The organism is Nonomuraea sp. NPDC049655 (assembly GCF_044465465.1).
Taxonomy (GTDB): domain Bacteria; phylum Actinomycetota; class Actinomycetes; order Streptosporangiales; family Streptosporangiaceae; genus Nonomuraea.
The window spans coordinates 219,867-276,475 of record NZ_JBITLS010000011.1 but is presented as its reverse complement, the minus strand read 5'-3'; the positions used below and the strand labels follow the sequence as shown (position 1 = coordinate 276,475).

The window sequence follows — 56,609 nt, the reverse complement described above, 5'->3', positions numbered from 1 at the left end:
GAGGTCGAGCTCTACTACGAGGGTTTCTCCAACGCCACGCTCTGGCCGCTCTACCACGACGTGGTGGCGCCGCCGGTGTTCGAGCGGGAGATGTGGGAGACCTACCGTTCGGTCAACGAGCGCTTCGCCGCGGCCGCCGCCGAGGCCGCCGATGAGGGGGCCGTCGTCTGGGTGCAGGACTACCAGCTCCAGCTCGTGCCCGCGATGCTCCGGCGGCTCCGGCCCGACCTGCGGATCGGCTTCTTCCTGCACATCCCCTTCCCGCCCGTCGAGCTGTTCTGGCGGCTGCCCTGGCGCAAGGAGCTGGTCGAGGGGCTGCTCGGCGCCGACCTGGTCGGCTTCCAGCTGCCCGGCGGCGCCTCGAACTTCCGCAGGCTGTGCCGGCGGCTGCTCGGGCTGCCGTACAAGGGGAACGAGATCTTCCTGGACGACCGGGTGGTGACCACGCAGGCGTTCCCGATCTCGGTGGACTTCGGGCAGCTCGACTCGCTGGTGCGCGAGCCGCACGTCGTGGCGCGGGCCAAGGAGATCAGGGGTGAGCTGGGCGATCCCGAGCACGTGCTGCTCGGCGTGGACCGGCTCGACTACACCAAGGGCATCGGCCAGCGTCTGGAGGCGTTCGGCGAGCTGCTCAAGGACGGCAGCCTGCGCCCCAACGAGGCGGTCTTCGTGCAGATCGCCACCCCGAGCCGCGAACGCGTGGACGAGTACCGCAAGCTGCGCGACGACATCGAGCTGCAGGTGGGCCGGATCAACGGCGAGCACGCCCAGATCGGGGTGCAGCCGATCCAGTACTTCCACCAGTCCTACGGCCACGACGAGCTGGCCGCGCTCTACCTGGCGGCCGACGTCATGGTCGTCACGCCCCTGCGCGACGGGATGAACCTGGTGGCCAAGGAGTACATCTCCTGCCACCACGACCTGCACGGCGCGCTGGTGCTCAGCGAGTTCACCGGCGCGGCCGACGAGCTGCGGCAGGCGTACCTGGTGAACCCGTACGACATCGAGGACGTCAAGCGGCAGATGATCGCCGCCATGCGGGCCACGCCGCACGAGCTGGCCCGGCGGATGCGCACGATGCGCCGCCGGGTGGCCACCTACGACGTGGACCGCTGGGCGAGCGAGTTCCTCAGTGCCCTTGAGTCACCTGCTTCACAGACTTCCACGCGTCGTAGCGCTTCTTGGCGGTCCGGTTGACCACGATCTGCGCCACGGACATCCCGACGCCGGTGAGGATCGCGTAACCGATCGCCTCACCCATGCTCACCTCGGGCGAGTCGTCGTCGAGGGGCGGCTCCTTGCCGGTCGCCTTGACCCAGACGAACCCGAGGAGTTTCCTCATCCCCCAGGCGGTCGCCATGCCCACCAGACCACCGATGACGCGCCAGGCGATGTCGGGTTTGTCCTCCGCCATGCCAACTCCCTTCCCCTATGTAACGAACACTAGTCTCTAACGCTTGCCGGGCCCCCGAAGCCGTACCATAAGGAGGCATGACTCAACAGCGACTACGCCATGCATCCATGCCGGAAAAGCCGACCCTCGACGGCTTGGAGCAGGTATGGGTAGCTCGCTGGCAGGAGGAGGGCACCTACCGCTTCGACCGGTCCAAGCCGCGCGAGCAGGTCTACTCCATCGACACGCCGCCGCCGACCGTGTCCGGCTCCCTCCACGTCGGTCATGTCTTCTCCTACACCCACAGCGACATCATGGCCCGCTACCAGCGGATGATCGGCAAGTCGGTGTTCTACCCCATCGGCTGGGACGACAACGGCCTGCCTACCGAACGGCGGGTGCAGAACGTCTACGGGGTGCGCTGCGATCCGTCGCTGCCGTACGATCCTGACTTCGTTCCACCGGACAAGCCGGGCAAACGTGAGATCTCGATTTCGCGGCGCAACTTCGTCGAGCTGTGTCACCAGCTCACCGCCATCGACGAGAAGGCGTTCGAGGAGGTCTGGCGCCGGGTCGGCCTGTCGGTCGACTGGGACCTGCTCTACACCACGATCAGCGACGAGTCGCAGGCGGTCTCCCAGCGGGCGTTCCTGCGCAACCTCGGCCGCGGCGAGGCCTACCTCGCCGAGGCGCCCACGCTGTGGGACGTCACCTACCGCACCGCGGTGGCCCAGGCCGAGCTGGAGGACCGCGAGTGGCCCGGCGCCTTCCACCGCGTCTCCTTCTACGGCGAGCGCGGGCCGATCTGGATCGAGACGACCAGGCCCGAGCTGATCCCGGCCTGCGTCGCGCTGGTCGCCCACCCCGACGACGAGCGCTACAAGCCGCTGTTCGGCACGTCCGCGCTCACGCCGCTGTTCGGCGTCGAGGTGCCGATCCTGGCCCACCACCTGGCCGAGCCCGACAAGGGGTCCGGCATCGCGATGATCTGCACGTTCGGCGACGTCACCGACGTCACCTGGTGGCGTGAGCTGCACCTGCCCACCCGGCCGGTCATCGGCTGGGACGGCCGGCTGCTGCCCGAGCCGCCCGACGGCGTGGAGCCGGAGCCGTACAAGGAGCTGGCCGGCAAGACCGTCCACAGCGCGCGCGAGCGCATCGTCGAGCTGCTGCGCGAGTCCGGCGACCTCGACGGCGACCCGCGTCCGGTGCGGCGCCCGGTGAAGTTCTACGAGCGCGGCGACAAGCCGTTGGAGATCGTCACCACCCGCCAGTGGTACATCCGCAACGGCGGGCGCGAGCAGGCGCTGCGCGCCCGGCTGCTGGAGCGCGGCAGCGAGCTGGCCTGGCACCCGCCGCACATGCGGGTGCGCTACGACAACTGGGTCGAGGGCCTGACCAGCGACTGGCTGATCTCCCGCCAGCGCTTCTTCGGCGTGCCGTTCCCGGTGTGGTATCCGCTGGACGAGGCCGGCAACCCGGTCCACGACGCGCCGATCCTGCCGGCCGAGGAGTCGCTGCCGGTCGACCCGTCCTCCGACGTGCCGCCCGGCTACAGCGAGGAGCAGCGGGGCGTGCCCGGCGGGTTCATGGCCGACCCCGACGTCATGGACACCTGGGCGACCTCGTCCCTGACGCCGCAGATCGCCGGCCGCTGGGCGAGCGACGACGACCTCTACCGGCGCGTGTCCCCCTACGACCTGCGGCCGCAGGCGCACGAGATCATCCGCACCTGGCTGTTCTCCACGGTGGTCCGCTCCCACCTGGAGTTCGACGCGCTGCCGTGGACCGACGTGGCGATCTCCGGCTGGATCCTCGACCCCGACCGCAAGAAGATGTCGAAGTCCAAGGGCAACGTGGTCACCCCGCTCGACCTGCTGGAGCAGCACGGCTCCGACGCCGTCCGCTACTGGGCCGCCAACGGCCGCTACGGCGTGGACACCACGTTCGACGTGGGCCAGCTCAAGATCGGGCGGCGGCTGGCGATCAAGATCCTCAACGCCTCGAAGTTCGTGCTCGGGCTGGCCGGCAGCGACGGCGAGGTCACCGAGCCGGTCGACCTGTCGATGCTCGCCGCCCTGTCCGACATGGCCCGCGAGGCCACGCAGGCGTTCGAGTCCTACGACCACACCCGCGCGCTGGAGGCCGTCGAGCGGTTCTTCTGGACCTTCTGCGACGACTACCTGGAGCTGGTCAAGGCGCGGGCGTACGAGTCCGGGCCGGCCGCCGCCTCGGCGCACGCGGCGCTGCGGCAGGCGCTCGACGTGCTGCTGCGGCTGTTCGCGCCGGTGCTGCCGTTCGTGACCGAGGAGGTGTGGTCCTGGTGGCGCGAGGGCTCGGTCCACCGCGCCGCCTGGCCGGCTCCCGAGCGCGGCACGGGCGACCCGGCGGTGCTGACCGTGGCCTCGGAGGTGCTGCGGCGGATCCGCAAGGCCAAGTCGGAGGCCAAGTTGTCGATGCGGGCCGAGGTGTCCAGGCTGACCGTCACGGGCCCCGAGGCCGATCTCGTCCGGCAGGCCCAGGACGACCTGTGCGCGGCCGGAGTCGTCGAGGAGTTCGTCCTCGACGGCGGCGACGTGCTGACCGTCGAGGTGCACCTGGGCTGAGGCACGGCCGTCCGGCACGGGCGGTGAGGGCGCCTCCCTCACCGCCCTTCCGGCATCCCGGCGTTTTATCGGTGCGCATCCCCGGCCCGGACGTGCCAGTCTTGAACACGTGCAGATCGACCGCCCCACCACACTCGTACCGCCCGTGCTGGCCAAGATGGCCGCATGGTGCGGGTGCCTGATCCTCGTCGGCGTGGTCGTCTACTTCTTCGTCCAGGCGATCGCCCGGCTCACCTTCGTGGCGCTGCCCGTGGCGATCGCGCTGCTGCTGACCGCGCTGCTGTTCCCGCTGACCAAGAGCCTGCGGCGGGCGGGCCTGCGGCCCATCTACGCCACCTGGCTGACCATGCTGGTCGCGCTCGCCGTCCTGGCCGGCACCGGCTGGCTGGTCGGCGCGCGGGCCAGCGAGGAGTTCCCCAACCTGGTCACGCAGGTGCAGGCCACCGCGCGCTCGGTCCAGGAGTGGCTGATCACCGGCCCGCTGCACCTGAAGCAGGCCCAGATCACCGGCTACGTCGACGAGATCGCCACGATGGTCAACGCCCAGCGCACCGCCATCACCGGCACGGTGCTGTCGGCCAGCGCCGTCGCGATCGAGGTGCTCGCGTCCATCGTGCTGCTGCTGTTCGTGACGTTCTTCCTGCTCAAGGACGGCGACCGCATCTGGTCGTGGTTCCTGCGCGCCTTCGGCTCGATGTCGCCGCGGGTCGACCGGGCGGGCCGGGCGGCCTGGACCACGCTCTCCCACTACGTCCAGGGCACCGTGGCCGTGGCCGCCGTGCACGGCCTCATCATGGGCATCGTGCTGGCCGGCATGGGGGTGCCGCTGTGGGCGCCGCTGGCGGTGCTGATCTTCTTCGCCAGCTTCATCCCCATCGTCGGCATCTTCTTCGCCGGCACCGTCGCCACCCTCGTCACCCTCGGCGCCAAGGGCCTGGTCTACGCGCTGATCTTCCTCGGCATCCTCATCGTCGAGCAGCAGCTGGAGAACCACGTGCTCCAGCCGCTGATCGTGGGCAGGGCGCTCAACTTCCACCCGCTGGCGATCATCCTGGTGCTGTCGGTCGGCGGCATCCTGGCGGGCATCGCGGGAGCGGCAGTGGCCGTGCCGGTCGCGGCGGTGATCTACCGGGCGCTGCCCGAGCTGCGCCACAAACCGCCCGCCCTGCCGCCACCGCCTCACCACGAGCCGCCGGCGGAGGAACCGCCGTCCGGAGGCGCCCCTCCCGCCGGCGAGCCGCCGTCCGGGGGGGCGGTTCCCGCGGCGGGGTGACGTGAGGCGGGCCGGGGGGTTCCGATCCGGTGTCGAGGGCGAGTCCAGGGGCCGCAGCGAGTAACCTCGTCACCCGTGACGCGTTCCTCCCTCACCACCCCGCCGCCGGACGCCTCGGCGCCCGCGGCCCATCCCGGCGCCCCGGCGCCGGGCAGTTCCCTCGGCTCCCACTACAGCCGCTGCTTCGGCTGCGGCGGCGACCACCCGACCGGCCTGCACCTGAAGGCCGCCACGCCCGACGGCGTCACGGTCGAGGCCGAGTTCACCGTGGGGGAGGCCCACCAGGGCGCGCCGATGCTCGCCCACGGCGGCGTGCTGGCCGCCGCGATGGACGAGGTCATCGGAATGTCGGTCTACCTGTTCCACAAGCCCTATGTGACGGCCCGGCTGGAGACCGACTACCTTCTCCCCGTTCCCGTGGGCACGACACTCCACCTGCGCGCCTGGTGCAACGGGATCACGGGCAGGAAGGCGTACCTTGAGGCTGAGGGGCGCGTCGGCGCCCCCGACGGACCGGTCGCCGTCCGCGCGGCGGCGCTGTTCATCGAGGTGAGCATGGAACACTTCGCTGAGCACGGCGACCTTGCGGCCATCGCCGCCGAACACCAGGACTTCGAGGTGAACCCGTGAGCGACGTGGAGGTCCTCATCCAGCGGCTCGACACCGGGCTGCCGGTGCCGTCCTACGCCCACCCGGGCGACGCCGGCGCCGACCTCTACGCGGCCGAGGACGTCGAGCTGCTGCCCGGCGAGCGGGCCGTGGTCGGCACCGGCGTGGCGATCGCGCTGCCCGACGGCTACGCCGCGTTCGTGCACCCGCGCTCCGGCCTGGCGGCCCGCCACGGCGTCACGCTCGTCAACGCCCCCGGCACCGTCGACGCGGGCTACCGGGGCGAGATCAAGGTGACGCTGATCAACACCGACGCCAAGGAGCCGTTCCGCCTCCAGCGCGGCGACCGGGTGGCCCAGCTCGTGGTCCAGCGGGTCGAGCGCGCGGCCTTCTACGAGGTCGAACGCCTGCCCGGCTCGGTGCGCGGCGCCAACGGATTCGGATCGACGGGCCGCTGAAGCGGCCGGCCCGAAGCAAGCCTGGGGCTCCGGCCCCGCGAACAGGGAGAGTGAGGAACGTGTTCCGACGTCGTCGTCGTGAGCAGCCGGAGACGGTGGCCGAGCAGGAGTCCCCGGCCCCTACCCGCGAGTCCGGCCCGTGGGACGCCGACGAGCCCCACCCCGACACGGACAGGATCGACCTCGGCGGCCTGCGGCTGCCGCACAACCCCGACTTCGACGTGCGCCTGGCCTCGCTCGGCGACCAGCACGTCGGTGTCGTCGTCCTGTACGAGGACAGCTCGCTGCAACTCCAGGCCCTGGCCGCGCCGCGCTCGGCCGGCCTGTGGGACGACGTCAGGACCAAGATCGTCGCCCAGGCCAAGACGCTGGAGGAGCGGGAGGGCCCGTTCGGCGTCGAGCTGGCCGGCGAGGTCGCCATGGAAGGCGGCAGCCGGGCGGCCCGCTACATCGGCATCGACGGCCCGCGCTGGTTCCTCCTGGCCGCCATCACCGGCCCCGGCGCCCTCGACGAGCGCGTCTCCGGGGCGTTCATCGACTTCGTCAAGGACGTCGTGGTCGTGCGCGGCGACGAGCCGATGGCCCGCGAGGAGCCCATCACGCTGAGCCGTCCGCACGAGCGGCAGGCCGGCGAGCAGGACGAACGCCCGGCGTTCAGCCCCTTCAAGCGCGGGCCGGAAATCAGCGAGACCCGCTGAGCGTTACCTCTCCGGGCCCCGCCCGGCCCAGCCCGGCGACATTCCCAAGACCCCCCATCGGCTATTCGCTGACGGCTTACCATCACATAGGCTGAACCATCATGAGTACGGCAGAGCCTCCGAAACGCGGGGGATTGCGCGGCTTCTTCAGCCGGCTGGCCACCACCCAGTCGGAGATCGAGGCCCAGGAACTGCGGGAAGACGTCGACGAGGTCGGCGCGACGCCCATCGTGTCGTGTGGCGGGCGCCGCAGGTTCTGTGTAGCGGGTACGCTACGTACGGTGACATTGCGTCCGAGGGGCGGCGCCCCCGCCCTGGAGGCCGAGCTGTACGACGGGTCCGACGTGATCGACCTGGTGTGGCTCGGCCGCCGCAAGATCGTCGGCATCGAGCCGGGCCGCACGGTCAAGGCCGAGGGCCTGGTCAGCATGCAGGACGGGCGCAAGGTGATGTTCAATCCGCGATACGAACTGCGCCCAGGGAGTTGATCAGGTGAGTGCTGAGGCGGAAGAGGCCGCGCACGAGACCGTCGAGTCGGCGGTGCGAGCCCAGCTCGCCAAGGCCTTCGGCGGCGTACGCGGCATCATCGAGGCCGCGGTGCCGACGATCGCCTTCACGGTCTCGTGGATCGTCACCGAAGACCTGAAGACGTCGCTCATCGTCAGCATCTCGCTCTCGGTGGTGCTCCTGCTGGTCAGGGTGGTCCAGCGGTCCACGCCGCAGTTCGTGATCAACAGCCTGATCGGCATCGCCATCGGTGCCTTCTTCGCCAGCCGCACCGGCAACGCGAAAGACTACTTCCTGCCGGGCATCCTGTGGAACGGCGCGTACTCGCTGGGCATGTTGGTGTCCATCGTCACCCGCTGGCCGGTCGTCGGGTTCCTCATCGGCTCGGTCACCAACGACCCGGTGGGCTGGCACAAAGACGCGGGCGTCGTCCGGCTCTGCACGCGGCTGACCTGGCTGCTCATGGTGCCGTGCGTGGTGCGGGTGGCCGTGCAGGGCCCGGTCTACCTGTTCGGCGGCGGTGACGAGGCGGTGGCCGCGCTCGGCTTCGCCAAGATCGTGATGGGCTGGCCTCTTCAGGTGGCGGCCCTGGCCGCGATGCTCTGGCTGCTCGGCCGCGGCCGCACCCCCATCAAGCCCCCGGTCGCCCCGGCCTGACCCATGCCGGAGGACGGGCGGGTCGCGCCTGGGAGTCTCGTCGCGGAAGACCTCGACCGGCTGCCTGACCTGCCCGCGCGTACGGAACTGATCGACGGAAGGCTGGTCTGCGCGGGCCCCCAGTCGTCCTTCCGCTCGACCGTGGTCGATCTGCTCGTCGCCGGCCTGCGCCGGGCCGTCCCCCTGGAGTTCCGGGTGCGGCGGGGGATGAGCGTCATTCTGGGCGCCCGCCAGCGTCCGCAGCCGGACGTCAGCGTGGTCAGGGCGGGCGCGGTGCGTGACGACGGCGGTGAGACCTTCTACCGGGCCCAGGATCTGCTGCTGGTCGCCGAGGTCGTCCCGGCCGAGTGCCGCGACCGTAAGCCGGCTCTCTATGCCGCGGCCGGGATTCCGCACTTCTGGCGGGTCGAGGACGACGGCGGCGAGCCCGTCGTCCACGTCTACGAGCGGGACCCCGCCACCCGCGCCTACGCGCTCACCGGCATCCACCACGACAGGCTCAAGCTGACCGTCCCCTTCGACCTCGACGTCGACCTGAGCCGGATCCATCGCCTCTGACCTCTCGGCCCGCCATGATGCTCGGACGAGCCATGGACGAGGGCCTCTGGCGGGGCCGGTGGCGGTGGTGACCGGGGTGAGCCGCCGGGCGGGCATCGGGTTCGCGGTGGCGCGAGCTGCCGGCGTCCGGCGCGCGGGTCGCGGTGCGGTCCTGGCCCCCGCACGACCCCGGCCGGCCCTGGGGCAGTGACCCGGCGGGCTCGACCTGCCGGGCGGGGACGGAGCGGGGAGCGGAAGGTCCGTGGGCGTGGGAGTCTGGGGGAGATGAGGGGGAATGTGGTGGGCTGGGTGGTGGCGCGGGTGTGGAAGGCGCTGGGCGGGCGGGTTCGCTGGCGGGTGTTGTGGCTGACCCACGCCACCTTCATGGTCGGCGTCACCGGCCTCGTACGCGATTCCGACGGCCGGGTGCTCGTCCTGCGTCACCGTCTGTGGCAGGAGGGGCGGCAGTGGGGCTTCCCCACCGGGTTCGCCAGGCGGGACGAGACGTTCGAGGGCACGGTCGAACGCGAGGTGTTCGAGGAGACCGGCCTGCGCGTGCGCACCGGCCGGCTGCTGCGCGTGCGCAGCGGGTTCGGGCTGCGGGCCGAGGTGGCCTACGAGGCCCGGCTCGTCGGCGGCACGCTCAGGATCGACCCGCTGGAGATCCTCGAAGCCCGCTGGGTCACCGCCGACGACCTGCCCGAGGGCCTGCAGGGCGCCCACCGCGACCTGCTCATCCCGAGTACGCCCACCCCGACCACCGACTGACCGCGACCACGATCACCGGCCCTTCGGGCGGCCGCCGCCGGTACTGGTCGTACTTGCCGGCCAGCGCCCGCAGGGCGGCGTCGTGGCCGTCCTCACGCACGGTCGCGATGCCGTCGGCGCGCGCCCACCACAGCCTGGTCCAGTCGTCCTCGTAGTGGTCGGCGAGCAGGCTGACCCGCGGGTTCGCCCGGATGTCGCGCAGCCGCGCCAGGTCGTGGGTGCTCTTCGGCTTGTGGTCGACGGCGGTGACCACGTCGTTCCCGAGGACGGCGAAGGTGACGGGCACCACACGCGGCACCCCGGCCGCGTCGGCCGTCGCCAGGCGGGCGACGCGGGCGCCCTCGAACAGCGAGCGGGCGCGGCCGGCGTCCATGTTCAGCGCTGCGAGAGCAGGTGGGCGAGCTCCTCCTCGACCTCCTGGCTGGCCACGAACAACAGCTCGTCGCCGGCCTCCAGGGGGTCGTCGGCGGTGGGCACCAGCACCCGGCCCTCGCGCAGGATCGCCACCAGCGCGGAGTCGACCGGCCACGGCACCGACCCGGCGCGCTGGCCCACCACCGGGGCGTCCTCGGCCAGCGTCAGCTCGACCAGGTTGGCCTGGCCCTGGCGGAACGTCATCAGCCGCACCAGGTCGCCGACGCTGACCGCCTCCTCCACCAGCGCGCTCAGCAGCCGCGGCGTCGAGACGGCGACGTCGACGCCCCACGACTCGTTGAACAGCCACTCGTTGTTGGGGTGGTTGATGCGGGCCACCACGCGCGGCACGCCGTACTCGGTCTTGGCCAGCAGCGACACCACGAGGTTGACCTTGTCGTCGCCGGAGGAGGCCACCACGACGTGGCAGTTGCCGAGCCCGGCCTCGTCGAGCGAGGCGATCTCGCACGCGTCGGCGAGCAGCCACTCGGCGCGCGGCACGCTGTCGATCTTGATCGCGCGCGGGTCGACGTCGATGAGCAGGACCTCGTGGCCGTTCTCCAGCAGCTCGGCGGCGATGGAACGGCCCACGGCGCCCGCGCCGGCGATGGCGATGCGCATCAGTCGTCCTGTTCCGGCGCCGCGGCGAGCACCTTGTTGATCCGGTCCATGTCGTTCTCGGCCGCGATGACGTGGAGCAGGTCGCCCTCCTGCACCACGGTCTCGTCCGTGATGGTCAGGGCCTCGCCCATGCGGTTGATGAAGGCCACGCGGGCGCCGGCCCGGCTCTCCAGGTCGACGACGCGAGTGGCGATCCAGGCCTGGTTGGCGGCCACCTCGGCCAGCACGACCGTGCCCGTGGGGTCGCGCCACAGCGGCTCGGCGCCCTCGGGGAGGATGCGGCGCAGGATCTGGTCGGCCGTCCAGCGGACGGTGGCCACCGTGGGGATGCCCAGCCGCTGGTAGACCTCGGCGCGCCGGGGGTCGTAGATGCGGGCCACCACGTTGTCGACGCCGAACGTCTCGCGGGCCACGCGCGCGGAGATGATGTTGGAGTTGTCGCCGCTGGAGACGGCGACGTAGGCGGCCGCCGACTCGATGCCGGCCTCGGTGAGCACGTCGCGATCGAAGCCGACGCCCGTCACCCGCCGCCCCCGGAACCCCGCGCGCAGGCGGCGGAACGCCTGCGGGTCACGGTCGATGATGGCGACGGAATGGCCGCTGTCCTCGAGGATGTGGGCGAGGGTCGAACCGACCCTGCCGCATCCCATGATCACAATATGCATACTCCCCCGCACTTCGCGGTCGGCCGGTTGCTCGACACCAGTATGGCCCGATGGGGGAGCGCCGCGTTTAGGGCATCGGCATGCGGCTAGCATCTCGTTACGTGGCGAAGGTAACGGATCTTGTCAAACGCGTGCTCGTGGGACGTGCCCTGCGAAGCGGGCAGCTCCACGAGCAACTCCTGCCCAAACGCATCGCCCTGCCGGTCTTCGCCAGTGACGCGCTGTCCTCGGTGGCCTACGCCCCGCAGGAGATTTTGGTCATCCTGTCGCTGGCGGGCGTCTCGTTCTATTCCTACAGTCCGTGGATCGCCGTCGCCGTCGTGGTGGTGATGCTCACGGTCGTGGCGTCGTACCGGCAGAACGTGCACGCCTATCCGAGCGGCGGCGGCGACTACGAGGTGGCCACCACCAACCTGGGCAAGAACGCGGGGCTCACCGTCGCCAGCGCCCTCATGGTCGACTATGTGCTGACCGTCGCCGTGTCGGTGGCCAACGGCGTCGACTACGTCGGCGCGACCATCCCATTCGTGGCCGAGCACCGGCCCGCGATCGCCATCATCATCGTGATCCTGCTCACGGTGGTCAACCTGCGCGGCATCCGCGAGTCCGGCGCCGCCTTCGCCGTTCCCACGTACGCGTTCATGTTCGCGGTGATCGGCCTGGTCGCCTGGGGCGGCATCCGGCTGCTGGTGTTCGGCGACGAGCTGAGGGCGCCCAGCGCCGGGTTCACCATCCGGCCCGAGCAGACGAACCTGGCCTCCTTCGCCGCGGCCTTCCTGATCCTGCGCGCCTTCTCCTCCGGCTGCGCCGCGCTGACCGGCGTCGAGGCCATCAGCAACGGCGTGCCCGCCTTCCGCAAGCCCAAGAGCAAGAACGCCGCCACGACGCTACTCATGATGGGCCTGGTTGCGATCACCATGTTCGGCGGCATCATCGCGCTCGGCCTCGCCTCGGGCGTGCGGGTGGCCGAGCCGAGCGTCGTCGCCGAGGACCTGATCGGGGTCGACGGCAAGCCGGTGGGCCCAGGCTACTACCAGCAGCCGATCATCTCGCAGGTGGCCGACGCGGTGTTCGGCGGCGGCTCGCTGCCGTTCGTGGTGATCTCCGCGGTGACCGCGCTCATCCTGTTCCTGGCCGCGAACACCGCCTTCAACGGCTTCCCCGTGCTCGGCTCGATCCTCGCCCAGGACCGCTACCTGCCGCGCCAGCTGCACACCCGCGGCGACCGCCTGGCCTTCTCCAACGGCATCATCATCCTGGCCCTCGGCGCCTGCCTGCTGCTGTGGGGCTTCCAGGCCGACGTCAGCCGCCTGCTCAACCTCTACATCGTCGGCGTGTTCGTCTCCTTCACGCTCAGCCAGACCGGCATGGTCATCCACTGGACCCGTCACCTGAAGACGGAGACCGACCGCCAGGTCCGCCACCAGATGCACCGCTCGCGCGTGATCAACTTCTTCGGCGCCATCATGACCGGCCTGGTGCTGATCGTCGTACTGCTGACCAAGTTCCTGGTCGGGGCGTGGATCGTGGTCATCGCGATGCCGGTGCTGTTCCTCATGATGAAGGGCATCCGCCGCCACTACGACAAGGTCGCGACCGAGCTGGAGATCACCGACGACTACGAGCCCGCCATGCTGCCGGCCCGCAACCACGCGATCGTGCTGGTCTCCAAGATCCACAAGCCGACCATGCGGGCGCTCGCCTACGCCCGCGCCACCCGGCCGTCCTCGCTGGAGGCGATCACGGTCGGCGTCGAGGGCGAGGAGGCGCGTCAGCTGCAGGAGGAGTGGGAGCGGCGTGGCATCCCGGTGCCGCTCAAGATGCTCGACTCGCCCTACCGCGAGATCACCCAGCCCATCCTCGACTACGTCAAGACCCTGCGCCGCCGCTCGCCGCGCGACGTGGTCACCGTCTTCATCCCCGAGTACGTCGTCGGCCACTGGTGGGAGCACCTGCTGCACAACCAGAGCGCGCTGCGGCTGAAGGCCAGGCTGCTGTTCAAGCCGGGCGTCATGGTGACCAGCGTGCCCTGGCAGCTCCACTCCTCCGACCGGCTCAAGGGCCGGCCCGAGCCGTACGCGCCGGGCGCGGTGCGCCGTCCCTGGCACCAGACCGTCAAGGACGAGGGGGAGATCAAGGCGCGCTGACCAGCGTCCGCAGCCGCCACGTGTCGGACGCCGTCCAGCCCGGCGGCGCGGCTACGGCGGCCCACCCGTCCACGATGTTGGCGCCGTAGCGGTGGCCGTGGCCGGGCGGCACGGACATCGCCGCCGTCATGTCCACCAGCACCTGCCAGAACGTCACCAGCGGGAACCAGTTCATCTGCGGGTTCACCCCGGGCCCCCGCGGGCCCTCCAGCCAGGCGGGCCGGTGGTAGATCAGCGTGGGCGACCACCACACGACGGGGTCGGTGGCGTTCTGCAGGTAGACCACGCGCGGCGGCGGCCACGGGCTCCGGGGACGCCACAGGTCGGCCGGGTGCTGGGCGAAGCGGGCCGTCCTGCCGCCCTGGTAGACCGGCCGCCAGACGGGGGTGCCGGGATCGCGGTGGGCGGTGAGGTGGTCCCAGATGTGGTTGGCGTTGGGCGGGCCGACGAACAGCGCGCCGTCGGTCCGGGCGACCAGGTCGGTCAGGTCGCGGAAGGCGTTCTCCAGCTCGTAGGAACCGAGGCTCTCGCCGGCGACCAGCAGCCGGGGCCGGTGGCCGGGCGGAAGCCGGTCCCACCTGGCGCGCACCGCCTCGAACAGGGCCCGCCCGGCGGCCGCCGCCTTGTGCCGGTCGGCCAGGAACGACACCCAGCTCGGCAGGTAGGAGTACTGCACCGCGACCATGGCGGTGTCGCCGTTGTACATGAACTCCAGCGAGTCGGCGATGTGCTGGTCGACCCAGCCGGTGCCGGTCGTGCCGAGCACCGCGAGCACCGGACGGCCGAAGCCGCCCGTCCGTTCCAGCTCCCGTACGGCCACCGCGGCCTGCTGCCGGGGCGAGGAGGTGGCGCCGAGGCCGACGTACACGCGGATGGGCTCGGTCGCCGGCCGGCCGGAGAAGGCGGTCAGCTCGGAGACCGTGGAGGCGGTGCCGGTGAAGCGGCGGCCCTCGCGGCCCAGGGAGTCCCAGGCCACCAGCGACCCGGGCCCGCCGGACACCTTGGCCGAGCCGGGCCTGCGCACGCCCGGATGGGTGCCCTGGTTGGTGACCGAGGAGACGTCGCTCATCGTGTTGAGGAACCCCGAGAACAGCACGTCGTCGGCGAGCACCGTGACCACGGAGGCGACGATCAGCACGCCGGCGATGTGGCCCACGTAGGCGGGGACGTACCGGTCGAGCCAGTCGATCAGCCTGCGCCCGGCCAGCCGGACGAGACGGGCCAGCAGCAGGCACAGCGCGAAGAGCGTGACCGCCACCGCGAGGATCACCGGCGGGAACCAGGTGATCCGGGTGTCCATGCCCATGAGCGCCCGCACGTCGCGCTGCCAGTCGATGCTGTACCAGAGCGCCACGACGGTCAGCCCCGAGCAGCCGCCGATCATGATCTGCCAGGCGGCCCGCCGCCCCCGCTCCGGCAGCCGGTACGGGATCGCCGCCCGTCCCAGCGCGCCCGCCGCGGCCCCCACGCCGTAGCCGAGGATGCCGGTGACCGCGCCCATCACGCCCTGGAACAGCCACGTGCGCGGCAGCAGCGACGGCGTCAGCGAGGCGCAGGCGAACAGCACGGCCAGCAGCGTGCCCCCGAATCCGAGCCGCCGGCGCACCACCCGACTTCTGTCCATCATCACCCACAGTAGTCACTCAAGTCCGGAAAGTGGGCGTCCGGGGCGCGAGGCGGGGACGAGGACGTCGCCCGTGGCGGCTCACCATAGGGTGGGGGTGTGGAACAGGCATCTCTGGAGCTGACGGTCGGTCCGGTCGCGCATGGCGGCTGGTGTGTGGCACGCCATGAAGGGCGGGTGGTCTTCGTCCGGCACGCGTTGCCCGGCGAGCGGGTGATCGCCGACGTGACCGAGGAGACCAGCCGGTTCCTGCGCGCCGACGCCGTGGAGATCCTGGAGCCCTCGCCCGACCGCGTCGTCCCGCCCTGCCAGTACGCCGGCCCCGGCCGCTGCGGCGGCTGCGACTGGCAGCACGCCACGCTTGAGGCGCAGCGCCGGCTCAAGGCCCAGGTCGTGGCCGAGCAGCTGCACCGGCTGGCGGGCATCGAGCGCGAGGTCGTCGTGGAGGAGGTGCCCGGCGCCAAGGACGGGCTCGGCTGGCGCACCCGCGTGCAGTTCGCCGCCACGCCCGCCGGTGAGCTGGGCTTCCGCCGGCACCGCTCGCACGAGATCGAGGTCGTCGACGCCTGCCTGATCGCCCACCCCGAGGTCGAGGCGGTCGCCGCCGAAGACCACGAGTGGCCCGGCGCGGCCGGCATCGAGGTCATCGCCTCCGCCGGCGGCGACCGTGCCGTGGTGGTCTCGCCGCGCCCGCGGCGCAGCGTGAGCGTGCCCGAGCTCGACGCGCCCGCCTCGATCCTGCTCGACCAGGGCAAGGGCCGCACGGTGCCGCGCCGCGGCTCCGGCGTGCTGCACGAGCACGTGGGCGACCGCGAGTTCCGGGTCGCGGGCAGCGGCTTCTGGCAGGTGCACCCGGGGGCGGCCGAGACGCTGCTCGACGCGGTGCTGGCCTACGCCGCGCCCGAGCCGGGGGAGTGGGCGCTCGACCTCTACTGCGGGGTCGGCCTGTTCGCGGCCGGGCTGGCCGAGGCGGTCGGGCCTGAGGGCGCGGTGTTCGGGCTGGAGTCCGACGCGGCGGCCGTCCGCGACGCCCGCGCCAACCTGCGCGACCTGCCGCAGGCCAGGGTCGAGCGCGGCCGGGTCGAGGAGGCGCTCGACCGGTTCCAGATCGAGCGCGCCGACCTCGTGGTGGTCGACCCGCCGCGGTCGGGCCTCGGGCGCGAGGTGGTGGAGCGCGTCGCGGGGCTGGAGGCGCTGCGCATCGTCTACGTCTCCTGCGACCCGGCGACGCTGGCCAGAGACCTCAAGTGGCTGGGCGAGCTGGGCTACGAGCTGACCGACCTGCGCGCCTTCGACGCCTTCCCGATGACCCACCACGTCGAGTGCGTGGCGCTGCTGGTGAAGCGCTGACTGCCGCCGCCCGGCCAAGGCGTGACCTCATCGTGACGGTTTGCCGGAACCCCGGGCGGGTGAAGCTGTCTATCGTGCATCCATGGTCGCCTCCGGAGGCGCGGGCCGCCCAGGATCGGACAGGCCGCCGATGACGCCGCTGACGATGAGCCATCGGCACCTGCCCGGCGTGACCGTGATCGAAGTGTGCGGTGAGGTCGACGCTACCAACCACACGCGATTACGGGAGCACGTCCGGCAGGCCAGGGCGCGTCCGGCCGATCACGTGGTGTTCGACCTGAGCGCGATGACGTTCATGGACAGCTCGGGGCTGCACGCGCTGCTCGCCTGCCACCAGGAGGCCCGCACGCACGACGCGCGGGTCTACCTCGCGGCCCCGCAGGGCGCCCCCGCCCGGCTGCTGGAGATCACCGGGGTCGACGCCCACCTGCCGGTCTACCCCACCGCCGAGGCCGCGGTGGCCGCCGCCGCGGCCGATCCGCCCCGCTGAGCCTTTGGTCACGCCCGTCCAGACCAAGGACGGACGCGCCGCGCGGGGAGGCGTCCCTAGCGTCGGGGCATGACGCAAACCACCCTCGCCGGACGCGTTCAGGAGATCGACGCCGTACGCGGGTTCGCGCTGGCGGGCATCCTGGTCGCGAACATCGGCTTCCTGGCCGACCCGGGGTACGCGCTGTCGGGCGCCATGCCCATCCCCGACGGGCCCGTGGCTCTGGCGATCACGGCGTTCGTGCTGACGAAGTTCTACATCATCTTCTCGTTCCTGTTCGGGTACTCCTTCACGCTGCAGATGCGGGCGGCCGAGCGGGCGGGGGCGAGCGTGCGGGCCAGGGCGTTGCGCCGCTGCCTGGCGCTGTTCGTCATCGGGCTGGCCCACGGCCTGCTGCTGTGGATCGGCGACATCCTCACCCTGTACGCCGTGCTCGGCCTGGTCCTGCTGGCCCTGCGCGGGCTCAGCCCCAGGACGGCCGTCATCGCCGGCTCCTCGATCATCGGCGCGCTGACCCTGTTCTGGCTGGCCCTCGCCTGGCTGTCCACCCTCGACCCGGCCGCCGGGCAGCCCGCCGCGGCCGACCCGGCGGCGGCCGCCCGCGTGCTGGCCCTGGCCACCGGCGGGCCGCTGGACTTCCTGACGATGCAGACCGAGCTCTACCCGCCGCTGGTGGCCATGATCTGGCTCTTCCAGGGGCCGACCGCGCTGGCCATGTTCCTGTTCGGGCTCGCGGCCGGCAAGTCCAGGCTGCTGGAGGGCCTCGGGCAGCGGCCCCGCCTGCTGGCCCGCGTCCAGTGGATGGGCTTCGGCGTCGGCCTGCCCGGCGGCCTGCTGTACGCCTGGACGTCCGGCCGGACCGGCGCGGTCGAGCTGCTCGGCGGCGCGGTCAACACGCTCACCTCGATCCTGCTGGCCGCCGCCTACGTCGCCACCCTGCTCCGGCTGATCGGCCGCTTCCCGGCGGCGGGCCGCGTCCTGGCCGCGCCGGGACGGGTGGCCGCCTCCAACTACGTCGGCCAGTCGCTGCTCATCGCCCTGGTCTTCACCGGGTACGGGCTCGCACTCGCGGGCAGGCTGTCACCGATCGCGGTGATGGGCGTCGCCCTGGTGATCTACACCGTGCTCGTGTGGGCGAGCGGACGCTGGCTGCGCACCCACCGCCACGGCCCGGTGGAGTACGTGCTACGCCGGATCACCAACTGGCGCTGAGGTCAGAGCCAGCCCATGCGCTGGGCGGTGCGGATCGCCTCCAGCCGGTTCTGGGCGTTGAGCTTGGTCATGGCGCTGGACAGGTAGTTGCGCACCGTGCCCTCGGTGAGGTGCAGCTCGCCGGCGATCCTGGAGATCGTCGCCCCGTCGCCCGCCAGGCGCAGCGCGTCGCGCTCCCGTTCGGTCAGCGGGCTGTCGCCGGCGGCCATCGCGGCGGCGGCCAGCTCGGCGTCCAGGTAGCGGCCGCCGGCCATGACCTTGCGGATCGCCATGGCCAGTTCCTCGGCGGAGGCGTCCTTGCCCAGGAAGCCGCTCACGCCGGCGGCCATCGCCCTGCGCAGGTAGCCGGGGCGGCCCAGGCTGGTCAGGATGACGATCTTGCACTGGGCGCTGATCCGCTCGGCGGCGCTCAGGCCGTCCATGCCGGGCATCTCGATGTCCAGCACGGCCACGTCGGGGCGGTGTTCGGCGACCGCGTCCACGACCTCGTCGCCCCGGCCCACCTGGGCCACGACCTCGATGCCGTCCTCCAGGTCGAGCAGGGCGGCGATCGCGCCGCGGATCAGGTGCTCGTCGTCGGCGAGCAGCACGCGGGTGGTCATGCCGGCACCGCCGCGCGCAGCAGGTAGCCGCCGTCGGACGTCGGCTCGGCCCGCAGCACGCCGCCCGCCGCGCCGACCCGCTGGGCCAGGCCCGCCAGCCCGTTGGCCGCGTGCTCGCCCACCGGGCCGCTCACCCCGTCGTTGGACATCTCCAGGACCCCGTTCTCGATCGTGATCGTGCAGCGTTCGGCCTTGCTGTGCTTGAGCACGTTGGTGGCGCCCTCGCGGACGACGGTGGCGAGCAGGGTGCGCGCCTCCGGGGCCAGCGCCGTGGTGTCGGCCCGTACCGTGCAGCGGACCTCGGCCGCCTCCAGCACCGCCCGGACGCCGGCCAGCACCTCGTCCAGGTCGAGCGCCCGGTAGTTCTGCACCACGGCCCGCACCTCGCGCAGCGACCGCCTGGCCAGGTCGCGCACCTCGAACATGGCCCGCTCGGCGGCGGCCGGGTCGCCGGGCAGCGAGCCGGCGGCGCGGGCGGTCCTGGCCGAGACGTCGGCCAGGCTCTGCCCGAGCAGGTCGTTGAGGTCGCGGGCGAAGCGCAGCCGTTCCTCCGAGACGGCCAGCCTGGACCTGGTCTCCTGCCCTTCGTGCGCCTCCTTGGCCACCCGCCACAACCACAGGTTCGCCAGCACGCCGCCCACGCCGATCGCGGTGAACACCGCCAGCACCACGACCGCCGACAACATCTCCACGGGCAGGCCCATGGTCAGCGCGAGGACGACCACCAGGACGGCGATCCAGCCGGCCGACAACGTGACGATCGTCCGGCGGCGGACGAAGGGGGCCAGCATCGCCAGCCACACCGGCACGGTGTACAGGATCGTGCCGGCCGCGAGGACCAGGGCGAGCACCCCGGAGACGGCCAGCAGCGCCGTCGGGCGGGGTCCGCCGCGCACGGCGATCCGGAACGGCCGCGTGGCCAGCGCCATGAACACCAGCAGCAGCACGCCGGCGGCCACGAACACCTGCCGGGGCAGGTCGACGTTCTGCCCGAGCAGGTACAGGTTGTAGAAGCCGGTCGCGGACACCAGCAGGATGATGTCGGTGGAGTAGACGATCAGCCAGCGGACCTTGTCCAGCCGGGTCGGCCGCCTCACGCGGGCACCGCCGCGCGCAGCAGGAACTCGCCGGTGGGCGTCGGGGCGGCCGAGAGCGAGCCGCCCGCCGTGGTCAGACGCTCCGACAGGCCGCGCAGGCCGCTGCCCGGGGCCGCGGAGAGGTCCTTGACGCCGTCGTTGCGCATCTCCAGCACGCCGCCCTCGATCGTGATCGCGCAGGTGGTGGCCGAGCTGTGCTTGAGCACGTTCGTGCCGCCCTCGCGCACGACCCACGCCAGCAGCGCGCGCCCGGCGGGGGACAGGTCGCCGGCCCTGGTCTCGATCAGGCAGCGGGCGCCGGCCGCCTCCAGCGCCGACCGCACGCCGGCCAGCTCGGTGTCCAGGTCGAGCGTGTGGTAGCCGTCCACGGCCAGTTGCACCTCGGCCAGCGAGTCGCGGGCCAGCTCGCGCACCGCGTCCATCTCGGCCAGGGCCCTGGCCTGGTCCTTGGCCGACAACTTGGCCGCCAGCTCGCTCTTCAGCGTGATCACCGACAGGCTGCGGCCGAGCAGGTCGTGCAGGTCGCGGGCGAAGCGCAGGCGCTCCTCGGCGATGGCCAGGCGCGCCTTGGCCTCCTGGCCGTCGTTGGCGTCCCTGATCGTCCACCACAGCCAGCGCCACAGCAGCATGGCCGCGACCATGAGCGCGCAACTGGCCGCCTCGGGGATGAGCGTGCCGGCCCAGGACCGGTCGGTGATCAGCACGACGTACGCGCTGACCAGGACGGTCACGGCGGCGCCCAGGCAGGTCGTGGCCCACAGCGGCAGGTAGAACGCGACCACCGACACCCACAGGACGCCGGTCTCCAGCCAGGTGGCCGTGCTCGCGATCTCGTCGTGCGGCAGCAGCAGCACCGAGCCGGCCGCGCACGCCCCGGACACCAGCAGCTTCGCCGTGGGCCGCGGGCGGTCGTCGAAGGCGGCCCGCAGGACGGAGGGGAACAGCGTGAACTGGCCCGCCAGGAAGGCGATCGCGAGCAGCGCCTGCGGGACGCCCATCTGGCCGCGCGCGGTGTGGATGAGGACGAGGGTGACGAACACCAGGCCCAGGAGGATGACCATGGCGTCCATCCAGTGGATGAGGATCTTGCGCGCGCTCGCGGCACGGCTCGCCATCGTCTTCCTCACCCCCTGGATTCGGGGAAAATCCTATGTCAGGAGTGGGTCCTCCAGAGAATGCGGGATATTTCCGGTTTGGGGGGTGCGCCGCGCAGCGACAACCAGGCCAGCCCGTGCCGGACGGCGTACTCCGACAACTTGCGGGCCTCCGGCTCGTCCAGATCGCCGGGCCTGGCGAGCACCGGGGTCAGGGCGAGCCGCTCCCACGCCTGCTCCTCGCCGGGCAGGCCGTAGGTCCGCGCGAGCTGCCCGGCCGCCGCCCGCACGGCCGATCCCAGTCTGCGCAGCCGCCCCTGCGGCCCGGTGCGCGGCTCCATCTCGGCCAGCAGCTCGACGGCGTCCACCCGGACGCCCTCCCGCCGGGTCGCGCGCAGCGCCGCCAGGTCGGCCGCGTCCAGGCCGTCCGGTGTCAGGCGCAGGGTGAAGAAGACCCGCAGCGGCCGTTCCCCTTGGAGGGCGTACAGCGCCCGCGCCCTGCGCAGCGCGGCGGCCGGGTCGGCGTCGCGGATCTCGAACCCCGCCGCGGCGGCCCCGAACGCGCCGACCGCCCTGCGGTAGGCGGTGGCCAGGCCGCCCGGCCTGGTGCACGTGACGGCCGGGTCGTCCCCGCCGGGCCCGCCGAACACCGGGAAGGCGTCGCCGCCCGCCGCCCTCAGCCGCCCGAGCCCGGCGGCCACCGGGTCGCCCGCCGGCCGCGGCGGCCCGGCCCACCGGACGAGGCAGCCGTCGTCGCCGGCGACGAGATGGCCGAGCGCGTACCGGGCGACGCCGGTGGCGCGCGACTCGGCCGCCAGGTCGAAGCCCGGGTCGCGGGCTGTGTCGACGAACCCCACGAACGAACGCGGCGGCTGCCGGACCGCCGCCGGCCGCTCCGGCGGCGCGAAGCGGACGGGAGCGGCGCCGGACGGCGGCGCGGGCTCGGCGCCCGCGGGCAACATCCGGATCGCCAGGGCCGTGGCTCCGGCGAGCGCGAGCGCGGCCAGTACCGCCAGCGGGCGGGGGAGCGTGCCGGACTCTCTTGCTTTCCGCGACATATGCCACCCATCGTGATCGATCGGCTACTTTCAGCGGTTGCTGGTGAAGGTAGCAAGCGTTCGCCGGACGGCGCGGGGCTTTTCCGGTCGCCGTCCGATGTGGGCGGATAATGAGCCTCATGAAGCTGCGGATCTTCACCGAGCCCCAGCAGGGCGCCACCTATGACGACCTGCTCGCCGTCGCCCAGGCCGCGGAACGCCTGGGGTTCGACGCCTTCTTCCGGTCCGACCACTACCAGCGCATCGGCCCCGGCGACCCCGGCGCCGGCTCCACCGACGCCTGGGTGACGCTCGGCGCCCTGGCCAGGGAGACCTCCACGATCAGGCTCGGCACGCTGGTGACGCCGGCCACGTTCCGGCTGCCCGGCCCGCTGGCGATCAGCGTGGCCCAGGTCGACCAGATGAGCGGCGGCCGGGTCGAGCTGGGCTTCGGCACCGGCTGGTTCGACGGGGAGCACTCCGCGTACGGCATCCCGTTCCCGCCGCTCGGCGAGCGGTTCGGCCGGTTCGAGGAGCAGCTGGAGATCGTCACCGGTCTGTGGACGGCGAAGGACTCCTACTCCTTCGAGGGCCGCTACTACCGGCTGGTCGACTCGCCGGCGCTGCCCAAGCCGGTCCAGCGGCCCCGCCCGCCGGTGATCATCGGCGGCTTCGGCGCCAAGCGCACGCCCCGGCTGGCGGCCACGTACGCCGACGAGTACAACGTGCCGTTCCGCACCCTGGCCGACACCGGGCAGGCGTTCACGCGGGTCCGGGAGGCGGCCGACGAGGCGGGCCGCGGCCTGATCCTGTCGGCGGCGCAGACCGTCGTCGTGGGCGCCGACCAGGCCGAGATCGAGCGGCGCGCCGCCGCCATCGGCCAGGACCCCGGCGCGCTGAGCGAGGGCGGCCTGTGCGGCACCCCCGACGAGGTGCTGGCCAAGCTGGGCGCCTTCGCCAAGCTCGGGGCCGAGCGCGTCTACCTCCAGGTCCTCGACCTGGCCGACCTGGAGCACCTGGAGCTCATCGCCGCCGAGGTCCTGCCGCACGTGTAATTCCGTTGGCGGTGCTTCGTCCGGCTACGGCACACTTGGCACGTGCTGCTGACGATCACGACCACCGCCACGCCAGCCACCGACCTGGGCTTTCTCCTGCACAAGCATCCTGAGCGCGTGCAGGAGTTCGGCCAATCGTTCGGCACGGCCACGGTGTTCTATCCGGAGGCGGGCGAGGAGCGCTGCACGGCGGCCCTCCTGCTGGAGGTCGACCCGATCGCGCTGGTCCGCTCGCGCGGCCGGAACTCGCCCGACTTCAGCCTGTCGCAGTACGTCAACGACCGCCCGTACGCGGCCTCCTCGCTGCTGGCCGTCGCGCTCGCCGACGTCTTCCGCACCGCGCGGGCGGGCCGCTGCAAGGCCCGTCCCGAGCTGCCGGGCACCCCGCTGCCGCTGGAGATCCAGGTGCCCGCGCTGCCCTGCCGGGGCGGCCCGGAGCTGGCCCGGCGGCTGTTCGAGCCGCTGGGGTGGGCGGTGGAGGCGCAGACGCTGCCGCTCGACGAGGGTTTCCCCGAGTGGGGCGACTCCCGGTACGTGCGGCTGACCCTGCGCGGCACCGTCCTGCTGGCCGACGCGCTCAACCACCTCTACGTGCTGCTCCCCGTGCTCGACGACGGCAAGCACTACTGGATGGCCTCCGACGAGATCGACAAGCTGGTCAGGGCGGGGGCGGGCTGGCTCGGCGGTCATCCGGAGCGCGGCCTGATCGCCCGGCGCTACTTCGGGCGGCGCTGGGCGCTGGCCCGCACCGCGCTGACCAGGCTGGCCGAGCTGGGCGACGAGACCGAGGAGCAGCTGGAGCCGGCGCTCGCCGAGGAGGCCCCCACCGGGGAGACCGCGGCCGACGAGGCCGCCGTCGCGGAGGCCGCCGTCGCGGAGGCCGAGGCGGTCGAAGGCGCCGCGGAAGGCGGGGGCGAGGAGGCGGGCGCGGCGCGGAAGGCGCGGCCGCTCAACACGCTGCGGCGCGAGGCCGTGCTGCGCAGGCTCGAAGAGCTCGGCGCGGTCAGCGTGATCGACCTGGGCTGCGGGCAGGGCGAGCTGGTCGCCGCGCTGCTGGCCAGGCCCAGGTTCGCGCGCGTCGCCGGCATGGACGTCTCCTCCCTGGCGCTCACCGTCGCCGCCCGCAAGCTGCGCCTGGACCGCATGCCCGACAGCAAGCGGGCCCGGCTCACCCTGTTCCAGGGCGCGCTCACCTACACCGACAAGCGCCTGGCGGGCTACGACGCCGCCGTGCTCATGGAGGTCGTCGAGCACGTCGACCCGCCGCGCCTGGCCGCGCTCGAACGCGTCGTGTTCGGCCGCGCCCGGCCGCGCCACGTGCTCGTCACCACCCCCAACATCGAGCACAACGTGCGCTACGAGTTCCTGACCGGCCTGCGCCACCCCGACCACCGCTTCGAGTGGACGCGGGCCGAGTTCGCCGCCTGGGCCGCCCGGGTGGCCGCCCAGTACGGCTACCACGTCGCCGTCGAACCCGTCGGCGAGGACGACCCCGAGGTCGGCCCGCCCACCCAGATGGGAGTCTTCACCCGTGATCAGCGTTCCTGAGCTGTCCCTCGTGGTGCTCGTCGGCGTCTCCGGCAGCGGCAAGTCCACCTTCGCGCGCCGGCACTTCAAGCCCACGCAGGTCATCTCCTCCGACTTCTGCCGCGGCCTGGTGTCCGACGACGAGAACGACCAGGCCGCCACGCCGGCGGCGTTCGACCTGCTGCACCACATCGTCGGCGTGCGCCTGGCCAGGGGGCTGTTCACCGTCGTGGACGCCACCAACGTCCAGTACCCCGCCCGCAAGAGCCTCATCGAGCTGGCCAGGAAGCACGACGTGCTGGCCGACGCCATCGTGCTGGACACGCCCGAGGAGGTGGCCATCGAGCGCAACGCCGCGCGTCCGGACCGCGACTTCGGCCCCGGCGTGGTGATCCGCCAGCGCAAGGAGCTGCGCCGCTCGCTGTCCAAGATCTCCGCCGACGGCTTCCGGCGGGTGCACGTGCTGCGCGGCCTGGAGGAGATCGACAACGCCGAGATCACCTACGAGAAGGCGTGGTCGGACCGGACCGAGCTGACCGGCCCGTTCGACATCATCGGCGACGTGCACGGCTGCCGCTCGGAGCTGGAGACGCTGCTGGCCAAGCTCGGCTGGCAGGGCCTGACCCACCCCGAGGGCCGCACCGCCGTGTTCGTCGGCGACCTGGTCGACCGCGGGCCCGACACGCCGGGCGTGCTGCGCCTGGTCATGGACATGGTCGAGGCGGGCACCGCGATCTGCGTGGCCGGCAACCACGAGCAGAAGCTCGTGCGGGCGATGAACGGCCGCAAGGTCACCGTCGCCCACGGCCTGCGCGAGTCGCTGGACCAGCTCGCCGCCGGGCCGCCCGAGTTCGCCGAGCGGGCTCGCACGTTCATGGACGGCCTGCTCAGCCACTACCGCCTGGACGGCGGCCGGCTCGTCGTCGCGCACGCCGGGCTGAAGGAGTCCTACCACGGCCGCGCCTCAAAGCGCGTGCGCGCCTTCGCCCTGTACGGCGACACCACCGGCGAGACCGACGAGTACGGCCTGCCGGTCCGCTACCCGTGGGCCGACGAGTACCGCGGCCGGGCCATGGTCGTCTACGGCCACACGCCCACGGTCACCCCCGAGTGGATCAACAACACGATCTGCCTGGACACCGGCTGCGTCTTCGGCGGCCACCTGACCGCGCTGCGCTACCCCGAGCGCGAGATCGTCCAGGTGCCGGCCGAGCAGGTCTGGTACGAGCCGGCCAAGCCGCTCGGCGACCCCGCCCGCGAGCCGGGCATGCTCGACGTCGGCGACGTGATCGGCACCCGGCACGTCGAGACCCGCTTCGCCGGCCGGGTCAAGGTGCTGGAGCAGAACGCGGCCGCCGCGCTGGAGGTCATGAGCCGGTTCGCGGTCGACCCGAGCTGGCTGGTCTACCTGCCGCCGACGATGGCGCCGCCGGAGACGTCCAGGCTCGACGGCTACCTGGAGCACCCGCACGAGGCGTTCGAGGAGTTCGCCGCGGCGGGGGTGACCGAGGTCGTGTGCGAGGAGAAGCACATGGGCTCGCGGGCCGTCGCCGTGCTGGCCAGGACGCCCGAGGTCGCCGCGGCCCGGTTCGGCGTGGCCGACGGCAGCGCCGGCGCGGTCTACACGCGTACCGGGCGGCCGTTCTTCCGGGACATGACGCCGCTGGTCGAGGCGGTGCGCGCGGCCTGCGAGCCGCTGTGGGAGGAGCTGGGCTCCGACTGGGTGGTGCTCGACTGCGAGCTCCTGCCCTGGTCGGCCAAGGCGGGCGAGCTGATCAGGTCGCAGTACGCCTCCGTCGGCGCCGCCGCGCGGGCCGCGCTGCCGGAGGCCGTCACGGCTCTGGAAGCGGCGGCCGGACGCGGGCTGGATGTGGGTGGGTTGTTGACCCGCACCCGACGCCGCTTCGACAACGCTGCCCTGTTCCGCGACGCCTATGCGCGCTACTGCTGGCCGGTGGACGGTCTCGACGGGATCAGGCTGGCGCCGTTCCAGATCCTGGCCTGCGAGGGACGGGCCACCGCGCTGGAGCCGCACGCCTGGCACCTGTCCACGCTGGCGCTGCTCGACTCGCCGCTGATCGCGCCGACCAGGAACGTGACGGTCACGCTCGGCTCGCCGGAGTCCAGGGCCGCGGCCACCGCGTGGTGGGAGGCGCTGACCGCCGCCGGGGGAGAGGGCATGGTGGTCAAGCCGGCCACGTACGTGCCCGGCCGGGTGCAGCCCGGCGTGAAGGTGCGCGGCCGGGAGTACCTGCGGATCATCTACGGGCCCGACTACACCGAGTCCCTCGACGTGCTGCGCCGCCGTTTCCTCGGCAAGAAGCGCTCGCTCGCGCTGCGCGAGTACGCCCTCGGCCTGGAGGCGCTGTCGCGCCTGGCGGACGGCGAGGCGGGCTGGCGGGTGCACGAGCCGGTCTTCGCGGTGCTCGCCCTGGAGTCCGAGCCGGTGGACCCGCGCCTGTGACCCCGTCCCTCCGAAGGAGCCCGTGATGACCGCCGACCGCCACCGTCCCGGCCACGTCCGGCGTGCTCTCGGGCGCGCGCTGCTGCGGTACGCCGTGGCGGTGGCGGTGGCGGTCGTGGTGATCGCGGTCTTCTGGCTGACCCGGGCCTGACGTCCGGTTTGTGGCAAGGTTGGGTAAGCGCCGCGCTACACAGGTGATCTCCGGGTAGGTCCCCGATCACGGGGAAGGGACCTGTATGGCAACTCGGCACACCCATCAGGAGCATCTGGGCCACGTCGTCTTCATCACCGCGGCGGCGGCCATCGGCGGGTTCCTGTTCGGATACGACAGCTCGGTCATCAACGGCGCGGTCACCGGCATCCAGCGGCACTTCGACGTGGGAGCGGTCCAGATCGGCTTCGTCGTGGCCGTCGCGCTGCTCGGGTCCGCGCTCGGGGCCTGGATCGGCGGCGGGCTGGCCGACCGGTGGGGGCGTACCCGGTCGATGCAGGTGGCCGCCGGTCTGTTCACCGTCAGCTCGATCGGGCAGATGTTGCCGTTCGCCATCTGGGACCTGGGGTTGTGGCGGGTCATCGCGGGCTTCGCGATCGGCATGGCCTCGGTGCTCGGGCCGGCCTACATCGCCGAGGTGGCGCCGCCCGCGTACCGGGGGCGGCTGGGCTCGTTCCAGCAGCTCGCCATCGTGCTCGGCATCGCGGTCTCGCAGCTCGTCAACTACCTGATCGCCGAGCTGGCCGGCGGCGACGTCAACAACCACCTGTGGGGGTTGCAGGCGTGGCAGTGGATGCTGGGGGCCTGCGCCGTCCCGGCCCTGCTCTACCTGCTGTTCGCCTCCACCATCCCCGAGTCGCCGCGCTACCTGATCATGTCGGGACGGTCGCGGAAGGCCCGCGAGGTGCTGGCCGAGGTCGAGGGCGAGGACGTGGACCTCGACGCCCGGATCGCCGAGATCCAGCACGTGCTGCGGACCGAACGCGTGCCGGGGCTGAAGGACCTGCGCGGCAGCGCGCTCGGCCTGCTGCCGATCGTCTGGGTCGGCGTCGTCCTGTCGGCTTTCCAGCAGCTGGTCGGCATCAACGTGATCTTCTACTACTCGTCGGTGTTGTGGCAGTCGGTGGGCATCAACCAGAGCAACTCGCTGCTGATCAGCTTCTCCAGCTCGATCATCAACATCATCGGCACGTTCATCGCGATCGCGCTGGTCGACCGGATCGGGCGCAAGCCGCTGCTGCTCGTCGGCTCGGCCGGCATGGCGATCGCGCTGGGCACCGCGGCCTGGGCGTTCAGCGCGTCGCGGGAGGTCGGCGGCGTGGTCTCGCTGCCCAGCCCGCAGGGGCCGATCGCGCTCGTCGCGGCCAACGTGTTCGTGCTGTTCTTCGCCCTGTCGTGGGGCGTGGTGGTCTGGGTGCTGCTCGGCGAGATGTTCCCCAACCGCATCCGCGCCGCCGCGCTCGGCGTCGCCGCCGCCGCGCAGTGGATCGCCAACTGGCTGATCACGGTCTCGTTCCCGGCGCTGTCGGAGTGGAACCTGCCGCTCACCTACGCCATGTACGCCCTGTTCGCCGCGCTGTCCTTCTTCTTCGTCAGCAAATGGGTCAAGGAGACCAAGGGCCGCAAGCTGGAAGACATGGGCTGACCACGCCGCGGAGTGGGCTAACCTCCGGCACGTGCTTGTCGACGTGCTCGGTCCCGGCCTGAACGTGCTCTTCTGCGGCATCAACCCCGGCCTGATGTCGGAGGCCACCGGCCACCACTTCGCCCGGCCGGGCAACAGGTTCTGGCCCGCGCTGCACCTGTCCGGCTTCACGCCGCGCCTGCTGGCCCCGGCCGAGCAGCACCTGCTCCCCTCGTACGGGCTGGGCATCACGAACATCGTCCCCCGGGCCAGCGCCAAGGCGGCGGAGCTGACCAGGGACGAGCTGGTGGCGGGCGGCCGGCAGCTGGCGGAGAAGGTGGCCGGGCTGGGGCCGCAGGTGCTGGCCGTGCTCGGCATCTCGGCGTACCGGACGGCCTTCGCGCGGCCCAAGGCGGTCATCGGCCCCCAGCCCGAGCAGGTCGGCGGCGCCCGCGTGTGGGTGCTGCCGAACCCGAGCGGGCTCAACGCCCACTGGACCGTCGCCACGATCGCCGGGGAGATGGCCCGCCTGCGCGCCACGCTGCGCCCGGGCCCGGAACCGGCGGTCTCTGACCTGCGCTTGTAGACGGATCCAAGTCACGCACAAGCCTTGATCGCTAGATACGTACCCGGTTCGTTGTGTCTTCGCACTGGGGGGTCTGGTGGCAAGCCGGCGATTGTCGCGCGTGGTCTGCGCATTGGCGTTGTTAGTGGGTCTGGTCGCGGCCGTGCCGCCACCGGCCGTCGCGTCCGCGGCACCGGACGCCGAGACCGCGGCGCTGCTGTCCGCGGTGGAACGGTTCACGGCCGCCGGCGGCGGCCTGGCCACGCTCGGCCCGATGGGCGAGCAGCTGCCGTTCGTCGGCCTGGTGCCCGGCGGCGAGGACGCCCTGGGCCTGGCCGACCTGTTCCAGGTGGCCGTCCACGACAAGCTCAAGGGCCTCACCACCCTGGACGACCTCCAGGACGCGTACGAGCTGTCCGGCCCCCGCGCAGGAAAGCTCCTGGCCAAGGCGAGCACGCAGAACGGGATCAGGCGGCTCGACCTGACCCTGGAGGTCTCCAGGACGGCGCCCGGCCGCCCGATCTCCGTCAGCAGCGCCCAGCCCAAGGTCTCGCTGACCACCTCGGGCGGCGTGGACGTCACGCTGAAGCTCACCGCCAAGCTGCCCTTCGCCTACGACCCGGCCACCAAGTCCGCCTGGCTGGCCAAGGACGCCGGCCTGACCGTGCGGGCCGAAGGCAGGCTCGCCGCCGGGGCCAGGCCCACCGCCGCCTTCGGCATCCTCGGCGTCGACCTCTCGGCGGCCTCGACGCTCTCCGTCGACGCCGAGTTCGCCGCCACCGCCGCCGACCCGGACGGCAACGGCAGGCTGGACACCTCGGAACTGGGCTCGGAGAGCCTGTTCAGCTTCGCCCGCAAGGGCTCGGCCGCCGCCAGGCTGCAGGTCACCGCGCAGCCGTTCGCCGGCGCCCAGGTCGAGGGGGCCGCCGCGACCATCGACGCGAGCTGGCCCGACCTCGCCACCGGCGGGCCCGCCGTCAGCGTGACCCAGGCCGACCTGGACCGGCTCGGCCGCTTCCAGACGCTCACGCCCAAGGACCTGCTCGACGGCCTGACCCACCTGGCCAACGCCGTCACCGCCGCCCAGCGCGCCCGCTGGGACGGGCAGGGCGACCTCGACCTGCCGTTCATGCGCGGCTCGCTGGCCGACGCCGTGCAGGTGTCGGAGGCGATCCACGCCTTCGCCGCCGCCAGCGTGGACCGCAACACCGGCCGGCCCACCTTCACCTCGATCCAGGACCTGTTCGCCGCGCTGGGCAAGGCCCGCGGCCTGCCCGGAGGCGCGATCATCAAGGTCGCCGACGCCGGTTACGACGACGCCGCCAAGAAGATCGCCTTCACCCTCGTCGTGGACCGGACCGTCAACCCGGCCCCCGAGCCGCTCAACCCCGCGGGCCAGACCGTCAGCGGGACGGGCGCGGGCGTCACGTACGCGGTCAAGGCGCTGCGGCACGCCGGGCAGAAGTGGACGCCGGGGCAGTTCGCCGGGCGCACGGTCACCGCCGGAGCGTCGAGCGGCATCGTGGCCGACAACACCGCCGACACCGTCACCCTCGCCGAAGAGGGATGGCGCGGGGGCGTGCCCGCCGCGGGCGCGCCGTACCGGATCTCCGCGAACGACCCCATGATCGGGCAGATCGCCTTCGGCGACACGTTCAAGGCCGCCGCCGGGCTAGACCGCGCCAACGCGACCGCCGCGGTGGCGGGCGTCATGCGCGGCTACCACGCCTCGGCCACGGTCGTGCTCGACCTGAGCGACCCGGTGACGGGCCAGGGATGCGCGCAGCGGCCGGACGGGCAGCAGAAGGCGTGTCCGTACCAGCACGTCAACGGCGACGGCAGCGCCACCGTGGTGAACGAGCTGCCCAGGGCCGCGGACCGGATCATGTTGCGGACCGGCCGCGACCTGTTCGGCGCCCGCGTGTCGGTGCTCTCCTCGGTCAACGTCAACGCCGTCGCGGGCTACCTGGGCGTCCAGCTCACCGGCGACCTCACCATGGGCAGCAGGAACGGCGGCGATCTGGTCAAGGTCGGCCTCAAGGACCTCGGCGACGTGCCGCTGACCAGGCTGTTCGAGCGGCTGGCGAGCAAGCCGGGCGACGTCCTGACCTCCCAGGTGGACGCGGTGGCCAAGGCGCGGCTCACGCTGGGCGTGCCGGGCCTGGCCGACTTCTTCGGCGGCAGGGTCTCCGGCGAGGTGGAGATGCCGGACCTCGGCAAGCCCGCCACCGTCAGCTTCCGCGGCTTCGACCAGATCGGCCGGGTCAAGGACTTCGCCTTCGACCCCGACAACCCGCAGGCGCTGTTCGGCGCGCTGATCAAGTCCCTGGGCGCGGTGGCCACCTACCTCGACGGCGTCAAGGGCACCGGGCCGGTCAACGAGGCGATGACGGCGAAGCTGCCGCTGCTCGGCCGCTCGCTGTCCGACCTGGTGGCCGCGGAGGAGATGGGCTCGGGCCCCGGCGTCGTCTACGGCGACGGCGCCTGCGGCAACGAGAACGCCTACGTCACCGACCCTTCGCGCACGTTCACCCAGGCGCACGTCGGCCGCCGCGTCGCCGTCGGCACCCGGGTGCTGACCGTCGCGACCGCGTGCGGCGAGCACACGTTGTCCTTCGCCGAGAAGTTCGGCCAGGCCGTGCCCGAGGCGGGCGCCGCCTACGCGCTGCGCTCGCCGCTGCGGGACGCGATCGACCGCCTGACCGCCGCGCCGCCGGACACCGTCCAGGCGCTGGTGGCCGAGCTGAACAAGGCGCTGGGCGGCCAGGTGCGCATCGGCTACGAGGACGGCGCCCTGCGGCTGTCACTGGCCTACGACAAGAAGGCGGCCGTGCAGGAGCCGCTGCGCTTCGCCTTCGGCGACAGCAGCCTGGTCGCCGCCAAGGGCTCGGCCACGCTGGACGCCGCCGTCGAGGGCGAGGTGCGCCTCGGCCTGCGCGTGGCGCTCAAGCGCGGCTTCGACCCGGCCCGCGACCTGCTCATCGAGACCGACTCCGGCCTCGACCTCCAGGCGAAGGCGCAGCTCGACGGCACGGTCCAGGCCGACGTCGGCCCGCTGCCGCTGGCGATCGGCAAGGAGGGCGACGACCCGCTGCAGGCCAGACTCGGTTACGGCGTGAGCCTGCGCTACGGCGGCGAGTCCCAGGACGCGGTGACCCCTGCCGCGTTCTTCTCCGGGCTCGACCTGGCGCTGAACGAGACGAGCGAGCCGGTCGCCTGCGACCGCGACCCGCACCGCGACGACACCGACCTGGCGCTGTGCGCCGTCCTGCCCGCCTACCTCAACGGCGCGCCGCTCACCGCGGACGGCAAGCACGCGCTCGTGCTGCGGTTGCCCAGGGCCGCCCCGCTGGCCGAGATGTTCGACCTGTCCAAGAAGCTGCCCGGCGACGTGAACCGGCTGGAGCTGCCCTCCTTCGACTTCTCCACCCTGCCTCCGGGCCTGGAGCTGGACTGGACCAACCTGGGCGACGGCATCGACCGCTACCTCACCGCCCTGGAGACCGGCATGCGCATGGCCTCCGGGAAGGGCAGGTTGCCCATGGTCGGCGCCGACCTCCAGCAGGGGGCCGACTTCGTCGGCGCCAAACGTCAGGAGATCAAGGCCGCACTCGCCAAGCTGCCGAACGGCGGCAAGGTGCCCACCGGTGGCGACCTGCGCAAGTGGTACAACGATGAGCTCGCGCCCAAGGTCGGGCCGGGCGTGCAGCCGGTGATCACCTGCGTGCAGGCGCCCGTCCCCGACCCCGCCAAGCCCGAGGCCTGCGACGCGGCCAAGGGCACCGAGCTGACCGGCATCGCGTTCAAGGTCAGCGTCGGCAAGGGCGACGTCGATCCCGAACAGGGCTGCGTCAAGGACTGCCTGGGCGTGGAGCGGCCGCTCGACGTCGGCGTCCCCGGCCTCGCGCTGAAGCAGGGCAAGGGCAAGGGCGTACGGGCCGAGCTCGGCTGGCACGCCGAGGTCATGGTGGGCCTGGACCGGACCAGCGGCTTCTACGTCGACGCCGGCGAGGCCAACCGGCCGCGGGCGACCGTCGGCGTGAACGTCTCGCTGCCCGAGGAGATCAACGCCCGGCTGGCGATCCTCGACGTCACGCTCAAGAACCGCGAGCAGAACGCCCCCGACCTGTTCGCGGGCGCCTTCACCATCGGCTTCAAGCCGGTCGGCCGGATCGGCCTGGACCAGCTCGCCGACGCCGGCGGCCTGGTGGAGACGTCACTGAACGCCAAGGTCGCGGTGGACTGGCGCTTCAAGGTGACGGCCGGCTCGGCCATGTTCCCCGGCCTGTACGGCGACTTCGACCTGGACTGGGACCTCACCAAGGGCGGCTCGCCGGACCCGGCGAACCTGAACATCGCCTTCAACGACGTGAACCTGGAGGCCGGCGACTTCTTCCGGAGCGTCCTCGGGCCTGTGGTGACCCAGGTCAAGAAGGTCACAGACCCGGTCAAACCGGTGATCGACCAGCTCTACGCGCCCATCCCCGTGCTGTCGGACCTGAGCAGGGCCGCGGGCGGCGGCGAGGTGAACCTGATGACGATCGCCAAGAAGTACAACACGGTCGCCGGCGGCGGCACGACGAAGTTCATCGAGCGGATGATCGAGGTCGGCAGGCTGGTCACGTCGTTGCCCGACTGCCAGGGAGAGCTGCACATCCCGATCGGCAGCTTCACCGTGGCCGGTGACCGCGCGCTGGACACCGAGAACTCGCCCGACGTCGCCGACTCGCTGATCAAGGACGTGGCGCCCGCCACGGACGACCTGTTCGCCGCGCTCGACCAGGGCGCCAGGTCGTGCGGGAAGGCCAAGGCCGCCACCGCCGACGCGCAGGGACCGATGGAGCACTCCGCGAAGGCGGGCTTCAGCTTCCCCGTGCTGCAGAACGCCGGGCGGTCGATCTTCAGCCTGCTGATGGGCAAGGACGTGGAGCTGGTCGCGTTCGACTCCGGGCCGCTGCGCCTCGGCTTCTCCTACAGCCAGTCCTTCGGCCCGGTCTGGTCGCCGCCGCCGATCATGGTGGTCATCTCCGGCACCGCCGGGGTCGAGGCCCAGATCAGGGCGGGCTTCGACACGTACGGCATCCGCAAGGCGATCGAGCAGGGCAAGGTCGACCTCCAGGTCCTCGACAGCCTCTACCTGAAGACCACCGACGACCAGGGCCGACCGCTGCCGGCGATCTCCCTGACCGGGCGGCTGGAGGCGGGCGCGGCGGTCGACGTGGTGCTGGTCAAGGCGGGCGTGAGCGGCGGCATCTTCCTCACCGTCGCCATGAACTGGCTCGATCCCACCAACGACGGCAAGTTCCGGTTCTTCGAGTTCGCCGACGTCCTGCTGCGCAACCCGCTGTGCCTGTTCTCGCTGGACGGCGAGCTGAAGGTCTACCTGAAGGCGTGGGTCGAGGTGGGCATCTCGATCTTCAAGAAGCGGTTCGACTGGACCATCGTCGAGGCCAAACTGCTCGACTTCTCCGTCCGGCCCAAGTGCGACGAGGACCCGCCGAAGCTCGCGACCGAGGCGGGCGACGCCCTGGTGCTGCACGTCGGCGGGATGCGCAAGGCCAGAGGCGGCAGCACCGCCAAGCCGGGCGACGACGCCGAGCAGTGGACCGTCAGCCAGCTCCCCGGCGACGAGGGCTTCGTGGTCAGCGCGCTGGGCGTGCGCGAGGAGCACCGCGCGTCCGGACTGACGCGGGTGCTGGCCGACGGCCGGGGCGCGAAGGGCGCGCTGCGGCTGGTCTTCCAGGGGTACGGCGACGACACCGCCGGAGCTCACCCGTTCGACCGGATGGTGGTGGCGTTCGGCGGCGACGGCGACGACCTGATCCTGGCCGGCGCCGGCCGCAACGTGATCGACGGCGGCAAGGGCGACGACCAGATCACCAGCGGCGACCAGTACGACGGGCCCGCCGCGATCGTGGCCGGCGGCCCCGGCGACGACTACGTCACCATGGGCGGCGCGGGCGGCTGGGTGGCCGGTGACGGCCGCCTGACCCCCGCCACCCGCAAGGTCGGCGACGTCGAGGTGGCCGACTGGACCGGCGACGACCTGCCCGGCGCGCCGGACGACGGCCCGGCCGACGGCGGCGACCGCATCGCGGCCGGTCTCGGCGAGAACCGGCTGTACGGCAACGGCGGGAACGACACCATCGCCGTCGCCTCCGACAGCCCGCTGGCCGCCACCGACCCCTCGCCGCGGTTCCGCGCGCAGCCGAGCCTGCTGGTCGGCGGCCCCGGCGCCGACACCCTGACCGGCGGCTCGGCGGCCGACGAGATCTACACCGGGCCGCGCGCGGAGATCGGCCGCGACGAGGCGGGACCCGCCGACTCCGGGCCGAACTACGTCGACACCGGCGCGGGCGCCGACAAGGTGTACGGCGGTCAGGCCGTCGACCTGGTCGCCGGCCACTCGGCCCCCGGCGAGGCCGTGCAGATCATCGGCGGTGGCGGGGACGACGTCCTCGCGGGCGGCCACGGCAAGGACGACATCTCCGGCGGCCCCGGCGATGACTGGGTGATCGCCGAGCCGTCCGACGTCGGCGAGGCCCAGGGGCGCGACGACTTCGGCCCGGCCCGGCTGGTGCGTCACCTGCCGCTGCCGGCGGGCGTCCAGCCCTCGGCCAAGGAGCTGTCCGGCGGCGACGGGAACGACCACGTCATCGGCGGCGACGGAGGAGCGACCGTCTTCGGCGACCGCCGGCGGGACGAGCCGTGCGAGGAGCACGACGGCGACGCCGACGGCCGGGACCTGATCATCGGCGGCGCGGGCAAGGAGACCGTGTCGGCCGGCGGCGGCGCCGACCGGGTCGAGGCCGGCGGCGGCCAGGACGTGGTCTGCGGCGAACGCGGCGACGACCGCCTGGCCGGCGGCTCAGGCGACGACCGGGTCTCCGGCGGCTCCGGTGACGACACGGCGCTCGGCGACGACGGCGCCGACGAGGTGACCGGCGGCTCCGGCGACGACACCCTGCACGGCGGCGCGCACGCCGACACCGTCGTGGGCGAGTCCGGGCAGGACCGCGCGTTCGGCGGCGACGGTGACGACCTGGTCATCGGCGGCGCCCGCACGGCGGGCAAGGACGACAAGGGCGACTTCCTGTACGGCGACGCCGGGGCGGACCGGCTGATCGGCGACAACGGCGACGCCGGTGGCCCGTTCGACCTCGACGGCACCCCGCAGGAGGCCGGCGGCCCGGACGTGATCCACGGCGGCGACGGCGCCGACCGGGCTCACGGCGGGATCGGCGCCGACGAGGTGCACGGCGACGCGGGCGACGACCACCTGGAGGGCGGCGTCGGCGGCGACGAGGTGTACGGCGAGGCGGGGGAGGACGAGCTGGTGGGCGGCGCTTCTGGCGCGTACCCGGACAGTGGTGACACGCTGCTGGGCGGCGACGGCCCGGACGTGATCGCCGCCGACAACGCCACCCTGACCACCACCGCCACCCCGTCCGGCACCCCGTCGGCCACCCCGTCGGCCACCCCGTCGGCCACCCCGTCGGCCACCCCGTCGGGCACCCCGTCGGGCACCCCGTCGGGCAGTCCGTCGGCCACGCCGTCGGAGAGCTCGTCGCCCACGGGAGGCCCGTCACCGACGGGAGGCCCCTCTGGGACTGCGAGCCCGTCTGGGACTGCGAGTCCGTCTGCGGCGGGGAGCCCTTCGGGGACGCCGTCCGCTGCGGCGACGCCGTCCGGTGAGCCGGTGTCCGGTGCGGAGGCGGCCGACCCGGCGACCTCGGTCGCCGTGCGGCCGGGCCAGGCGGCCGTGCACCAGGTGAAGCTGCTCGCGGGCGGCTTCGGCCCGGACGTGGCCGACGGCGGCGCGGGCAACGACGCGATCTTCGGCCAGGGCGGCCCCGACCGGCTGCGCGGCCAGGAGGGCGACGACTACGCCGAGGGCGGCGCGGGCGTGGACTGGGTCGAGGGCGACCAGGGCGACGACGACCTGGTCGGCGGCACCCACACCGCGGCCGACGACGCCGCCGACGCGCTCTACGGCGGCCCCGGCGACGACGTCGTGGCCGGCGACAACGCCGTGGTGACGCTGACGGGCACCCCGGCCAGGGCCACCGTCCGCATCGGCTCGGCAGGCACCCCGATGACCCCACGCGCGGTCACCCTCCTGGCCGACGGCCCAGGCGAAGGCTCACGCAAGAGTTCGAGCGACGGCTCTGGCGGCGGGGCCGGGGCGGATCGGGTGTCCGGTGGGGGTGGCGTGGACGTCCTGTGGGGGCAGGGCGGCGACGACCAGATGTCCGGCGGCGGTCAGGGCGACCACGCCGAGGGCGGCGACGGCGCGGACCAGATCCGCGGCGACCTGCCGCTGACGGCCGAGTCCACCCGCACCACCACGCGACCGCTGACCGACCCCGGCTGGAGAGGCGACGCCAGTGGCCAGGCCGACCTGGAGGGCGACGACACCCCCGGTCAGGACGACCTGATCGGCGGCTCGGCCAAGCAGGCCGCCGCCGACGAGGCCGACGCGATCGAGGGCAACGGCGGCGCCGACGTCCTGCTCGGTGACAACGGCTCGCTCGTCCGCACCGTGACGGGCAACGCCGAGAAGGTCTACACCGAGCGCTACCCGGCGGGCCAGGCGCCCGCGGACGCCACCCGCGTACGCAGCCACGACCCGGCTCTGCCGGGCGACTCGACCAGGTTCTGCACCCAGGCCCAGGCCACCTGCGAGCCGGCCGGCTCCTACGGCGCCGACCACCTGTACGGCGACGACGGCGACGACGCGCTGTGGGGCCAGGACGGCGACGACGAACTGCACGGCGGCCAGGGCGACGACGACCTGTTCGGCGAGCTGGGCGACGACGACCTGTCCGGCGGCGCGGGCGAGGACGCCATGCTCGGCGACCGCGGCGGCGTGCTGAACGAGCGCATCGACGCCTCCGACGCCCAGCGGCTGGGCTTCACCGTCAGCCTCAACGCCCCGCCGAAGGAGACCTACAAGGGCTTCCAGCCCGGCACCTACGACCGCCGCACCGACCTGCTGCACGACACCGACGGCGACACCTGGACGGCCGCCGCCATGCCGCACGACGGTTTCGCCAAGGGCGGCGCGGACCGCATGCGCGGCGGCCCCGGACGCGACAGCATGCACGGCGGCGCCGGCGACGACCTGGTCAACGGCGACAGCGGCGGCGACGAGGTGTTCGGCGGCGACGGCGACGACCTGCTGTGGGGCGGAAAGGGCTGCGACCCGGCCCTGGACGCGGCCACCGCCGACTGCCTGTCCGGCGGCGTGTTCGACCCGGCCGCCCGCGGCACCGGCGACCGCTTCGTCGACCACGTCTTCGGCGGCGCGGGCGCGGACCTGCTCGACTACAACCCGCGCGGCTCCTACCCCGGCTCGTGCGCCCCCGGCAAGATGCCCGAAGGCGAGCTGACCACGGTGGTGGACCCGTGCGCGTGGTTCCGCATGACCGACAAGGACAACGCCGCCACCACCGACGACCAGCACCACCAGGGCGTGGACTGGCAGTACGGCGGCGCGGACCGCGACGTCCTGCAGGGCGACCGCACGGCCAACGGGCCCAACCCCGGCGACAAGATGATCGACTGGAACGGCGGCTTCAACCTCTACACCCACTGCGGCCCGGCCAACGGCGGGCACAACATCGTCCGCCAGCACTCCCCGGCGATGCTCGACTTCCTGGCCAAGGTGGCCTGGGGCGCGGGCGCGGGCCGCAGCGCGGGCGACCAGTCCGGGGCGCGCGAGGTGGCCGTCCCGGCCTCGGGCGACAGCGGTTCGCCCTATCCCACCTCACCTGGCCACTTCGACTCGCCCGTGGCCTGCGCGGGCTGATCAGGAGACATGCCGATGTCACGCCGACTGATGGCGACCACTCTGGCGGGGGTGCTGGCGGCCGTGGGACTCACCACGGCCCCGGCCCACGCCGCCGCCCCGGGACAGCCGTCCTGCGTCCCGGGGGACTGTTTCACCGTGAATGTCTCGCTCGATCGCGCCCCCGCCGTGGGGCAGAGCGCGAGGCTCACGGTCGAGGTGACCCCGAAACAGGACTTGCCCGACGCCACCACGATCATCGAACTGCCGGACACCCTGAAGTGGGCGACCCCGCCCGCCGGGCTCGACCGCGCCGCCGCGACGATCGGCCGCAGCCCGGTGGACCGGGCCACCCGGACCTGGCGGGCCCGTGCGGGCCGGACGGTCCGGTACGAGGGCGTCGTCACGGCGGTCGGGCCCGGCCCCTCCTCCATCCGCGTCCAGGCTCGCGACGGGCGTCCGGGGCCCTCTTCCGGCGGGCTCGCCTACGTCACCGTGGGCGCGCAGTCGTCGGTGTTCGGCATGCCGCGCGAGGGCCGCGGGCGCCGTACGGAGAGGACCGCGAGGGCGGCGGCGGCCGGCGACACGTGCGTGCAGGGGCGCGTCACCTACTTCAAGGCGGACGGAACCGTCGGCGGCGTGCCCATGGCCGAGGTGGACGCGTTCGACACCGACACGAACGGCCGGCTCAATCTCGGCTGGGCCGAGACGGACGCGTCCGGCGCCTACAAGCTGTGCTTCCCCGGCACCGAGGAGGACGGCACGGGCCAGGACGTCAACATCGAGGTCAGCCCGGTCAGCAATTACTGGTCCGTGGGCATGTCGGAGAAGGCCGGCGACATCTACACCGACGCCGGCCCCACCACGCCGGACGTTCCTCCCGGCACGTCGGCCACCGTCATCGACTACCGCAGCGCGGCCGGCGACCCGATGGAGGGGGCGTTCCGCCTGCACTCGGCCGCCTACGACACGTGGAAGGCCTACACCGGCTGGCTGAACGACCCGGCCGACGACTGCTGGAAGCCGGGCGAGGCGAACTGCCAGTCCGTGACGCTGATCTGGCGGCCGGACAAGGTGCTGCCCACGTCTTACTACTGCCCGAGTGCCGGCCCCGACTGCCTGGGCCGCTTCCAGATCAACCTGGACGCCTCGATACCGCTGGAGAAGATGACGCTTCCCCACGAGCTTGGGCACTTCATCATGGACTACACCGGCGTGACGCCGTCGACGGGCCTCTGCGGACAGCACTACATGAAGGCGCCGATGATCAACCCGGCCTGCGCCTGGATCGAGGGGTGGGCCGACTGGGTCGCCGTCCAGACCTACGACGACACGCACTACCGGTGGTCGACCTCCGCGATCGACCTGGAAAGCCCGCGCTGGTTCAGCGACGGCTGGCCGAGCGGGGCGGACGCGGTCAGGACCGAGGGCCGCGTGGCCGGGGTGCTGCTCGACCTGGCCGACTCGGGCACGCGGGACGAGAAGTACTGGGACCTCGGCGGCGTCGGGCCCGAGACCGTCGTGGCCGCGTTCAGGAAGGCGGTCGCCCAGGACCTCGACCACTTCATGACCCTGCTCGACCCCCAGCACCACGACCTCGCGGAGGGGGCGCTGTTCCAGAACGCCGTCTCCACCCAGCACGTGGAGGACCTGGCCGACCGGCATCCGATCCGCCGGCCCGCCAACGTCCCGCTGCAGACGGCCTTCGCCACCACGCCCGGCAAATGGCACGTGGTGGCCGCCGTCACCGGACCGGACGGCGCGGACGTCGACCTGGCCACCACGCCCAACGCCGGCGGCGACGCCGTCAGGAGCGCCGACTGGACCGCCACCAGCGCGGACTTCGTCGCCGTGCAGCCCAGCTCCGCCACCCGCAACTGGTTCGTCAACTCGGTCAGCTCCGACGCCGACTACGAGGAGTACGCGATGGAGGTGACCGAGGCGGCCGCGGGCAACCTGGAGGCCGGGACGCCGCAGGAGTTCCCCATGGCCGCCGGCCGGCTGGCCGAGGTGCGGACGACGTGGATCGAGAAGGGCGTGCCCGCCACGCTCACGGTCGTGCCGCGCAACGGGCAGGACCTCGACCTCTTCGTGATGGCGCCCGACTCCGCCGCGTGGGGCCTGCCGCGTTCCGCCGCCCGCAGGTCCGCGAGCGGCGGCCCGAACAAGATGGAACGCCTGACCATCAGCGACCCGAAGGTGACCGGGCTGTACGCGGTCATCGTGGTCAGGAAGGCCGGCGACGGAAATGTCCTGCTGACCCGCGTCTGACCCTGGGGTGCCCCTCGACGCGCGCGGGGCGCCCGTCGAGGGCTACCTGGCCGCGAAGTCCTGCGTCCAGTGGACGGGGCCCTGGCCGTTCCTGGCCGCGCCCACGCCGATCACCGTGTACCGGCAGTTCATGATGTTGGCCCGGTGGCCCGAGCTGTTCATCCAGGAGTTCATCACGGCGGCCGGGGTGGCCTGGCCCCTGGCGATGTTCTCGGCGAAGGCGGTCCCGCCGGTGAAGCCGGCCGCCCTGATGCGGTCCATGAAGCTGCGGCCGTCCTTCGAGGTGTGGTTGAAGTAGCCCTTGGCGGCCATGTCGGCGGAGTGGCCGTACGCCGCGGCGCGCAGCTGGGCGTCGTGCTTGAGCGGCTGGCAGCCGCCCTTGGCGCGCTCGGCGTTGACCAGGCGCAGGACCTCGTTCTCCTCGGCGGTGCCCACCGTGCCGGCGGGTCCGGTCGCGGTCGGCTGAGGGGCAGGGGTGGCGGTGGCCGTCGAGGTGGCCGTCGGGGTGGCCGTCGGGGTGGGCTTGGGGGACGCCGTGGGCGTCGGGGCCGGGGCGCAGGTCAGCCGGACCGCCCTGGACGTCGCGCCGCGGCCCCGGTGGTCGGTGGCGACCGCGTAGTAGACGCCGGGCGCGCAGGGGAAGGTGAGCGCGACGCTGCCGGACCGGGTGGAGCCGCTCTTGACGACGGGGTCCGTGCCCGGGACGGCGCGCTTGAGCCGGACACGCAGGAGCGCGTCCGTAAGGCAGCCCTGACGGGCGGCGGAGGCGACGATCTGAGCGGTGTCGTTGACGCGAGGCGTGGCCACGGTGACCCGGCAGCGGCCGGCGGCCTCGCTGCCGGCCGCGGCTGCCGTCGCGGCGTTCGCCGGGGTCGTCGGCGTACCGAGTGCAGCCAGGCTCACCAGGCCGGCGAGTACCCCTAGGGGTCTGCGCATGGGGGCTTCCTCCAGTTGCGATGGACGCTGGATCGCACCGCATTCTGGTAGGACCGCAACCCCCCTGTCACGAAATTTGCGAAATTTCCCTGATGTCCGGGTAAACCAAAGTGTCAGGAGATGCGTCGTGGCCCGTTCCAGCCGCGGGCCGGAACCCGGGCGCGCTCAGACCCGGAACTCCTCCGTCCGGTGGCCGTACGGGGGCACCGCGGCCCGCATCTCGTCGGTGACCGACGGCGGCGGCAGCGGCACGATCTCCCGCCGGTGGAAGTCGCGCACGTCCTCGCCCTCGGCGAACAGTTCCCGGACCGCCCGCAGGCAGGGGCCGATCACGCCGGGATCGGTGATGCGCCGGCCGCCCCGGCCGCCGCCGTACTCGTCGTAGAGGACCTCGTACATCAGGACGGGGGAGAAGATCACCAGCTCGGGCACCGGTTCGAGGGCGGCCACGCGCGCCGCGGGCACCACCCGGCAGGGGGAGCCCGCCCTGGCCCGCATGTCCAGCAGATGCATCTCCCACTGCAGGTACGCGCTGACGGGGAACTCCACCACGCGCACCCGGCTCACCGGCATCCGGTGGCGGAAGTAACCGGCCACGAGCGGCGCCATCTGCTCGGCCAGGGAGAGGGAGCCGGCCCAGTCGCCGTCCATCATGGCCCGCCAGCTCGCCACGTCCGGCTCGTAGAAGCTCTGGGCGCGTTCCAGCTTCCACAGGGGGACGACGCAGTCCGCGTGGTCGCGCTCGAAGGCCGCCAGGTAGCCGGGCGCGTCCAGGACGAGCGCGTCGGCGCCGCCCACCGCGGCGAACGGATTCGTGAGGGCCGCCACTGAACCCGGCTCGGTCATGCGACGCCCCTTCGTTCGGTGAGATCCGCCCGCCAGATCATGAAATGTCAGTTGATTCTGGTCAAGGCCCAACGTCACGAAGGGACGCGAAGGTCACCCGCGGTAGTGAAAGCGGCGGTGCACCAGGTTGAACACGGTGGCCACCAGGAAGACCGCCAGCAGGATCTTGAAGAGGCCGAACCCGAAGACCAGCCCCAGCACCCCGAAGACGATCAGGAGGGGGAGGAGGCCGGGACCGCGGTGGCCGCGCCAGTGACGGCGGGAATGGTCGTGCCAGGGACGGCCGGCCTGCGCGTGGCGCATGGTCTGCATCTGGTGGCGGTGCGCCCTCATCGCCTGGCGCCAGGCGTCCCGGTCGAACTGGGGCATCTGCTGAGGGTGGGCGTAGGAGGGGGACGAGCCGGGCAGGTCGGCCGTCACCTGGGACAGGTCGCGGACCGTCTTGGAGGCCAGCGCCCGGTCGAGGCGTTCGTCGAGCTCTTCGTGGGTCAGGCGGCCCTGGGCGAAGTGCTCGCGCAGGGCCGCCATCGTCTGCTCGCGCTCGGCGTCGCCGATGCGGAGATCGTTGTGGTCCATGTCTGGTTCCTCGCTCTCCCCGAACCGGCCTGTCGCTGCGGAGCCGGTCACCTGATTACTCCTCGCCCGGTTCGCCGTCGGCCAGGATCTGGTAGAGCTTGCGCCGGGTCTCAACCAGAGTCTTACGCGCTTCGCGGATTTGTGCGTCGTTTCCGGTCTGAAGAACCTGCATCATGGCGAATGCCGACTGTCGGGCGATGTGCCAGAGATCGGCGGTGTTGTCGTCGATGTCCGGACGCATCTCGTCCCAGGGGGCGCGGACCTCGTCGGTGTGCGCGTCGATGTAGGCGCGGCCCTCGTCGGTGAGGCGGAAGGTCTTGCGGCCCTCGTTCTCCTCGGCGATCACCAGGCCCTCGTCGGTGAGCTGCTGCAACGCCGGGTAGACGGCGCCGGGGCTGGGCTTCCAGCCGCCCTCGCTGCGCTCGGCGATCTCCTGGATGATCTGGTAGCCGTTGCGCGGCTCCTCGGCCAGCAGGGCCAGGATCGCGGCGCGGACGTCGCCCCGCTTGGCCTTACGGCCCCGGCCGCCGCCCCAGCCGTGGTGCCCGCCCCAGGGCCCGCCCGGGCCGAAGGGGCCGCCGCGGCCGAAGTCGAACGGGAACGGTCCGCCCGGCCCGCCGCGCCGGCCGCGTTGCCTGCGCTCGCCCGGCCCGCCGCCGCCCCGGTGATGGTGGTGATGGCCGCCCATCTGCTCGAAGGCGTCGGCGATGGCCCTCAGCTTCTCGCGGGCCGCGCGCAGGTTCTCCCGAGGGCCGAACCACTGGTCGCCCGCTGCGTGTGCGTAAGTCATGTTCTTTCTCCCTATATCGCGATCTGTTCTCGATGCGTCAAAGATATATCGCTACTGTTTCGTTGGCAAGGCAGGGCGCAGAGTGAGCCAGATCACGAAAAAGTTGCGGAATTGGGGAACAGTCTTGGGATGTCCGCCGTTGAACAGAGCAGACGAGGTCGTTCCGCGTCGGCAGGGCTGGGGGGTGCTGTCGCCGCGGAGACGACCTCGTCTGCGTTTGCGGGTGTTTTCGGGCGGACCGTTCCAGCGTCAGCAGAACCTGGCGGCCGGGATCTCCGCGTAAAGCGGCTCTTTGCAATACAGTCCCGATCATGATGGGGCACACGCACGCGATGACCGGGGCGATCGCGTGGCTGGCGCTGGCGCCGCCGCTCGCCGCACTGCCGCTGCTGAACGAGAGCTCCCGGTTCATCGAGACCGGCATCATGGCCGGCGCGCTCGGCCCGGCCGAGCTGATCGCCGGCGCCCTGGTCTGCGCGGGGGCGGCCATGCTGCCCGACCTCGACCATCCCAGCGCGACCATCGCCCAGACCTTCGGCCCGGTCACCTGGCTGCTCAGCAAGTTCGTGTCCTGGATCAGCGGCGGCCACCGCGGCATGACGCACTCGCTGGCCTTTGCGGCGGCGCTCGGGTTCGGCGTCCACTGGCTGGTCAACTCCTATCCGATCGCCCGTGACATCACGGTCGTGCTGATGATCGGGCTGGCCCTGCGGGCGATCGGCATCGGCATCCCGGGCAACAAGGCCGGGTCCATCATGATCAACATCGGCATGACGGCCGGGCTCTACGCCGTGTTCCTCTCCCTGAACGTCGGCTACGCCTGGCTCGGGCTGGCCGTGGGGGTCGGCTGCCTGATCCACGTCGTCGGCGACTGCATGACGGAACGGGGCTGCCCGGTGCTGTGGCCGCTCGGCGCCAAGTTCGTGCTGCCGTGGAAGATCGGCATCAAGACCGGCAAGAAGTTCGAGCAGAAGATCCTCGCGCCGATCCTCTCCGTCGCCATCATCGGCCTGCTCTTCTGGCGGCTCGCCCCGCTTTAACTTGATGTCGAGATACCGTAGTAATATCTTGACGTCGAGACATCCGCCGCGAGCCCCGCAAGTTAGGTTCACCTAACGTACGTGTCGTTCCGTGGGTGCGGCAGGATTCAACTGAGCAATTGTCTGATGGAGGAGGCGAATCACCGTGTCCGCGAACAGCTTCGGCAGCCGTGACACGCTACGCGTCGGCGACGCGTCGTACGAGATTTTCCGGCTTGACGCCGTCGAGGGCGCCGCACGCCTCCCGTACAGCCTGAAGATCCTGCTGGAGAACCTCCTCCGCACCGAGGACGGCGCCAACATCACCGCCGACCACATCCGGGCGCTCGGCGGCTGGGACCCGGCCGCGACGCCCAGCGTGGAGATCCAGTTCACCCCGGCCCGCGTCATCATGCAGGACTTCACCGGCGTCCCCTGCGTGGTCGACCTGGCCACCATGCGCGAGGCCGTGCGCGACCTGGGCGGCGACGCCGCCAGGATCAACCCGCTCGCGCCCGCCGAGATGGTCATCGACCACTCCGTCATCGTCGACTACTTCGGCCACCCCGACGCCTTCCAGCGCAACGTCGAGCGCGAGTACGAGCGCAACCGCGAGCGCTACCAGTTCCTGCGCTGGGGCCAGACGGCCTTCGACGAGTTCAAGGTCGTGCCGCCCGGCACCGGCATCGTCCACCAGGTCAACATCGAGCACCTGGCCCGCGTCGTCATGATCCGCGACGGCAAGGCCTACCCCGACACCTGCGTCGGCACCGACTCCCACACCACGATGGAGAACGGCATCGGCGTGCTCGGCTGGGGCGTCGGCGGCATCGAGGCCGAGGCCGCCATGCTCGGCCAGCCGATCTCCATGCTGATCCCGCGCGTGGTCGGCTTCAAGCTCAGCGGCAAGCTGCCCGCCGGCGCCACCGCCACCGACCTGGTCCTGACGATCACCGAGATCCTGCGCAAGCACGGCGTGGTCGGCAAGTTCGTCGAGTTCTACGGCGAGGGCGTCTCCTCCGTGCCGCTGGCCGACCGGGCCACGATCGGCAACATGAGCCCCGAGTTCGGCTCCACCTGCGCCATCTTCCCGATCGACGGCCAGACCGTCGAATACCTGCGCCTGACCGGCCGCTCCGAGGAGCAGGTCGCGCTGGTCGAGGCGTACGCCAAGACCCAGGGCCTCTGGCTCGACCCGCAGGGCCCCGAGCCGGTCTTCTCCGAGTACATCGAGCTCGACCTCGACACGGTCGTGCCGTCGATCGCCGGCCCCAAGCGTCCCCAGGACCGCATCGAGCTGTCGGCGGCCAAGGACGCCTGGCGTCGCGACGTCCAGAACTACGTGGCCGACGGCGTCGACGAGGAGGGCGAGGAGTCCTTCCCGGCCTCCGACGCGCCCGCCTCCAACGCCCGCGCCGACGGCGGACGGCCGCACAAGCCGGTCCCGGTCACGCTGGCCGACGGCACGTCATTCGAGATCGACCACGGCATCGTGTCGATCGCCGCGATCACCTCGTGCACCAACACCTCCAACCCGTACGTCATGATCGGCGCCGCGCTGCTGGCCCGCAACGCCGTCGAGAAGGGCCTGACCCGCAAGCCGTGGGTCAAGACCTCGCTGGCCCCGGGTTCGCAGGTCGTCACCGGCTACTTCGAGCGCTCCGGGCTCCAGCCGTACCTCGACAAGATCGGCTTCAACCTGGTCGGCTACGGCTGCACCACCTGCATCGGCAACTCGGGCCCGCTGCCCCCCGAGATCTCCGACGCCATCCAGGCCAACGACCTCGCGGTCACCGCGGTCCTGTCCGGCAACCGGAACTTCGAGGGCCGCATCAACCCCGACGTCAAGATGAACTACCTGGCCTCGCCGCCGCTCGTGGTGGCGTACGCGCTGGCCGGCACGATGGACATCGACCTGGACAACGAGCCGCTCGGCCTCGGCTCCGACGGGCAGCCGGTGTTCCTGCGCGACGTCTGGCCCGCGCCGGAGGAGATCGCCGCGGTGGTCCACTCCTCGATCGGCCGCGACATGTTCGAGCGCGACTACGCCGACGTGTTCAAGGGCGACGACCACTGGCGTTCGCTGCCGATCCCGACCGGCGACACCTTCGAGTGGGACCCGTCCTCCACGTACGTGCGCAAGGCCCCCTACTTCGAGGGCATGCCGGAGAAGCCGGAGCCGGTGACCGACATCTCGGGCGCCCGCGTGCTGGTCAAGGTCGGCGACTCGGTCACCACCGACCACATCTCCCCGGCCGGCTCGATCAAGGTCGGCACCCCCGCGGCCCAGTACCTGCAGGCCAACGGCGTCGAGGTGCGCGACTTCAACTCCTACGGCTCGCGGCGCGGCAACCACGAGGTGATGATCCGCGGCACGTTCGCCAACATCCGCCTGCGCAACCAGATCGCGCCGGGCACCGAGGGCGGCTACACCCGCGACTTCACCCAGCCCGACGGCCCGGTGTCGTTCATCTACGACGCCTCGGTCAACTACGCCGAGGCCGGCACGCCGCTGGTGGTGCTGGCGGGCAAGGAGTACGGCTCGGGCTCCTCGCGCGACTGGGCGGCCAAGGGCACCGCGCTGCTCGGCGTGCGCGCCGTGATCGCCGAGTCCTACGAGCGCATCCACCGCTCCAACCTGATCGGCATGGGCGTGCTCCCGCTGCAGTTCCCCGAGGGCGCCACGGCGGCCTCGCTCGGGCTGACCGGCGAGGAGACGTTCGACATCACCGGCGTCGAGGCGCTCAACGGCGGCGGCATCCCGTCCACCGTGCACGTCAAGGCCGGTGACGTCGAGTTCGACGCGGTCGTCCGCATCGACACGCCCGGCGAGGCCGACTACTACCGGCACGGCGGCATCATGCAGTACGTCCTGCGCTCGCTGCTGGCCAAGTAGAACTTCCCGCGCCCGCGCCCGGTCAAGAGCCGGACGCGGGCCGGGGACGGGGCGCGGATCCTCACGCGCCCGCATCGGGGGTTTCACCCGACCCGTGAGAGCCGCCCGGCGGAACACCCTCCGCCGGGCGGCTCTCCGCTGTCCAGCGGCGTCTCAGCGGCTGGACGTGCGGTAACGGTGGGTCGCCAGCGGGGCGAAGACGGCGATGAGCGCCACCGACCACAGCAGGCTCGCCGCGACCGGATGTTGCAGCGGCCAGACCGACCCGGCCGAGGTGGGGTTGCCGAACAGGCGGCGGGCGGCGGCCACGGTCGCGCTCATCGGGTTCCAGTCGGCCACCGGCCGCAGCCAGGCGGGCAGGCCCTCGGTGGGCACGAACGTGTTGGCCAGGAAGGTCATCGGGAACAGCCAGCCGAACGTGGCGGCGTCGGCCTGCGTGCCGCTGCGCACGTACAGGCCGATGCAGGTGCCCACCCAGATCATCGCCAGGCCGAACAGCGCCAGCAGCCCGAACGCCGCCGCCGTCTGGCCCGGGGAGCCGTGCGCACGCCAGCCGGCCAGCAGCACGGCCGCCGCGACCATGGCGGCCAGCGACATCAGGTGCATCGACAGGTCGGCCACGCTGCGCCCGATGAGCACGGCGCTGCGGGCGATGGGCTGCGCGCGGAACCGGTCGATGATCCCGCGTTCCATGTCCTCGGCCACCGCCGTGGCGGCCGCGGTCGCCGTCATGGCCATGACCTGCATGAAGATGCCCGGCATGAGGAAGCTGCGGTAGTCGCCGCCGCCGGGCAGGGTGATCGCGCTGCCGAAGACGTACCCGAACAGCACGGTCATGATGATGGGGAACACCAGGAATCCGGCGATCTCCCCCGGTTGGGCCTTCCACCGCGAGTACGTGCGGCCCGCGATGGTCAGGGAATCGGTGACGGTCCAGCGCAGGTTCATGCTCGTGGCTCCTGTCATGCGGTCAGGTGGAGGAAGACCTCGTCGAGCGTCGGACGGCGGAGCGCGAGATCCTCGACGGCGATCCCGGCCACGTCGAGGGCGCGGGCGACGCGGACCAGCGACTGGGCGCCGTCGGGCGCCGGCAGGGTCACCCGGGTCCCGCCCGGCTCGAAGGCGAGCCCGGATGTGGGCCCGGACGTGGGCGCGGACGTGGGCCCGGACGTGGGCCCGGACATGGGCCCGAGCGCTCCGAGGGCCGCCGCCGCGTCGCCGGGGTGGCGGAAGACGATCTGCACGCGGTCGCCGCCGACCTGCCTCTTGAGCTCGCCGGGGGAACCCGCCGCCGCGACCCGGCCCTCGCGCAGCACCACCACCTGGTCCGCCAGGTGGTCGGCCTCGTCGAGGTACTGGGTGGTCAGCAGCAGCGTGGTGCCCTCGCGGACCAGGTCGCGCAGCGCGTCCCAGAGCTCGCGGCGGCTGCGCGGGTCGAGCCCGGCGGTCGGCTCGTCCATGAACAGCACGGGCGGCGCGACGATCAGGCTCGCGGCCAGGTCGAGCCGCCGCCGCATGCCGCCCGAGTACGTCCTGACCAGCCGCCGCCCGGCCGCGGCCAGCCCGAACCGCTCCAGCAGCTCCTCGGCCCTGCTCCTGGCCCGCGCCCTGGACAGGTGGTAGAGGCGGCCGAACAGCTCCAGGTTGCGCCGGCCGGTCAGCAGCTCGTCCACGGCGGCGTGCTGACCGGCCAGGCCGATGCGGAAGCGCAGCCGGGCCGCGTCGCGCACCACGTCGAGCCCGGCGACCTCGGCCCGGCCGCCGTCCGGGCGGAGCAGGGTGGCCAGGATGCGCACGGTCGTCGTCTTGCCTGCTCCGTTGGGGCCGACCAGCCCGCACACCGTGCCGGCCGGGACGTCGAGGTCGATGCCCCTGAGCGCCTCCGTGGCCGCGTACCGCTTGCGCAAACCCTCCGCGCAGATCATCGCGAGGCTCCTTAACGGCGTTAAATCCGACGCGTTGAGGATGCATTGAACGTTGTTAAGCTGTCAACCGTGGCACTTGAGAAGGGCACCATCGTGGCCGCGGCGCTGCGGCTGCTGCAGGAGACCGGGCTCGACGGGCTCACGCTGCGGCGGCTCGCGGGCGAGCTGGGCGTGCAGGCGCCCGCGCTCTACTGGCACTTCACGAACAAGCAGGAGCTCCTCGACGCGATGGCCGAGGCGATGACCGCCGCCCACCTGACCCGCCCCGCGCTCACCGAGCCCGCCGCCTGGCGCGAGTGGATGAGGGACCACGCCCACCGCGACCGGGCGATGCTCAACTCCTACCGCGACGGCGCCCGGCTGGTGGCTGGCACCCGGCCGTCACCGGTGCTGTTCGAGGTGGTGGAGCGGTCGGTGGCGGCCCTGGAGTCGGCCGGGTTCGCGGTGGGCGACGCCGTCCGCGGGCTGTTCGCGACGAGCGTGTACGTCGCCGGGTTCGTGCTGGAGGAGCAGGCCGACCGGACCCGGCCGGACGCCGACGGCGCCATGCCGGACATGGCCGCCTTCCAGCGGGCCCACCCCCGGCTGACGGCCGGGCTGGCGGAGGTGGGCGACCCGCAGGGGGAGCGGTCGTTCGAGGACGGGCTGCGGCTCATCCTCGACGGCATGCAGGCCCGCCTCGACCGTCAGGAGACCTGCGAGGCGGGGGCCGACCAGGTGTCGCAGGCCGCCGGCGAGACCGCCCGGTAGCCGCGTTCCAGCCAGCGCACCCGGTTGGCGCCCGTGCCGTGGCTGTGCTCCTCGCCTTCGTCGCCGGTGGCCCTGGTGGTGTCGAGCAGCGCCGTCCAGTCCTGCCGGGTACGGCTCAGCGACGGCCACACGCTGCCCAGGAACGCGCCGGCCAGGCAGTCGGCCTGGAGCTCGTAGCGCCGGCTCCGCGCGCCCTTGCGCACGCCGAGGAGGCTCTGCACGTGGTGGCCGTACTCGTGGGCGGCGACCTTGAACGGGTAGAGGTCGGTGCGGTCCTCGATCCAGGCGCCGGTCAGCGGGAGGACGAGGGTGTCACGGCCGATGCAGTAGAAGGCCGCCGCGTGCTCGGGCCAGGCGAACCCGCACACCTCACGCACCGGCTCGTCGTAGTAGCGGACGACGGGCTTGCGGAACGTCCGGCCGGTGCGCCTGAAATGGGCGGACCACGACTTGTCCAGGCACTTCAGAAGTGCTGTGAGGTATTCGCGGCTCCTGGGGATCCCGCCTGAGCTCATCGGCGTCTCGGGGCAGGCCGACCGGGCGAGCCTCGGCGCCGCGACGGCCTCCACGGGCCCGGCCTGAAGGACGACCGCCAGCACCGACAGGGCGACGAGGGCGACGAGGGCACGCGGAGCGGGGGAGTGCACGTTGAGCAGCATAGAGCTTCCCGGCCAACGCACCCCGCTCCCGCACCCCGCTCCCGCCCCCGCGGCCCGCTCGCCCGGTGGGGCTGTCCAGCAGGGGTGACGCTGGGTGAGGGTGGTTGACTTTCGGCGTGAGTGATGCGGGATTTGTGTTGCTTGTCGGGAGTATGGCGGTTTTTCTGGGTGCGGTCGTGCAGGGGAGTGTGGGGTTCGGGCTGGGGCTGGTGGCCGCGCCCGTGCTGACGATGCTCGACCACAGCCTGATGCCCGGCGCGATCCAGGTGGTCAACATGACGCTGCCGCTGTTCACGCTGGCCGCCGAGTGGCGGCGGGTGGACTGGCGGGGGCTCGGGTTCGCGCTGCTGGGCCGGGTCCCCGGCAGCGCCGTCGGCGCCGTCATCGTCGTGTACGTCTCCGTCCAGGCGCTCGGCGTGCTGGTCGGGGTGATGGTGCTGCTGGCGGTCGGGCTCACCGCGCGTACGGTCAGCGTCGTCCGCAACGGCGCGACGATCACCGGCGCAGGCTTCGTGTCCGGGATCACCGGCACCGCCACGGGCATCGGCGGCCCGCCCCTGGCGCTGGTGTACCAGAGCGCCAAGGGGCCGCAGATCCGGGCCACCCTGGCGATGTTCTTCTTCCTGAGCGCCGCGCAGTCGATCGCCATCCTGGCGTTCGTCGGCCATCTGCCCGCCCGCGCGCTGGCCACCGGCGCGACCCTGATCGTGCCGATGGTCCTGGGCTTCCTGGCGTCGCGGCCGCTGCGCCGCTACCTGGACGGCGGCAAGGTGCGGACGGCCGTCCTGGTCGTGGCGACCGCGTCGGCGCTGGCCCTGATCGCGCAGAGCCTGCTGGCCTGATCCGCCGGGCTACTCGCCGGTCTGCCCGTCGACGGACTCGCGGATGAGGTCGGCGTGGCCGTTGTGCCGGGCGTACTCCTCGATCATGTGGACGAGGATCCAGCGCAGGTGCGGGCGGCGGCCGTCCGGCCAGGGACGCTGGGCGGGCTGGTCGAGGCCGCCGGCGGCCAGCGCCTCGGCGGTCAGGGCGCGCGAGCGGGCCACCGCGTCCCGCCAGAGCGCGCGCAGCTCGTCGGGGGAGTCGTGGGCGGCGGAGTGCCAGTCCCAGTCGGGGTCGGCCGTCCAGTCGACGGTGTCCCACGGGGCGTTCAAGTCGTTCCCGTGCAGACGGCGGGAGAACCAGTGGTCCTCGACGTAGGCCAGGTGCTTGAGCATGCCGCCGAGCGTCATCGGGGAGGCGGCGATGGTGGCGCCGAGGCCCGCCGCGTCGAGGCCGGAGCACTTCCACTCCAGGGTGGCCCGCAGGAAGTCGAGGAAGCCCAGGAGGGTCTCGGTCTCGTCGCCCATGAAGGGCGGTTCTGGGCGTCCCTGCTCGTCGAATTCGGTCATGGTCGGGCAGTCTAGCGATGGGGCGATTCTCGGTCCTTCGGTACGCTCGGGCCGCACGCCTCCGGCGTCCGCGACGAGCCGTGGCGGCTGCGCACGAAGGCGGCCGCCCTGCGGTTCCTGTCGGAGGACCTGGGGGCGGCCCTGGCGCCGCGCGTGCTGGCCGTCGATCTGGCGGAGGGGCGGCTGGTGCTGGAGGACCTCGCGCCGCGGACCGCGCTCGACGGGCTGCTGCGCCGCCACGGCGCCGCCGCGCACGCGGACCGGCTGACGGCCGCCGCCCGCGCCCGGGGCGAGCTCGGCGCGCTCACCGCGGGCCACGCGGAGGCGTACTACCGGCGGCGGGCCGCGCTCGGGCCGGTCGATCCGGCCGCCGACCGGCTCGGGCGGGTCGCCCGGCAGCGCGAGTCGGGGATGCCGTCGTTGCCCGGGGTGCCGGTCCCGGGCGGGGTGGAGCGGGAGTTCGGCGCGGCGCTGGCGGAACTGGCCGAGCCCGGGCCGTTCCTGGTGCTCAGCAACGGCGACGCCGAGGCCAACAACGTCCTGGTGCACGCGGCGGGGCCGGCCGACGCGCGGCTGATCGACTTCGAGTTCGCGGGGTTCACGCACGCGCCGCACGACGCGGTCCCCCTGCACGTGCCGGGTCCGGGCTGGCTGTCGCTGGGCGGCCCCGCCGAGGGCGAGGTCTACCGGCGGGCGCTGGCGGCCGGCGTCCCGCAGGCCGAGGACGACGGGCGTTACGGGAGGGGGCTGGCGGCGGCGTGCGTGTCGTACGCGCTGGCCCGGCTGACCCGGCTGGCCGTGCTGGACGGCCGCCCGGCGGGGGACGACAGCCGGGCCCAGCTCGTCGCGACCCTGGAGGCGGCCGCCCGTACCGCGTAAGGGACGCTGCCCCGGCTGGCCGGATGGCGCCGCCAGGTGGCCGCGGCCCTGCGGCGCCGGTGGCCGGACGCGGACGTCGACTTCGGGGCGCTGGCTCCGTACACCCCACGCCGCTGAGCGAACGGCCCCCGCGGGGGCCGTTCGCGGTACGGCGCTCGACTACGCCACGGAGAAGCTTCCCGACCCCGCCGGGACGTGGCTGCCGTAGCCGGGCCGGACCGTGACGGACGACCCGAAGCAGAACGGGTCGCCGTAGATGCGGACGACCTGATCGGTCTGGTTGTTGAGCACGTGCGCGGCGGCGGGCAGCTTCGTGCAGCCGCCGGGGTCGTTGTAGATCTCCAGGGGCAGCGGCTCGACCTGGAAGACGACGACCTGACCGGTCGCGGCCTGGGCGGGCAGGGGCGCGAGGAGCGCGGCGGTCGCGGAGGCGAGGGCGAGACTCAGCGCGGCCAGGCGGGCACGGTGGCGCATGGGCGGGATTCCTTTCGTTTCGAGGGCCTCTCCATCCTCATGCGCCCCACCCGTCACGCGCAGTAACTAAATAGTCACTGTCAGTTACCATCCTTCGCCTCCACGTTTCTGGATTGTTACCGGAAACAACAAACTGCTGGACGGAAGGGTCTTCCAAAGCAGGCCGCGGCGGAATACGTTGCCGCAAACAACATTCATCCGGGCCCCTCCGGAAGAAAGGACCCTGCATCATGCGCAAGGGGATCCTCAGCCTGACCGCCGCGGCGGCGACGCTCGCCCTCGGTCTCACCGCCTGCGGGGGCGACAGCGGTCAGACCGGCACCACCTCCACCTCCTCCGCCTCGGCGACGCAGGCCGCGAAGGCCGGCAAGATCGGCGTCATCCTCCCGGACAGCAAGTCGTCGGCGCGCTGGGAGACGGCGGACCGCAAGTACCTGGAAGAGGCGTTCAAGGCCGCGGGCGTCCAGTACGACATCCAGAACGCCCAGAACGACAAGACGGCGTTCCAGACCATCGCCGACCAGATGATCACCAACGGGGCCACCGTCCTGATGATCGTCAACCTGGACAGCGGCAGCGGCAAGGCCGTCATCGAGAAGGCCAAGTCGCAGGGCGTGGCCACCATCGACTACGACCGCCTGACCCTGGGCGGCGGCGCCGCCTACTATGTCAGCTTCGACAACACCAAGGTCGGCACGCTCCAGGGCGAGGGCCTGAGCAAGTGCCTGGCCGACAAGAAGGCCGACAAGCCCATCGTCGCCTACCTGAACGGCTCGCCGACCGACAACAACGCGACCCTGTTCAAGAACGGCTACGACGGCGTGCTCAAGCCCAAGTTCGACGCCGGCGAGTACGTCAAGGGCCCCGACCAGGCCGTGCCCGACTGGGACAACACCCAGGCCGGGACGATCTTCGAGCAGATGCTCACCCAGCAGCCGAAGATCGCCGGGGTGCTGGCCGCCAACGACGGCCTCGGCAACGCCGCCATCACCGTGCTGAAGAAGCAGAACCTCAACGGCAAGGTGCCGGTCACCGGCCAGGACGCCACCGTCCAGGGCCTGCAGAACATCCTGGCGGGCGACCAGTGCATGACGGTCTACAAGGCGGTCAAGAAGGAGGCCGACGCCGGGGCCAAGCTCGCCGTCGCGCTGGCCAAGGGCGAGAAGCCCACGGCGAGCGCCAGCGTCAAGGACCCCGAGACCAGCCAGGACGTGCCCTCCGAGCTGCTGGAGCCGCAGGCCATCACCTTCGACAACGTCAAGGACGTCGTGGCCGACGGTTACGTCACCAAGGAGGAGCTCTGCACCGCCGACTTCGCCAAGAAGTGCACTGAGGCCGGAATTCAATAGCATGGACGGGCGCGGCCGGGTGCCACCGGCGCGAGGCCGCGCCCCTCTTTAGGGAGCCCCATGACCCCCCTCCTCGAAGTGCGCGGGATCGACAAGAGTTTCGGTCCGGTGAAGGTGCTGCACGAGGTCGAGTTCTCCGCCTACCCCGGCGAGGTCACGGCGCTGGTCGGCGACAACGGCGCCGGCAAGTCGACGCTGGTCAAGTGCATCGGCGGCATCTACCCCATCGATTCGGGCCAGATCCTCTTCGACGGCCGCCAGGTCGCCGTCCACACCCCCCGGGACGCGGGCGAGCTCGGCATCGAGATCGTCTACCAGGACCTGGCGCTCTGCGACAACCTCGACATCGTCCAGAACATGTTCCTCGGCAGGGAACGCAAGAACGGCTTCCTGCTCGACGAGGACAGCATGGAGGAGCTGGCCGAGAAGACGCTCAGCAGCCTGTCCGTGCGCACGGTGAAGTCCATCAGGCAGCAGGTCTCCAGCCTGTCCGGCGGCCAGCGGCAGACCGTCGCGATCGCCAAGGCCGTGTTGTGGAACAGCAAGGTCGTCATCCTCGACGAGCCCACCGCGGCCCTCGGCGTGGCCCAGACGGCGCAGGTGCTCGAACTCGTGCGCAGGCTGGCCGACACGGGCCTCGCGGTCGTCCTCATCTCGCACAACATGAACGACGTGTTCGCCGTCTCCGACCGGATCGCGGCGCTCTACCTCGGCAGGATGGCCGCCCAGGTCAAGACCGCCGACGTGACGCACGCCCAGGTCGTCGAGCTGATCACCTCGGGTCGCAGCGGCGAACTCGGCCTCAAGAACGGGGTCACCCCATGAGCAAGGTCAAGGAACTCCCGGGCGAGGCCATCGTCGTCGCCGCGCAGTCCCCGTCGATCGCGCACAGCGTGCGGGCGTACTGGGAGCGCGTCCGGGGCGGCGACATGGGCGCGCTGCCCGCCGTGCTCGGCCTGATCGTGCTCTGCA

The 56,609-nt window shown here is 72.3% G+C and carries 48 protein-coding genes (2 of these 48 cut by a window edge); 30 read left to right on the top strand and 18 right to left on the bottom strand.

Annotated elements, in window-relative coordinates; all coding sequences use genetic code 11:
* Nucleotides 1-1,197, top strand: the 3' portion of a protein-coding gene (locus tag ACIBQ6_RS33090; protein ID WP_358284623.1) for a trehalose-6-phosphate synthase. Its footprint begins 237 nt before the window's first position; only the last 1,197 of its 1,434 coding nucleotides appear in the window; the start codon falls outside the window, past its left edge; its stop codon occupies nt 1,195-1,197.
* Here ACIBQ6_RS33090 and ACIBQ6_RS33085 read toward each other — a convergent pair.
* Nucleotides 1,130-1,414: a DUF4235 domain-containing protein gene (locus tag ACIBQ6_RS33085; RefSeq protein WP_352324039.1), complete on the bottom strand. Its 285-nt coding sequence runs from the start codon at nt 1,412-1,414 to the stop codon at nt 1,130-1,132. The two genes, ACIBQ6_RS33090 and ACIBQ6_RS33085, sit on opposite strands and share 68 nt — an antisense overlap.
* A gap of 107 nt (nt 1,415-1,521) precedes the next feature.
* On the opposite strand from ACIBQ6_RS33085, the gene valS reads away from it, so the two are divergent.
* The 9 genes from valS to ACIBQ6_RS33040 all read left to right on the top strand — a co-directional run bounded on the left by valS (nt 1,522) and on the right by ACIBQ6_RS33040 (nt 9,506).
* The gene (gene valS / locus ACIBQ6_RS33080; protein WP_397216633.1) at nt 1,522-3,999 is read left to right on the top strand and encodes a valine--tRNA ligase; all 2,478 of its coding nucleotides are present in this window, start codon (nt 1,522-1,524) and stop codon (nt 3,997-3,999) included.
* Between the two features lie 109 nt (nt 4,000-4,108).
* Nucleotides 4,109-5,272 carry an AI-2E family transporter gene (locus ACIBQ6_RS33075; protein WP_397216631.1) on the top strand — a complete coding sequence of 388 codons (1,164 nt, stop codon included), beginning with the start codon at nt 4,109-4,111 and terminating at the stop codon, nt 5,270-5,272.
* A gap of 75 nt (nt 5,273-5,347) precedes the next feature.
* Entirely contained in the window at nt 5,348-5,902 is a 555-nt protein-coding gene (locus tag ACIBQ6_RS33070; protein WP_352324042.1) for a PaaI family thioesterase, read from the top strand.
* Nucleotides 5,899-6,339 (top strand): dUTP diphosphatase, encoded by a 441-nt coding sequence (gene dut / locus ACIBQ6_RS33065; RefSeq protein WP_352324043.1) that lies wholly within the window; start codon nt 5,899-5,901, stop codon nt 6,337-6,339. The genes ACIBQ6_RS33070 and dut overlap by 4 nt, the downstream gene beginning before the upstream one ends.
* A gap of 59 nt (nt 6,340-6,398) precedes the next feature.
* A complete protein-coding gene (locus ACIBQ6_RS33060) occupies nt 6,399-7,037 on the top strand; it encodes a DUF3710 domain-containing protein (RefSeq protein ID WP_358284631.1) in 639 nt (212 codons plus the stop codon).
* A gap of 101 nt (nt 7,038-7,138) precedes the next feature.
* Nucleotides 7,139-7,525 carry an OB-fold nucleic acid binding domain-containing protein gene (locus ACIBQ6_RS33055; protein WP_397216629.1) on the top strand — a complete coding sequence of 129 codons (387 nt, stop codon included), beginning with the start codon at nt 7,139-7,141 and terminating at the stop codon, nt 7,523-7,525.
* Nucleotides 7,526-7,529: 4 nt separating this feature from the next.
* The gene (locus tag ACIBQ6_RS33050; protein ID WP_358284632.1) at nt 7,530-8,201 is read left to right on the top strand and encodes a DUF3159 domain-containing protein; all 672 of its coding nucleotides are present in this window, start codon (nt 7,530-7,532) and stop codon (nt 8,199-8,201) included.
* 3 nt (nt 8,202-8,204) lie between these two features.
* On the top strand, nt 8,205-8,759 hold the full coding sequence (locus ACIBQ6_RS33045) for a Uma2 family endonuclease (RefSeq protein WP_397216627.1): 555 nt from the start codon (nt 8,205-8,207) through the stop codon (nt 8,757-8,759).
* 264 nt (nt 8,760-9,023) lie between these two features.
* A complete protein-coding gene (locus ACIBQ6_RS33040; RefSeq protein ID WP_364328647.1) occupies nt 9,024-9,506 on the top strand; it encodes an NUDIX domain-containing protein in 483 nt (160 codons plus the stop codon).
* On the opposite strand, the gene ACIBQ6_RS33035 is transcribed toward ACIBQ6_RS33040, so the two are convergent.
* From ACIBQ6_RS33035 to ACIBQ6_RS33025, 3 genes are read right to left on the bottom strand one after another with little or no spacing between them, the layout of a single operon-like run.
* A complete protein-coding gene (locus ACIBQ6_RS33035; protein ID WP_358284637.1) occupies nt 9,472-9,879 on the bottom strand; it encodes a TIGR03668 family PPOX class F420-dependent oxidoreductase in 408 nt (135 codons plus the stop codon). The two genes, ACIBQ6_RS33040 and ACIBQ6_RS33035, sit on opposite strands and share 35 nt — an antisense overlap.
* A 2-nt stretch (nt 9,880-9,881) precedes the next feature.
* Nucleotides 9,882-10,541: a potassium channel family protein gene (locus ACIBQ6_RS33030; RefSeq protein ID WP_397176458.1), complete on the bottom strand. Its 660-nt coding sequence runs from the start codon at nt 10,539-10,541 to the stop codon at nt 9,882-9,884.
* Complete coding sequence (locus tag ACIBQ6_RS33025) at nt 10,541-11,206, bottom strand: TrkA family potassium uptake protein (RefSeq protein WP_352324052.1); 666 nt, start codon at nt 11,204-11,206, stop codon at nt 10,541-10,543. Before ACIBQ6_RS33025 ends, ACIBQ6_RS33030 begins: the two co-directional genes overlap by 1 nt.
* An 80-nt stretch (nt 11,207-11,286) precedes the next feature.
* On the opposite strand from ACIBQ6_RS33025, the gene ACIBQ6_RS33020 reads away from it, so the two are divergent.
* Nucleotides 11,287-13,353, top strand: coding sequence for an APC family permease (locus ACIBQ6_RS33020; RefSeq protein ID WP_397216624.1), 2,067 nt, complete (start codon nt 11,287-11,289; stop codon nt 13,351-13,353).
* Here ACIBQ6_RS33020 and ACIBQ6_RS33015 read toward each other — a convergent pair.
* Nucleotides 13,340-14,980, bottom strand: a complete 1,641-nt coding sequence (locus tag ACIBQ6_RS33015) for an alpha/beta hydrolase (RefSeq protein WP_397216622.1) — start codon at nt 14,978-14,980, stop codon at nt 13,340-13,342. The genes ACIBQ6_RS33020 and ACIBQ6_RS33015 overlap by 14 nt on opposite strands.
* A gap of 117 nt (nt 14,981-15,097) precedes the next feature.
* On the opposite strand from ACIBQ6_RS33015, the gene ACIBQ6_RS33010 reads away from it, so the two are divergent.
* The 3 genes from ACIBQ6_RS33010 (at nt 15,098) to ACIBQ6_RS33000 (ending at nt 18,029) form a co-directional block, all read left to right on the top strand.
* Entirely contained in the window at nt 15,098-16,327 is a 1,230-nt protein-coding gene (locus tag ACIBQ6_RS33010; protein ID WP_358285960.1) for a class I SAM-dependent RNA methyltransferase, read from the top strand.
* 82 nt (nt 16,328-16,409) lie between these two features.
* The gene (locus ACIBQ6_RS33005; RefSeq protein WP_397163516.1) at nt 16,410-16,817 is read left to right on the top strand and encodes an STAS domain-containing protein; all 408 of its coding nucleotides are present in this window, start codon (nt 16,410-16,412) and stop codon (nt 16,815-16,817) included.
* Nucleotides 16,818-16,886: 69 nt separating this feature from the next.
* Nucleotides 16,887-18,029: a DUF418 domain-containing protein gene (locus tag ACIBQ6_RS33000; RefSeq protein ID WP_397216620.1), complete on the top strand. Its 1,143-nt coding sequence runs from the start codon at nt 16,887-16,889 to the stop codon at nt 18,027-18,029.
* 2 nt (nt 18,030-18,031) lie between these two features.
* Here ACIBQ6_RS33000 and ACIBQ6_RS32995 read toward each other — a convergent pair whose 3' ends face one another.
* From ACIBQ6_RS32995 to ACIBQ6_RS32980, 4 genes are read right to left on the bottom strand one after another with little or no spacing between them, the layout of a single operon-like run.
* Complete coding sequence (locus ACIBQ6_RS32995) at nt 18,032-18,631, bottom strand: response regulator transcription factor (RefSeq protein WP_125646369.1); 600 nt, start codon at nt 18,629-18,631, stop codon at nt 18,032-18,034.
* Complete coding sequence (locus tag ACIBQ6_RS32990; RefSeq protein ID WP_397216618.1) at nt 18,628-19,728, bottom strand: sensor histidine kinase; 1,101 nt, start codon at nt 19,726-19,728, stop codon at nt 18,628-18,630. Before ACIBQ6_RS32990 ends, ACIBQ6_RS32995 begins: the two co-directional genes overlap by 4 nt.
* On the bottom strand, nt 19,725-20,843 hold the full coding sequence (locus ACIBQ6_RS32985) for a sensor histidine kinase (protein ID WP_397216616.1): 1,119 nt from the start codon (nt 20,841-20,843) through the stop codon (nt 19,725-19,727). Before ACIBQ6_RS32985 ends, ACIBQ6_RS32990 begins: the two co-directional genes overlap by 4 nt.
* 38 nt (nt 20,844-20,881) lie before the next feature.
* Nucleotides 20,882-21,880 carry a hypothetical protein gene (locus ACIBQ6_RS32980; RefSeq protein ID WP_397216614.1) on the bottom strand — a complete coding sequence of 333 codons (999 nt, stop codon included), beginning with the start codon at nt 21,878-21,880 and terminating at the stop codon, nt 20,882-20,884.
* 119 nt (nt 21,881-21,999) lie between these two features.
* Between ACIBQ6_RS32980 and ACIBQ6_RS32975 the strand changes: the two genes are divergently transcribed.
* The 8 genes from ACIBQ6_RS32975 (at nt 22,000) to ACIBQ6_RS32940 (ending at nt 41,147) form a co-directional block, all read left to right on the top strand.
* A complete protein-coding gene (locus tag ACIBQ6_RS32975; RefSeq protein ID WP_358284659.1) occupies nt 22,000-22,914 on the top strand; it encodes an LLM class F420-dependent oxidoreductase in 915 nt (304 codons plus the stop codon).
* A 42-nt stretch (nt 22,915-22,956) separates the two neighbouring features.
* Nucleotides 22,957-24,462 (top strand): 3' terminal RNA ribose 2'-O-methyltransferase Hen1, encoded by a 1,506-nt coding sequence (locus tag ACIBQ6_RS32970; RefSeq protein WP_397216612.1) that lies wholly within the window; start codon nt 22,957-22,959, stop codon nt 24,460-24,462.
* Nucleotides 24,446-26,905: a polynucleotide kinase-phosphatase gene (locus tag ACIBQ6_RS32965; protein WP_397216610.1), complete on the top strand. Its 2,460-nt coding sequence runs from the start codon at nt 24,446-24,448 to the stop codon at nt 26,903-26,905. Before ACIBQ6_RS32970 ends, ACIBQ6_RS32965 begins: the two co-directional genes overlap by 17 nt.
* Nucleotides 26,906-26,930: 25 nt before the next feature.
* Nucleotides 26,931-27,056 carry a hypothetical protein gene (locus ACIBQ6_RS32960; RefSeq protein WP_358284666.1) on the top strand — a complete coding sequence of 42 codons (126 nt, stop codon included), beginning with the start codon at nt 26,931-26,933 and terminating at the stop codon, nt 27,054-27,056.
* Between the two features lie 85 nt (nt 27,057-27,141).
* Complete coding sequence (locus tag ACIBQ6_RS32955) at nt 27,142-28,542, top strand: sugar porter family MFS transporter (protein WP_397216608.1); 1,401 nt, start codon at nt 27,142-27,144, stop codon at nt 28,540-28,542.
* A 31-nt stretch (nt 28,543-28,573) separates the two neighbouring features.
* Nucleotides 28,574-29,107, top strand: a complete 534-nt coding sequence (mug, locus tag ACIBQ6_RS32950) for a G/U mismatch-specific DNA glycosylase (protein ID WP_397216606.1) — start codon at nt 28,574-28,576, stop codon at nt 29,105-29,107.
* Between the two features lie 112 nt (nt 29,108-29,219).
* The gene (locus ACIBQ6_RS32945) at nt 29,220-38,897 is read left to right on the top strand and encodes a hypothetical protein (protein WP_397216604.1); all 9,678 of its coding nucleotides are present in this window, start codon (nt 29,220-29,222) and stop codon (nt 38,895-38,897) included.
* A 15-nt stretch (nt 38,898-38,912) separates the two neighbouring features.
* The gene (locus ACIBQ6_RS32940) at nt 38,913-41,147 is read left to right on the top strand and encodes a hypothetical protein (protein ID WP_397216602.1); all 2,235 of its coding nucleotides are present in this window, start codon (nt 38,913-38,915) and stop codon (nt 41,145-41,147) included.
* 42 nt (nt 41,148-41,189) lie between these two features.
* On the opposite strand, the gene ACIBQ6_RS32935 is transcribed toward ACIBQ6_RS32940, so the two are convergent.
* The 4 genes from ACIBQ6_RS32935 to ACIBQ6_RS32920 all read right to left on the bottom strand — a co-directional run bounded on the left by ACIBQ6_RS32935 (nt 41,190) and on the right by ACIBQ6_RS32920 (nt 44,295).
* Nucleotides 41,190-42,083 carry a CAP domain-containing protein gene (locus tag ACIBQ6_RS32935; protein ID WP_397216600.1) on the bottom strand — a complete coding sequence of 298 codons (894 nt, stop codon included), beginning with the start codon at nt 42,081-42,083 and terminating at the stop codon, nt 41,190-41,192.
* Nucleotides 42,084-42,248: 165 nt separating this feature from the next.
* Nucleotides 42,249-42,929, bottom strand: a complete 681-nt coding sequence (locus ACIBQ6_RS32930) for a DUF6879 family protein (RefSeq protein ID WP_397216598.1) — start codon at nt 42,927-42,929, stop codon at nt 42,249-42,251.
* 93 nt (nt 42,930-43,022) lie between these two features.
* Nucleotides 43,023-43,505, bottom strand: a complete 483-nt coding sequence (locus ACIBQ6_RS32925) for a DUF1707 domain-containing protein (protein ID WP_358284683.1) — start codon at nt 43,503-43,505, stop codon at nt 43,023-43,025.
* A 55-nt stretch (nt 43,506-43,560) separates the two neighbouring features.
* The gene (locus ACIBQ6_RS32920) at nt 43,561-44,295 is read right to left on the bottom strand and encodes a PadR family transcriptional regulator (protein WP_358284686.1); all 735 of its coding nucleotides are present in this window, start codon (nt 44,293-44,295) and stop codon (nt 43,561-43,563) included.
* A gap of 311 nt (nt 44,296-44,606) precedes the next feature.
* On the opposite strand from ACIBQ6_RS32920, the gene ACIBQ6_RS32915 reads away from it, so the two are divergent.
* Nucleotides 44,607-45,335 carry a metal-dependent hydrolase gene (locus ACIBQ6_RS32915; RefSeq protein ID WP_358284688.1) on the top strand — a complete coding sequence of 243 codons (729 nt, stop codon included), beginning with the start codon at nt 44,607-44,609 and terminating at the stop codon, nt 45,333-45,335.
* A 145-nt stretch (nt 45,336-45,480) separates the two neighbouring features.
* Nucleotides 45,481-48,210 (top strand): aconitate hydratase AcnA, encoded by a 2,730-nt coding sequence (gene acnA, locus ACIBQ6_RS32910; RefSeq protein WP_358284690.1) that lies wholly within the window; start codon nt 45,481-45,483, stop codon nt 48,208-48,210.
* Between the two features lie 153 nt (nt 48,211-48,363).
* Here the strand turns inward: acnA and ACIBQ6_RS32905 are convergent, their stop codons facing one another.
* Both ACIBQ6_RS32905 and ACIBQ6_RS32900 read right to left on the bottom strand, forming a co-directional pair.
* Nucleotides 48,364-49,158: an ABC transporter permease gene (locus ACIBQ6_RS32905; RefSeq protein WP_358284692.1), complete on the bottom strand. Its 795-nt coding sequence runs from the start codon at nt 49,156-49,158 to the stop codon at nt 48,364-48,366.
* Nucleotides 49,159-49,172: 14 nt separating this feature from the next.
* Entirely contained in the window at nt 49,173-50,135 is a 963-nt protein-coding gene (locus tag ACIBQ6_RS32900) for an ATP-binding cassette domain-containing protein (RefSeq protein WP_397216595.1), read from the bottom strand.
* Nucleotides 50,136-50,204: 69 nt separating this feature from the next.
* On the opposite strand from ACIBQ6_RS32900, the gene ACIBQ6_RS32895 reads away from it, so the two are divergent.
* On the top strand, nt 50,205-50,885 hold the full coding sequence (locus tag ACIBQ6_RS32895; protein WP_397216593.1) for a TetR/AcrR family transcriptional regulator C-terminal domain-containing protein: 681 nt from the start codon (nt 50,205-50,207) through the stop codon (nt 50,883-50,885).
* Here ACIBQ6_RS32895 and ACIBQ6_RS32890 read toward each other — a convergent pair.
* Entirely contained in the window at nt 50,822-51,544 is a 723-nt protein-coding gene (locus ACIBQ6_RS32890; RefSeq protein ID WP_397216591.1) for a neutral zinc metallopeptidase, read from the bottom strand. The two genes, ACIBQ6_RS32895 and ACIBQ6_RS32890, sit on opposite strands and share 64 nt — an antisense overlap.
* Before the next feature lie 152 nt (nt 51,545-51,696).
* On the opposite strand from ACIBQ6_RS32890, the gene ACIBQ6_RS32885 reads away from it, so the two are divergent.
* Nucleotides 51,697-52,386, top strand: coding sequence for a sulfite exporter TauE/SafE family protein (locus ACIBQ6_RS32885; protein ID WP_397216589.1), 690 nt, complete (start codon nt 51,697-51,699; stop codon nt 52,384-52,386).
* 9 nt (nt 52,387-52,395) lie between these two features.
* On the opposite strand, the gene ACIBQ6_RS32880 is transcribed toward ACIBQ6_RS32885, so the two are convergent.
* The gene (locus ACIBQ6_RS32880) at nt 52,396-52,935 is read right to left on the bottom strand and encodes a DinB family protein (RefSeq protein WP_397216587.1); all 540 of its coding nucleotides are present in this window, start codon (nt 52,933-52,935) and stop codon (nt 52,396-52,398) included.
* A 153-nt stretch (nt 52,936-53,088) separates the two neighbouring features.
* On the opposite strand from ACIBQ6_RS32880, the gene ACIBQ6_RS32875 reads away from it, so the two are divergent.
* A complete protein-coding gene (locus ACIBQ6_RS32875) occupies nt 53,089-53,814 on the top strand; it encodes a hypothetical protein (protein ID WP_397216585.1) in 726 nt (241 codons plus the stop codon).
* A gap of 159 nt (nt 53,815-53,973) precedes the next feature.
* On the opposite strand, the gene ACIBQ6_RS32870 is transcribed toward ACIBQ6_RS32875, so the two are convergent.
* Nucleotides 53,974-54,288 carry a hypothetical protein gene (locus tag ACIBQ6_RS32870; RefSeq protein ID WP_358284709.1) on the bottom strand — a complete coding sequence of 105 codons (315 nt, stop codon included), beginning with the start codon at nt 54,286-54,288 and terminating at the stop codon, nt 53,974-53,976.
* Nucleotides 54,289-54,518: 230 nt separating this feature from the next.
* Here ACIBQ6_RS32870 and ACIBQ6_RS32865 point away from each other — a divergent pair, with 230 nt between their 5' ends.
* The 3 genes in view from ACIBQ6_RS32865 to ACIBQ6_RS32855 are tightly spaced (at most 60 nt apart) and all read left to right on the top strand, a layout consistent with a single transcriptional unit that may run on beyond the window.
* Nucleotides 54,519-55,637, top strand: a complete 1,119-nt coding sequence (locus ACIBQ6_RS32865) for a substrate-binding domain-containing protein (RefSeq protein WP_358284711.1) — start codon at nt 54,519-54,521, stop codon at nt 55,635-55,637.
* 60 nt (nt 55,638-55,697) lie between these two features.
* Nucleotides 55,698-56,462 carry an ATP-binding cassette domain-containing protein gene (locus ACIBQ6_RS32860; RefSeq protein ID WP_352365555.1) on the top strand — a complete coding sequence of 255 codons (765 nt, stop codon included), beginning with the start codon at nt 55,698-55,700 and terminating at the stop codon, nt 56,460-56,462.
* On the top strand, nt 56,459-56,609 hold the 5' portion of the coding sequence (locus tag ACIBQ6_RS32855) for an ABC transporter permease (RefSeq protein WP_358284713.1). 1,112 nt of this gene lie beyond the right edge of the window; the window shows 151 of its 1,263 coding nt (coding positions 1-151); its start codon is at nt 56,459-56,461; its stop codon lies beyond the right edge, outside the window. Before ACIBQ6_RS32860 ends, ACIBQ6_RS32855 begins: the two co-directional genes overlap by 4 nt.

Excerpts from the sequence above, each read along its gene's own strand:
- ACIBQ6_RS32890 (WP_397216591.1), bottom strand. The coding sequence starts at position 51,544 with ATGCTGCTCAACGTGCACTCCCCCGCTCCGCGTGCCCTCGTCGCCCTC.
- ACIBQ6_RS33030 (WP_397176458.1), bottom strand. The coding sequence starts at position 10,541 with ATGCGCATCGCCATCGCCGGCGCGGGCGCCGTGGGCCGTTCCATCGCC.
- ACIBQ6_RS32870 (WP_358284709.1), bottom strand. The coding sequence starts at position 54,288 with ATGCGCCACCGTGCCCGCCTGGCCGCGCTGAGTCTCGCCCTCGCCTCC.
- ACIBQ6_RS32980 (WP_397216614.1), bottom strand. The coding sequence starts at position 21,880 with ATGTCGCGGAAAGCAAGAGAGTCCGGCACGCTCCCCCGCCCGCTGGCG.
- ACIBQ6_RS32860 (WP_352365555.1), top strand. The coding sequence starts at position 55,698 with ATGACCCCCCTCCTCGAAGTGCGCGGGATCGACAAGAGTTTCGGTCCG.
- ACIBQ6_RS33035 (WP_358284637.1), bottom strand. The coding sequence starts at position 9,879 with ATGGACGCCGGCCGCGCCCGCTCGCTGTTCGAGGGCGCCCGCGTCGCC.
- ACIBQ6_RS32935 (WP_397216600.1), bottom strand. The coding sequence starts at position 42,083 with ATGCGCAGACCCCTAGGGGTACTCGCCGGCCTGGTGAGCCTGGCTGCA.
- ACIBQ6_RS32985 (WP_397216616.1), bottom strand. The coding sequence starts at position 20,843 with ATGGCGAGCCGTGCCGCGAGCGCGCGCAAGATCCTCATCCACTGGATG.
- ACIBQ6_RS33025 (WP_352324052.1), bottom strand. The coding sequence starts at position 11,206 with ATGCATATTGTGATCATGGGATGCGGCAGGGTCGGTTCGACCCTCGCC.
- ACIBQ6_RS33005 (WP_397163516.1), top strand. The coding sequence starts at position 16,410 with ATGGTCGCCTCCGGAGGCGCGGGCCGCCCAGGATCGGACAGGCCGCCG.
- valS (WP_397216633.1), top strand. The coding sequence starts at position 1,522 with ATGCCGGAAAAGCCGACCCTCGACGGCTTGGAGCAGGTATGGGTAGCT.
- ACIBQ6_RS33015 (WP_397216622.1), bottom strand. The coding sequence starts at position 14,980 with ATGATGGACAGAAGTCGGGTGGTGCGCCGGCGGCTCGGATTCGGGGGC.
- ACIBQ6_RS32915 (WP_358284688.1), top strand. The coding sequence starts at position 44,607 with ATGATGGGGCACACGCACGCGATGACCGGGGCGATCGCGTGGCTGGCG.
- ACIBQ6_RS32905 (WP_358284692.1), bottom strand. The coding sequence starts at position 49,158 with ATGAACCTGCGCTGGACCGTCACCGATTCCCTGACCATCGCGGGCCGC.
- ACIBQ6_RS33045 (WP_397216627.1), top strand. The coding sequence starts at position 8,205 with ATGCCGGAGGACGGGCGGGTCGCGCCTGGGAGTCTCGTCGCGGAAGAC.
- ACIBQ6_RS32975 (WP_358284659.1), top strand. The coding sequence starts at position 22,000 with ATGAAGCTGCGGATCTTCACCGAGCCCCAGCAGGGCGCCACCTATGAC.
- ACIBQ6_RS32995 (WP_125646369.1), bottom strand. The coding sequence starts at position 18,631 with ATGACCACCCGCGTGCTGCTCGCCGACGACGAGCACCTGATCCGCGGC.
- ACIBQ6_RS32925 (WP_358284683.1), bottom strand. The coding sequence starts at position 43,505 with ATGGACCACAACGATCTCCGCATCGGCGACGCCGAGCGCGAGCAGACG.
- ACIBQ6_RS32930 (WP_397216598.1), bottom strand. The coding sequence starts at position 42,929 with ATGACCGAGCCGGGTTCAGTGGCGGCCCTCACGAATCCGTTCGCCGCG.
- ACIBQ6_RS32865 (WP_358284711.1), top strand. The coding sequence starts at position 54,519 with ATGCGCAAGGGGATCCTCAGCCTGACCGCCGCGGCGGCGACGCTCGCC.
- ACIBQ6_RS32920 (WP_358284686.1), bottom strand. The coding sequence starts at position 44,295 with ATGACTTACGCACACGCAGCGGGCGACCAGTGGTTCGGCCCTCGGGAG.
- ACIBQ6_RS33040 (WP_364328647.1), top strand. The coding sequence starts at position 9,024 with ATGAGGGGGAATGTGGTGGGCTGGGTGGTGGCGCGGGTGTGGAAGGCG.
- ACIBQ6_RS33020 (WP_397216624.1), top strand. The coding sequence starts at position 11,287 with ATGCGGCTAGCATCTCGTTACGTGGCGAAGGTAACGGATCTTGTCAAA.
- ACIBQ6_RS32940 (WP_397216602.1), top strand. The coding sequence starts at position 38,913 with ATGTCACGCCGACTGATGGCGACCACTCTGGCGGGGGTGCTGGCGGCC.
- ACIBQ6_RS32885 (WP_397216589.1), top strand. The coding sequence starts at position 51,697 with ATGGCGGTTTTTCTGGGTGCGGTCGTGCAGGGGAGTGTGGGGTTCGGG.
- ACIBQ6_RS32880 (WP_397216587.1), bottom strand. The coding sequence starts at position 52,935 with ATGACCGAATTCGACGAGCAGGGACGCCCAGAACCGCCCTTCATGGGC.
- ACIBQ6_RS32900 (WP_397216595.1), bottom strand. The coding sequence starts at position 50,135 with ATGATCTGCGCGGAGGGTTTGCGCAAGCGGTACGCGGCCACGGAGGCG.
- ACIBQ6_RS32955 (WP_397216608.1), top strand. The coding sequence starts at position 27,142 with ATGGCAACTCGGCACACCCATCAGGAGCATCTGGGCCACGTCGTCTTC.
- ACIBQ6_RS33000 (WP_397216620.1), top strand. The coding sequence starts at position 16,887 with ATGACGCAAACCACCCTCGCCGGACGCGTTCAGGAGATCGACGCCGTA.
- ACIBQ6_RS33055 (WP_397216629.1), top strand. The coding sequence starts at position 7,139 with ATGAGTACGGCAGAGCCTCCGAAACGCGGGGGATTGCGCGGCTTCTTC.
- ACIBQ6_RS33085 (WP_352324039.1), bottom strand. The coding sequence starts at position 1,414 with ATGGCGGAGGACAAACCCGACATCGCCTGGCGCGTCATCGGTGGTCTG.
- ACIBQ6_RS32960 (WP_358284666.1), top strand. The coding sequence starts at position 26,931 with ATGACCGCCGACCGCCACCGTCCCGGCCACGTCCGGCGTGCTCTCGGG.